Origin of the sequence: Streptosporangium sp. NPDC004379 (assembly GCF_042873875.1) — a bacterium.
Classification (GTDB): Bacteria; Actinomycetota; Actinomycetes; order Streptosporangiales; family Streptosporangiaceae; genus Streptosporangium.
The window spans coordinates 509,747-556,178 of the sequence record NZ_JBIAMC010000002.1 but is presented as its reverse complement, the minus strand read 5'-3'; the positions used below and the strand labels follow the sequence as shown (position 1 = coordinate 556,178).

Here is a 46,432-nt window from a genome sequence, read left to right as displayed (position 1 = left end):
GGCCCGATGGGTCCGATGGGTATGACGGGTCCGCAGGGTGAGCCCGGTCTGCCGGGTGCGCCGGGTGAGCCCGGTCCGGCGGGTCCGCAGGGTCCGGAGGGCCCGGTTGGTCCGGCTGGTCCGCAGGGTCTGCCCGGTGACGTCGGTCCGGCGGGTCCGCAGGGTCCGGCGGGTGACACGGGTCCGGCCGGTCCGGAGGGCCCGATGGGTCCGATGGGTATGACGGGTCCGCAGGGTGAGCCCGGTCTGCCGGGTGCGCCGGGTGAGCCCGGTCCGGCGGGTCCGCAGGGTCCGGCGGGTGACACCGGTCCGGCCGGCCCGCAGGGTGAGCCCGGTCTGCCCGGTGCTCCGGGTGAGCCCGGTCCCGCCGGTCCGCAGGGTCCGGAAGGCCCGATGGGTCCGATGGGCATGACGGGTCCGCAGGGTGAGCCCGGTCTGCCCGGCCCGCAGGGTGAGCCTGGCCCGGCCGGTCCGCAGGGTCCGGAAGGCCCGCAGGGGCTGCCGGGTCTGCCCGGTGAGCCCGGTCCCGCCGGTCCGCAGGGACCGATCGGCCCCCAGGGCGACATCGGCCCGGAAGGTCCCCAGGGTCCGCCCGGACCCGAGGGTCCGCAGGGTCCGCCCGGACCCGAGGGTCCGCAGGGCCCGCCCGGGCCCGCCGGAACGCCCGGTGTGTCCGGTCCGCAGGGACCTGGGGGGCGCGTGACCGTGGTCTACCCGCCCAAGCAGGTCGTCTATCCGAGGCCGCTGGTGTACACCCGGCCGGTGATCTACACCCGTCCCGTCGTAGGGGTCGTCCGTGCCTACCCGATCGGCGCGGTCTGCACCACCACGATCGTCCCGCTGTGCTGATCCCGCCGTCCTGAGCGGGATCATCCCGGTCCGCCGGTCGTGAGAGACGCCGGAGGGCCCCGCGAAGGGCCCTCCGGCCGACGGGTCGCACATGTGACCGGCGCTTCGGCGGAGCGGGCGGGTACCGGACGAACAGGAAGGCGCGGGCTTCACGGCCCGCGCCTTTCCCGTGCGGACCCGGGTCCCCGGCTTTCCCGTGCGGGGCCGTACCCCGTGGCCGGCGCCCTCCGGGCGGGACCGTGCTCCGCGGTCCCGCGCTTCCCTCATGAAAGGGCCAAGCGAGGGTAGTGCGGATGCATGCGAATGACCTACACAGCCGACCTCTGGTGGAAGAACGCCGTCGTCTACTGCCTTGACGTCGAGACCTACAAGGACGGCAACGGTGACGGCATCGGCGATTTCCGGGGGCTCGCCCAGGAGGTCGACCATCTCTCCCGGCTCGGGGTGACCTGCATCTGGCTGATGCCGTTCTACCCGACCGAGGACCGCGACGACGGCTACGACATCACCGACTTCTACTCGGTGGACCCCCGGCTCGGCACCCTGGGCGACTTCGTGGAGTTCATGCGCACGGCCAGGGACCGGGGGATCCGGGTGATCGCCGACCTGGTGGTCAACCACACATCCGACCAGCACCCCTGGTTCAAGGAGGCCCGCTCCAGCCGCGACTCGGCCAAGCGGGACTGGTACATCTGGCGTGACGAGCCCCAGGAGTTCGATCCCAAGGCGATCGTCTTCCCCGACAAGGAGGACAGCCTCTGGGAGCTCGACAAGAAGACCGGGCAGTACTACTACCACAGCTTCTACCGCTTCCAGCCCGACCTGAACACCGCCAACCCCGAGGTGCGCGACGAGATCGCCCGCATCCTCGGCTTCTGGATGGAGCTGGGGCTGTCCGGGTTCCGGGTGGACGCGGTGCCGTTCCTGATCGAGGACATCTCCGGCGACCCGCACGAGTTCCTCGCCGACCTGCGGGCGTTCATGAACCGCCGCGACGGCACCTCGATCCTGCTCGGCGAGGTGAACCTGCCCTACCCCGACCTGATGAGGTACTTCGGCGACGGCAACGGCGACGAGGTCACCATGTGCTTCGACTTCATCGCCATGCAGCGGTTCCACCTGTCGATGGCCCGCCAGGACCCCCGGGCGCTGGCGGCCGCCCTGCGCGAGCGGCCCAAGGAACCGGACGACTCCCAGTGGGCCATGTTCGTCCGCAACCACGACGAGCTGACCCTGGACAAGCTCACCGAGGCCGAGAAACAGGAGGTCTTCGACGCCTTCGGCCCCACGAAGGACATGCAGGTGTACGACCGGGGGCTCCGCCGCCGCCTGCCGCCGATGCTCGACGGGGACCCGCGCCGGCTCAAGCTGGCCTACAGCGTGCTGTTCTCCCTGCCGGGCACTCCGGTGCTCTTCTACGGCGAGGAGATCGGTCTCGGCGAGAACCTGAAGGGCGAGGGCCGGATGGCCGTCCGGATCCCGATGCAGTGGTCTCCCTCCGGCGGCTTCTCACCCGACCCGAAGGTCTCGGTCCCCTCGCCCACCGGGAAGTTCGGCCCGCGGAACGTCAATGTGAGCGACCAGCGCCGCGACCCCGACTCGCTGCTCAGGTGGATCATGTTGCTGATCGAGCGCTACCGGGAGTGCCCCGAGCTGGCCTGGGGCGACTACGAGGTGCTGGACACCGGGGACGACGCCGCCGTGCTGGCCCACCGGGCCGACGCCGAGGGCGGAGCCGTGATCGCGGTGCACAACTTCGCGGGCCGCGAGGCGAACGTGGAGCTCGTCCTGGAGGGTCTCGACCACTGCGACACGCTCGTCGACCTGCTGGTGGACGGCACGCACGACCTCCCCAAGAGCGGCAAGCTCGCGTTCACGCTGGAGCCGTACGGCACGCGCTGGCTCCGCGCCACTCCGCGCGACGCGGCGCCGGAGGACAGTTCGGCCAAGAACCGGTGACCCCGGCCCGGACGCCCGCCTGGGATCACCGGGCGTCCGGGTCACGGCCTTCCGGGGGCCAGGCGAGCATGGCGAGGTCGGCGACGCGTTCCAGCTCCTCGCGGCCGGCGCCGTCGCGGGCCTGGGTGGACATGCCCTGGAGGACGCCGGCGTAGAAGGTCGTCAGCGCGCCGACGTCGGTGTCCGCCGGGAGCCGGCCCGCCGCGACGTCCCCGGCGATTCGCTCGGCGATCGCCGCCTTGCCCGCCTCCCTGAGGCGGCGCATGTCCCCCTCCACCTCCGCCGACCCCGGCCCGCAGTTGACCGCCGCGCTGATCACCAGGCAGCCGGGCGGGTGGGACGGGTCGGTGTACTCCGCGGCGGCCGTGCGGAGGAACCGGGCGATCGCGGCCCGGCCGGTCGCCTCCTCGCGCAGCGCCCGCGACGTGAAGGCGCCGTGGGTGCGCTGGTAGCGCTCGACCACCTCGTCGAACAGCCGCCGCTTGTCGCCGAAGGCGGCGTACAGGCTGGGCGGGCGGATGCCCATGGCCGCGGTGAGCGAGGCGATCGAGGTCGCCTCGTAGCCGTGCCGCCAGAACTCCAGCAGCGCGCTCTCCAGCGCCGCGTCCCGGTCGAACTCGCGTTGCCTTCCCATGCCCCAAGTGTAGCGACCGTTAAAGAATCGTGTTACGGTTCTTTCTGTATCGAGCGCTACAAAAACGAGGAGGGCGACATGAGGACAGCTCTGGTGACGGGTGCGAGCCGGGGGATCGGCCGGGCGATCGCGCTGCGGCTGGGACGGGACGGCGTGCGGGTGGCCGTCCACTACGCCAGGGACGAGGCGGCGGCGAAGGAGACGGTCGCGGACATCACCGGGGCCGGGGGCCGGGCCTTCGCCGTACGGGCCGAGCTGGGCGTGCCCGGCGACGTGGACACGCTCTTCGCCGCGCTGGAACCGGAGATCGACGGGCTGGACATCCTGGTCAACAACGCCGGGATCAACGCCTCGGTCCCGATCGAGGAGCTCACGCCCGAGCTGTACGACAGGGTCTACGCGGTGAACGTCAAGGCGCCGCTCTTCATCGTCCAGCGGGCGCTCCCGCTCATGCGGGACGGCGGGCGCATCGTCAACATCACCTCGGGGGTGGTCAGGATCGCCTTCCCCGGGACCATCGCCTACTCCGGGACCAAGGCGGCGATCGAGGTGATGGGCCAGGCCCTCGCCAAGCAGCTCGGGCCGCGCGGGATCACGGTGAACTCGGTCGCCCCCGGGTTCGTCGACACCGACATCAACGCCGACTGGCTGCGCGGCGACCCCGAGGCCGAGGCGTTCGCGGCGAGCCACGCCGCCCTGGGCCGGGTCGGCACGCCCGAGGACGTCGCCGACGTGGTGGCCTTCGTCGCCTCCGACGACGCCCGCTGGGTCACCGGCTCCACCCTCGACGCCACCGGCGGCTCCGGTCTCTGACCGGAGCCGGCTCCATCGGCGGCGTCAGGGGCGGCGTCAGGGGCGGCGCTGCTGGTGACGGGGGTCGCGCTTGGTCTTGAGCTTGTCGAGCTGCTGGATGAGGTCGTCGCGGACCTCGTTCAGCGCCGAGGTCATGTCCTCCTCGCCCGAGGTGGCCACCAGCGGGTCGGTGCCCGCCAGCCGGCACTCGAGGGTGACCTTCTGCTCGGCCCGGTCGCGGTTCTTGACGTTCAGCAGCAGATCCACCGAGCCGAGGGGATGGGAGCGCAGCCGCTTCTCCAGCGGGGTGAACCGTTCCACGATGCCGGGACGCTCGTCGTCGGCGAAGCCCGTGCCGAGATAGAGCCGCTCATCGACGATGTTCACCTGCTCCTCGCCCGCGCTCTTCATCGTCATGGATCCTCCTACCAGCTCGGTGTCTTCTCGTCATGTGGTCCGGCGGCCGAGGGGCCGTTCCCGGCGCCGCGCCGTGCGTCGCCGCGGTCCCGGCCCTTCCCGTTTTCCGCATCGGACCCCGTCGTCCCGGCCGGGCCGCACCCTGCCGCCGACGGTTGTGCTGGCCGTACCCGGCCGTCGGCGGACTATGCGGGGCGTCCCCGGGGGCCGGGCCGGTCCGGGTCCGGTACGGCGTCGTCCTGACGGGCGAATATGCTTCGCATGACCGGAACCAGGCATTGAGCAGAACCTAAAAGGAGAAATCAGCCGTGTACAAGGAGTTCGCAGTCGAAGCCGTGGTGTGGCTGATCCCCGTCATCGTGCTGCTCGGCCTGGCATTCATGATCACTGCTTGATCCGGGCGCGGGCACGGGCCCGGTGGGGGCGACGGCCCCCGAACGCCCGCCGGACGCCGGTCACCTCCCGCCGGGGAACACCGGATCGGCGACCGTGGAGGGGGAGGGATCGCGAACCTCCAGGTCGCCCGTGCATCGCGGGACGTCTCCGCCGGGAACTCCATCGGGAACGGATCCGGGCGACACCGGGCGGTGACCTGCGCGTTGCCGAATTGATCTTTTTCAGGGAAAAATCCTGAAATAAGGGAAAGAGCATTGTCACCGCCCTCGGCTCTCCCCTTTAATCGGATCTTGCGAAAGATCTGATCAGGGACCGGGAAGATGATCGACGGGCATCGCACGGCGCAGACCGCGATCCAGACCATCCTCCGGCTCACCAATCTCCTGATGGCGGGCAGGCGCGTGGCCGTCCTCGGGCGGGAGCCGGAACTGGCCGCGTGCCTCCGCGCGATGGGCGCGCAGACCCTCCTCACCGACCCGGCGGCCGCCCTCGACGGCCATCGGGTCCTGCCGGAGGAGGAGGCCGTGGCCGTCGCCGACATGGTGATCGGAGCCGGTGAGCGGCACCTCTCCCTGTTACGCGACGGGACGATCCTGGTCCTCGCCGGCCCGCCTCCCGGCACCGGAGAGGCCGTCGGGAGCGTCTCCGCCGGGGGACGTTCGGACGGAACCGGAACCCGGCAGGCGGACGGGATCGAAACCCGGCAGGCGGACGAGGCCGGAACCCGGCAGGCGGACGGAACCGGAACCCCCGCCGCGGCGGCCGGCATCCCGCCCGGACTCCGGGGGACGCGCGTCCGCGACGGCGTCACCGCCTACCGCCTCGACCCCGCCCGCGAGGTGTTCGTGCTGGACATGGCGTGCTGACCGACATCAGGGACGCCTCCCTGGCGGCACGCGGGGCGGACCGGATCGCCTGGGCCCGGCGGTTCATGCCGGTGCTGGACGCGGTCACCGGGCGGCTCGATCTCACCGGCCGCCGGATCGGCCTGGTGCTCGTGCTGGAGCCCAAGACCGCGAACCTGGCGCTGGCCCTCGCCGGAGCCGGGGCCGAGGTAATCGTGACCTGCGCGGCGGGCGAGACCGACGACGAGGTGGCGGCGGCCCTGGCCGCCGAGGGGATCTCCGTACTCGCGCGTTCCGACGCCTCGCCCGCCCAGGACCTCGGCTTCGCCCGGCGCGTGCTCCGCGCCGGACCTGACGCCCTGGCCGACGACGGTTCCCGCGTCGTACGGCTGGCCCATGCCGAGGACCTGGTCGGGAACCTCGCCGGGGCGGCCGAGGAGACCACCAGCGGCCTGCGCCCCCTGCGGGTGATGGCGGCCCGGGGCGAACTGCGGATACCCGTGCTGGCCGTGAACGACGCCCGCTCGAAGTACCTGTTCGACAACGTCCACGGGACCGGCCAGTCGTGCGTGATGGCCGCGGCGGACCTGACCGGGCTCCGGCTCGCCGGGTCGGTCTGCGCGGTGGCGGGCTACGGCCACGTCGGCCAGGGCGTGGCCCGCTACGCCCGCGCGCTCGGAGCCCGCGTCCTGGTGTCCGAGGTGGACCCGTTCGCCGCGCTCCGCGCCCACCACGACGGCCACGAGGTCCTCCCGCTGACGGAGGCGTGCGCGCAGGCCGACCTGGTGTTCTCCGCGACCGGTGTCGCGCGCACGATCACCGGCGGGCACCTGCGGGCGATGCGGCCCGGCACGGTGGTCGCGGTCGCCGGGGGAGTGCCGGATGAGGTCGAGGTGGCGGAGACGCCGCCGGGCGTGACCGTGCTCGCGGACGGGGAGTGCGTGAACTGCGCCGCTGCGGAGGGGAACCCGATCGAGATCATGGATCTGTCGCTGTCGGTTCAGGCGCTCGCCCTGGAACACCTGCTGGCGTACGGTCCCGCGCTGGAGCCGGCCGTCCACCCCGTGCCGGAGGAGCTCGACGAGCGGATCGCCCGCGCCAAACTGTGCGCGCTGGGCGTCGCCCTCGACGAGCCGTCCGCGTCCCAGCGGGACTTCCTGGGGAAGGGCCTGTGATCGTCGAGGTCGCGGGCGCCTCGGTCCGCTACCGCTCCACCGGCCAGGAGGTGCTCTCCGAGGTGGACCTCGCCGTGGGCCCGGGGGACCTGACCCTGGTCAGCGGTCCCTCGGGCGGCGGGAAGAGCACGCTGCTGCGGCTGCTCAACGGGCTCATCCCGCACGCCTACCGGGCCGAGGTCACCGGCGACGTCGTGGTCGGCGGACGGCCGGTGGCCGCGCAGAGCGTCAGGGAGCTGTCCACCGTCGTCGGCACGCTGCTGCAGGACCCGCGCAAGCAGATCGTCGGCACCGTCGTCGACGCCGAGCTGGCCTTCGGCCCGGAGAACCTGGGCCTGCCCAGGCCCGAGATCCGCCGCCGCATCGCGGAGGTCACCGAGCGGGTGGGCATCCGGCACCTGCTCGGCAGGCCCACCGCCGAGCTGAGCGGCGGTGAGCTGCAGATGGTCGCCTTCGCCGGGGTCCTGGTGATGCGGCCCCGGGTGATCCTGGTGGACGAGCCGCTGGCCAACCTCGACACGGAGGCGAGCCTGCGGCTGATGCGGGAGCTGCGCCGGTTCGTCGACGACGGCGGCGCCGCGCTGGTCGTCGAGCACCGGGTCGAGGAGATCCTCCGCTTCGCGCCCAGCCGGGTCCTCTACCTCGCGGAAGGACGTGTCCGGTACTCGGGTGACGTGCCCGGTTTCCTGGCCACCGCGCCAGTGGAGCACGTGAAGCTGCCCTTCGGAACGCTGGTGGCCCGCGCCGCCGAACTGCCCGCCGCGCCGGCCCTCCCGGGCCGGGAGACCGCGGCTTCCGGTCACACGCCCGGTCACACGCCCGGTCATGGGCCCGGCCGCGGGACCACGGCGCCCGGCTCCGCGCCGGACGGGGAGGCCGCGCGGCTCGGCTACCGGGGCGCGGCCCTCGGATACGGCGCGCGGACCGTGCTCGACGGCGTGGACCTGGCGCTCGGACCGCGTGAGCGGGTCGCGATCCTCGGACGCAACGGGGCGGGCAAGTCCACCCTGCTGCGCGCCGCCGTACGGCTCCTGGAACCGCTGCGCGGCGACGTCACGGTGGACGGCGCGCCGGTCACCGAGCGGTCGACGCTGGAACTGGCGACAACCTTCGGCTACGTGTTCCAGAACCCCGGGCAGGCGCTGTTCTGCGCGACGGTCCGCGACGAGCTGGCGTTCGGCCCGCGCAACCTGGGCCGGTCCGCCGAGGAGATCGAGCGGGTCTCACGGGAGGTGCTGCGCGCCATGCTCCTCGACGACGAGGCCGACGTCATGGAACGCGCGCCGCGCACCCTCTCGTTCGGCCAGCAACGCCGTCTCACCGTCGCCCTGGCCCTGGCCATGCGGCCCCGCACGCTCATCCTCGACGAGCCGACCGCCGGGCAGGACCTGCTCAGCACCACGCGGTTCATGACGCGGGTCTTGGACGCCGCCGAGAGCGTCTACTTCATCACCCACGACGTCGACCTGGCACTGACCTCCGCCGACCGCGTCGTCGTGGTCGACGAGGGCCGGATCGTCGCCGACGCCGCCCCCGCGGCGCTCGCCGGGGACTCCGGACTGTGGTCGCGTGCCGGACTCCGGGAGACGAGCCTGGTCCGGGCCGTCCGCGACCGCGTCCGGGACGGGGAAGCGGTCCCTCACCCGTTCGATCTCGCGCGCCTCACCCCCCACCAGGAAGGAAGCACACACCCATGAGCACCGAGGCACTGCCACCGCGCTCGTCGCAGTGGGCGGTCAACTCCAGAACGGTCGTGTTCGGCGCCGTCGGCGCGGCGCTCTACGCCGTGCTCGGTCTGATCAGCATCGTCATCCCCGGCACCCAGAACGTCGCCGTACGGCCCGCGTTCGCCCTGGTGCCGTTCTTCGGCAAGCGGTTCGGCGTCATCGCGGGCTTCTTCACCGGCTTCGTCGGAAACCTCATCATCGACCTCATCCAGGGCGGCGGCCTCACGTACTGGAACTGGAGCGTGGCCAACGGCCTGGTCGGCGCGGTGGCCGGGCTGATCTTCGCCGCGATCCCGCCGATCGCGAACGAGTTCGTCCGGATCGTGGTCACCGCCCTGGGCGCGCTCGCCGCGACGGCGATCGGCCTGCTGTTCGTGATCACCGACATGTTCCTGATCGCGAACACGAGCTTCGACACGTTCCTCTTCTCCAACTACCTGCCCGCACTGCTGACCAACGGCCTCGCGGTCGTCATCCTGACCCCGGCGCTGGACGCCGCCTGGGAGCCGCTCGCCAAGCGGGCCGGGCGCTAGCCGATGGACGTCACGCCACGGTATCTGGGTGCGGGCTCCTTCCTCGCGCGGCGTGATCCGCGCGTGCTCCTGCTGGTGCCGGTGCTCTATCTCGTGGCGGTGGCGAACATCGCGGACCTGCGGGGCATGCTCCTGTGCGCCGCGGTGGCCCTGGTCTACTACCGCGCCGCGCGCATCCCGTGGCGCGAGGTCAGGGCCAACTGGTTCTTCGTGCTGTTCTTCACCACGATGCTGGTGCTGGTGAACAGCGTCTTCACCCCCGCGGACACCCGGTCAGGGGCGGGGGAGGCGCTGTTCGCCATGCCGATCACCGGGACCGAGGTCCGCGTGGTCACGCTGTCCTACGCGGCCGACCTGCTCGTCCGCTACGGCTCGCTGGCCGCGGTCGGCTTCCCCGTGGCCTTCGCCATCGCCCCCACCGACTTCGGCGTCGCCTTCGCCCGGCTCCGGCTGTCACAGCGCCTCGCCTACGGCGTGGACCTGACGTTCCGTTTCCTGCCGTCCACCGCCGTCGCGATCCGGGAGACCATCGACGCCCAGCGGGTGCGCGGCTACGACCACAGCCGCAGCCGCAACCCGATCAGGAAGCTCGCCTCGCTGCGGCCGATCGTCGTCCCGGTGACGGTGAACGCCCTCGTCGACGCCGAGGACACCGTCAACGCCATGGACCTGCGCGGTTTCGGCGCCAAGCACCGCACCTGGATGCGCGAGCTCGGATTCGACCGCGCGGACCGCCTGGTCCTGGCCGCCTTCGCCGCGCTCGCCGCGGTGATGACCGCCGCCAAGGTGTGGGGACCGTTCGGCGAGGTGTGGATTCCGTGATCCACTCCGCGCCGCTGGTCCTCCCGGTCAGCGCCCCCTTCGTCCGCGACGGCGCCCTGGTCGTACGGCACGGCCGCGTCGCCGCGCTCGGCCCGCGCCGGGAGATCCTGGCCGCGTGGCCCGGTGAGGCGGAGACCCGCTGGGAGGGGATGCTCGTCGCCGGGCTGGTCAACGCGCACACCCACCTGCAGTACACGCACATGGCCGAGGTGGGGCGGCGCGCCCACGCCTCCTTCGAGGAATGGTCCACGGCCTTCGACGAGGTCTACCACGCCCTCTCCTCGACCTCCTCGGCCTCCTCGACCTCCTTGACCTCTGCGGATCCTCCCGCCGCCTCTCCCGTCCCGGAGCCCGGGGCCTCCGGCGCGGCCTGCGCCGGACCGGCCGGCTGGGCCGCCGCCGCGCGGGACGGCGCCCGATGGCTGCTGCGGTCCGGCACCACCTCGGCGGCCGACGTCGTCACCGACCTCGCGGCGGCGCACGCGTTGCGCGACGCGGGGCTGGGCGGCCTGCCGTACCTGGAGACCCTCGGCGACACCGACGCCGACTGGGCCGCGTCGGGGCGCGAGCGGTTCACCGCCCTGCTCGACGCGGCCGGTCCGCCGCTGGGGGTGTCCCCGCACGCGCCCTACACCCTCGACACCGGGACGCTGCGGGACGTGACCCGGCTCGCCCGCTCCCGGGGCATGCGCCTGCACGTCCACCTCGCCGAGGGAAGGCACGAACGGGAGTACACGGTCTCCGGGACCGGGCCGTTGGCGCGGATGGTGCGGGAGCTGGGGTTCGACTTCGCGATCCTGCGTGAGGGCGGCACCGGGCTCGGGCCGGCCGCCTTCCTGGACGCGCTCGGCATGCTCGGACCGGACTGCCACGTCGCGCACGGCGTCCATCTCGACGCCGCCGACCGGGCGCTGCTCCGCGGGCGCGGCACCGCCGTCGCGCTCTGCCCGCGCTCCAACCGGACGCTCGGCGAGGAGGGGCCCGACGTGGCCGCCCTGCTCACCGAGGGCAACCCGATCGCGGTCGGCACGGACTCGCTGGCGTCCTCCCCCTCACTGGACCTGCTCCACGACGTGGCGGCGCTGCGCGACCTCGCGGTACGGCAGGGCTACCGGGCCGGTGACCTGGACCGGCGGCTCGTCGAGGCCGCGACGCTGGGCGGCGCCCGCGCCCTGGGGATCACCGGGGGGCTCTCCGCGGGCGGCCCGGCAGACTTCGCGGTCTTCGACGTCGCCGCCGGGCGGGAGCCGTACCGGGCGCTGGTGGAGGAGGGGGCGGGCCGCTGCGTCGCCACGGTCGTCGGCGGCGCGACGCTCTGGGACGCGGCGCGTTCCGGATCGGCCGATCACGGACCGGCGGTTCACGGATCGGCGGTTCACGGGCCGGCTGGTCACGGGCCGGCTGGTCACGGGCCGGCGGTTCACGGATCCGCGGGTTCCGGGGCGGTGGGTTCCGGGGCGGCGGACGCCGGGGTCACGGATTTCCAGACGGCGGGCGCCGGCTGATGTCAATTTCCGATTTTTCCCTGTATCTGCTCATATTCCGGGCGTGGTGACATGGCATCCCAGACCATCCGCTTCAAGCTCTACTCGCTGCTGAGCCTGCCCATCGTGGCGCTCATCGCGCTCTGGACGTTCGTCACCGGCCACGTCGTCGGCGACTTCTTCACCCTGCGCGAAGCCACCACCCTGTACGAACAGATCTCCGAACCCGCCACCGAGCTGGTCATACGCGTGCAGAACGAGCGCAGGTTCTCCGCCATCGTGCTCAGCACCGCCACCCCCCGCCCCGGGACGCTGACCGACGTCCGCCGGCGGACCGACAAGGCCGTCACCGACTTCCGCCTGCGGGCCACCTCCCAGGAGGCCGACGCGGTCACCACGCCCGAACTGGCCGCGGCGATCGACCGGGTCGTCACCGAGACCGAGAAACTGCGTTCCGTCCGCCGCGACGTCGACGCCGGGGCCTCCGACCGGCTGGAAGCCGTTCAGGCGTTCAGCCGGATCGTCGACGCGGTCTACCGGCTCCAGGACAAGCTCGTCACCATCTCCGAGGTCGAGCTCTACCGGCAGGCCGTCGGGCTCCAGCGGATCGCGCACGCGCGCGACCTCATCTCCCGGGAGGACGCGCTGGTCTCCGGCGCGATCCGTACGGGAACACTGGCCCATGACGAGTACGAGGCGATCGAGGCGTTCGCCCCCAACCGGCGGCTGCTGCTCGTCGAGGGCACGTCGACCCTGGACGACGAGCTGCGCGCCCCGTTCCAGACGCTGCTCGACTCCGCCGTCCACCGCCGGCTGACCGGCCTGGAGGACGAGATCGTCGACACGTCCAAGCTCCCCAGGGACTCCGGCGCCTGGCCCTCCTCGGTCACCGCGGTCGGCGACGAGCTCGACCGGCTCGTGATCACCCAGTCGGGGGCGCTGAACGAGCGCGCGGACGACGCCGCCGGCGGGATCATCCTGCGGATCGTCCTGGCCGGAGGGCTGGGCCTCGCCGCGATCATCGGCGCCGTGGTGCTGTCCGCGCGCCTGGGCCGCGGCCTCGCCGCGGAGCTGGGCGGCCTGCGCCGGGCCGCCGTCGAGCTGGCCGAGGTACGGCTGCCGCGGGTCGTCGAACGGCTGCGCGCCGGTGAGTCGGTGGACGTGGAGGCCGACGCCCCGGCCATCTCCACCGGCGGAACCACGGTGGAGATCGTCGACGTCGGCCGGGCGTTCGCCAGCGTCCAGCGGACGGCCGTCGAGTCGGCCGTGGCGGAGGCGAAGCTCCGCCACGGCTTCAACCGGGTCTTCCGCAACCTGGCCAGACGCACCCAGTCGCTGGTCCACCGCCAGCTCTCCCAGCTCGACGCCATGCAGCGCAAGGCCACCCGGCCCGAAACGCTGGACGACCTCTACCGGCTGGACCACCTCACCACCCGCATGCGCAGGCAGGCCGAGGGACTGGTCATCCTGTCGGGGGCGACGGTCGGACGCTCCTGGCGTCACCCCGTCTCCTTCGTGGACGTGGTCCGCGGGGCCGTGGCCGAGGTCGAGGAGTACCGGCGGATCGAGGTGCAGCCCATGCCGGACGTCAGGCTGGCCGGGTCCGCCACGGCCGACGTCACCCACCTGCTGGCCGAGCTGCTGGAGAACGCGACCGTGTTCTCCCCGCCGACCACCCGGGTGGACGTCCGGGGCGAGGCGGTCGGCTGGGGTTTCGCGATCGAGATCGAGGACCGCGGGCTCGGCCTTCCCTCGAACGAGATCACCGAGATCAACGAGCGCCTGTCCCACCCGCCCCGGTTCGACACCGTCGACGGCGAGCAGCTCGGTCTGTTCGTGGTCGGCCATCTCGCCGCCCGCCACGGCATCAGGGTCACGCTCAGCCGTTCACCCTTCGGCGGCACCGTCGCGATCGTCCTCATCCCGCAGTCCATGCTCGCCGGCCCCGAAGCCGATTCCGGAGCCGCAGACTCCGAAGCGGGCCCCGAGGAGGCGGGGTCCCCGACGGCCGTGCCGGCGGAGAACACGCCCGGAACGGCCACGCGGGGAGAGGTCACCGCCGCACCCGTCGCCGAATGACCTCCGCCGCCTCCCGTACGGCGAGCGCGGCGGCCAGGCAGGGACCGAGAGCGGAGACCGGTCCGCTCACCCGCCGGGAACGCGTCCGGGAGAGGGGAGGGACCGGTCCGCCGGAGGCCCCGCCTTCAGGAAGCCCTTCAGGAGGCCGGAGTGCTTCGGGCGGCCGGCTCAGGAGCCCTCGGGGCAGCGGGCGTCCATCGGGCGGGGAGCGCCGTTCGGTGTGGGGACGGCCAGTACGCGCGCCCTGCCCTCGGCGCTCATGACGCCGTCGTGGACGTACCAGTCGCCCGGCGTCGAGGTCTTCTCGCCCCGTTCGGCGCCGTAGTGGGTGAACTCCGGCTCCACGCCGCGTGCCCGCAGCATCGCCCGCACCTCGTCGACGCTCCTGTTGACGTAGTCCACGCAGTGAAGCGGCTCGCCGGGCATGTCGATGCCGGGCGGCATCTTGTAGGTCTCGCCGGGACGGGCGTTCCGGCCGAGGAAGATCTCGCCTTTCTCCCTGAACCCCACCGGCACCCTCAGACCGATCGAACAGCCCGCGAACCGGACGCAGTCCCCCGGAGCGTCGATGGTCTTGATGGCGTCCTGCTCGGGGATGACCCGCCCCTGCCGTATCCCCTCGTGTCCCCCGTTGAGCACGACCATCTGGCCGACCAGGCTCGGAGACGTCGGTACGAGCATGAGCGTGATGTCCAGTCCGCGGGCCTTGAGCTCGCGCTCGTACATCCCCGGGTCGGCGTAGAGGTCCTTGACCGTGATGACGTAGTGGTCGCCCTCCTGCTTGATGTCGAGGGTGGCGGAGGCCGGGGCGGTGCCGAACAGGCCGGGAAGCGCCCAGCTCAGCATCGTCACGGCCGCGGCGATCCCGGCAACGAGCGGCATGGCGGACCGCCGGGGGAGCCGTGAGGGGCCGCGGGGGGCGGTGACGCGCGGGCGGTGTACGCCCGTGGAGAGGCGACGGCGGAGCCCTCCGGCGGCGGGGACCGGCATGGCGGTGATCTCGTCCAGCAGCTCCCTGGCGCCGGGGGTCATGCCGGGTCCGGGGTCGGGGGCGATCCCGGCGACGAGACGGTCGATGTCGGGCATCAGATCCTCCCTCTCACCAGCGCGACCGCGCGCGAGCCGTACCTGGTCACGTCGAACCCGGCCGCGTGCAGCTCCCTGGCGAGCCGTCTGCGGGCCCGGTGCAGCCGCAGCCGCACCGCGCCGTGCGAGCATCCCAGCACCTTCGCGATCTCCTCACCGCTCAGGCCCTCCCAGCTGGCAAGGGCGAGCAGCTCCCGGTCCTCGGGGCGCAGGCGCATGAACGCCTGGCGTACGCCGACGGCGTCGTCCTCCACGAGGTCCTCGGCCCAGACGGTCAGCTCGGCGCGGAGCCGTACGGCCAGCGCGGACCGCCGGGTCTCCTCGCGCCGCCGGTTGGCCAGGACCCGCCGGGCCACCCCGTACAGCCAGAGCTTCGCGTCGTGGCCGTCGGGGATGTCGCGCATCCGCCGCCAGGCCGTGGTGAACGTCTCGGCGAGCGCGTCGGCGGCGTCGTCGGGGGAGCCGGTACGGCGCCGCACGTAGGCGAGCAGGTCGGGATAGTGCGCCTCGTAGATCTCCTCGAAGCGTCCCTTCGGGTCAGGGGAACCCACGCTGTCGCCTTTCGCCGGGTACTCGTCACCCTGCACCTGTCCGGGTGCGGCGCGGTGTTACGCCTCCACCGATATTTCCGGGAAAAGCGGTACTCCGGGGGTCGGGCGGAGCGGCCGGACAGGGGCGACTGAACAGGAGTTGACCGGACGGGAGACGGCTGAACAGGAGACGGCCGGACGGGAGACGGCCGGACGGGGGTGGCCGGACGGGAGGCGGAGCGGCGGAACGGTGGCTGGCGAAGATTTGGGACCGAGCCGGGCTTGGCGGAGACCGCTTTTCGGTACGAACCCTCTACTCAGCGTGATGCTTCGAGGGTGCGAGGAGGACTTCCGATGGAGATGCCCATCGTGAACCGATGTCAGGCCGAGAACTGCGCGTACAACAGGGACCAGGGATGCCACGCGCTGGCGATCACCGTGGGTGACCGGCGGCACGCGCGGTGCGACACCTTCTTCACCGACTCGGTCAAGGGCGGCGATCCGGCCGGCACCGGCCGCGTCGGCGCGTGCAAGATGGCCGACTGCCGGCACAACGAGCAGTTCGAGTGCCAGGCGCCCGGCATCGCCGTCGGGGCGGGACAGGGCGGGGCCGACTGCCTCACCTACGACCCCGTCTACCAGACCGCCTGACCGCCCCGCCTGCCGGACCGTCTGGCCGCCCGGCTGCGCGGCCCGTCGTCCGGTCCCCGGGGCCCGTCATGCGGTCCCGAAGGTGATCGAGGGGCCGGTCACGAGACCGGGGCCGGAGGCGGGTCCGGTGCCGGAGGCGGGCCGATGACGTCCACCAGTGCCCGCAGCCCTTCGACCACCTCCGGCCCGGTCGGCGACTTCTCCGGGTCGATCAGCCACTGCACCATGACGCCGGAGAGCAGCGCCATCTGCACCGAGCCGAGCGTGCGCGCCGCCGCGTCGGCGATCTTCTCCTCCGGGACCCCCGACAGCAGCGCGGTCAGCCCGCGACGCCCCTCCTGCTGGCTTCCCGACAGGTGACGCCGCAGCTCGGGGGAGTGCTCCGCCTGCAGGGCCGCCTCGATGCTGGCCAGCCACAGCCTCCGGCTGGCGGTGAACGACTCGATGATCCGCGTCCACATGGCCTCGTAGTTCTCCGTCGAGGAGGAGCCCGTGTCGCCGTAGGCGGCGAGCGTGCGCCCGGTCTCGGTGCCCCACTCGTCGATCGCCTCGATGAGCGCCGCGATGAGCAGCGCGTCCCGGGAGCCGAAGTGGTAACCGATGGCCGCCATGCTGACCCCTCCGGCGGCGGCCGAGATGTCGCGGACGGTGGTCCGCGCCCACCCCTTCTCCTCCAGGCAGCGCCGGGCGCCGGCGATCAGATCCTCGCGATTTCCCATGCCGGGATGTTACTGGCCTCCCCTCCATCTGGCGGTCCGTTGTTGCGCAAATGCATTAGGCATATGCATTGCGCAAATGCGCAAAACGGCGTAGCGTTCCGGTCACACGCCACCGGGGCGTGACCGCGACACCGTGAGACCGCGAGAGGGCCAGCCATGAACCAGACCACCGCCCAGCCGGCCGCCCAGACCACAGCCCAGCCGACAGCTCAGCCGACCGCCCCTGTCCGGGCCGGGTTCCGCATCGACGGGCGGCGCCTGTCCTACGTCGACTTCGGCGGCCCCGGCCGTCCCCTCATCGCCCTGCACGGCCACATGTCCGAGGGGGCGAGCTTCGCCGAGGTGGCCGCCGCGCTGGCCCCGGAGTGGCGGGTCATCGCCCCCGACCAGCGCGGGCACGGCGAGTCGGACCGGGCGTCCGACTACTCGCGCGAGGGGTACGTCGCCGACGTCGTCGCTCTGCTCGACCACCTCGGCCTCGACCGCGCCGTGCTCCTGGGCCATTCACTGGGCGGCATCAACGCCTACCAGCTCGCCGCCCGCCACCCCGAGCGGGTCTCCGCGCTCGTCAACATCGACGCGCCGGTACGGCTCGGCCTGGACGGTGGCCCCGACCCGATGGCCTTCGTACTCTCCCTGCCGTACGAGGCGCCCACCCGCGAGGCGATGATCGAGGGGATGGGCCACTTCGCGCCGTTCTTCGCCGACGCCCTGCGGGAGAACCCCGACGGAAGCTGGCGCCTGCCGTTCCACCCCGAGGACATCCACGCATCCGAGCAGGCCAACCGCGGTGACCACTGGGCCGACTGGACGGCGGGCGCCTGCCCGGCCCTGGTGATCCGCGCCACCCGGGGCGGCGTCATCTCCGCCGGGGACGCGCGGGCCATGGTCGAGCGGCGGCCCGGCACCCGCCTCGTGGAGCTGGAGACCGACCACTTCGTCTACGCGGCCGACCCCGGGGGCGTCGCCTCCGCCGTCGCGGAGTTCCTGCGCTCAGCCGCCCTGATCGGCTGAGGGGGCGGGCGTGCCGCAGGTGAAGCCCTCGTCGTGGTCAGGCTCCAGCTCGATCCGCCGGAGTACGGTCTCGTCCATCGGGCGGCGGAAGGTCTCCCGCTGGGCGCAGTCGTAGAACGCGTAGGTGCCCTCGTGCTCACCGAGCAGCAGCAGGGGCGTCCCGCCGTACAGGGGAGTCCCCTTGCCGGGGGCGGCGGCGACCACCCACTGGTCCTGGAAGCCGGCCAGGCTCAGCACGATGCTCCCCCGCCCCGTGGCGGCGAGCGCCTCCGCGTCCGACTCCAGCTGTCCGATCAGCGCGAAGCCGAGCCCGATGCCGGTGAACGCGGCCATCACCACCCGCATCCCGGCCCGGCCCGCCGGGCGGCGTCGCAGCAGCCGGAACGGCACCAGGAAGGAGACGGCCCCGATGACGGCGGCGACCAGCACGACCGAGGCGAGCCCGGCGCCCTCGTCGAGGTCCAGGTAGCCGAGGAAACCCCAGTACGTCGCGCCGCACCACACCGCGCCCAGGGCCGCCGCCGCCCACGGCCGCGCCCGTACGGCGCGGGCCAGCCTGGCCGCGTGCCCCAGGGTGGCCCTGTTCATCAGCCAGCAGAGGGCCACCAGCGCGCCCAGGACCAGCGAGCCTCCAAGGATCAGCAGGATCAGTGATCCCACCAGGCGCCCGAACATGGTCGCCTGGTCGATGCCCGCCTGCTCGGGGCTGATGTTGAAGATCCCGTACATCTGCTGGACGCCGAGGTAGAGCAGGGCGTAGAGCGCGATGCCCACCAGGAGCACCACCGAGCCGATCCGTTCCAGCAGGTCCATGGCGCTGCCCTGGACGGTGGCGTCCCTATCGGTCATTTCGCGATTTATCCCGTGTTGGCGTGCGCTGTCCGGGACAGCGTGCCACACCGGGACCCGCGCGGGCATCGGGAGTCCCACGCGGTGCCCGCGCTCATGGGCGCCGCGCCCGGCGGCCGGCCGCCCCGGGCCCGTCACGCGTCACGGGCCGGGCGGGGCGGACGGGGCCCTCACTCGCCGCGGGCCTCCGCGAGCGCCGTCTCGAAGGCGTCCATCTCGCGCCGGACGCGGTCCAGCCCGGCCGACGGCAGCCACGCCATCGCCCGGCCGACCCCGGCCTCCTCCATCGCCTGGAGCACGTCGGGGTCGGCGGGCGCCGACATCATGACGACCTCGACGCTCTTCCCGGCGTCGCCGGCCCGCCGGAACAGCTCCTTCACTCGGTCCAGGATCCCCGGGGAGTAGTTCGGCAGCCAGGCGTCGCCGTACGAGAGCACCCGGTCGAGGACCTTGGGGCCGGTGCCGCCCACCAGGATCGGCGGGCAGGGGCGCTGCGCGGGCTTGGGCCACGACCAGATCGGGCCGAAGGAGACGAACTCTCCGTCGTAGGAGGCCGCGTCATGCGTCCAGATCTCCCGCATCGCCCGCACGTAGTCCTTCATCACCGCGAAGCGCCGCGCCGGGTCCACCCCGTGGTTGCGGATCTCCGGGTCGTTCCACCCCGCCCCGATCCCGAACTCGAAGCGCCCGCCGGTGAGGTCGTCCACGCTCGCCACCGTCTTGGCCAGGCCGATCGGGTCGTGCTGTGGCACCAGGCAGATCCCGGTGCCCACGCGCAGCCGCGTGGTGGCGAGCCCGGCCGCCGTGCACGCCACGAACGGGTCGTAGGTGTGCCAGTACTTGCGGGGCAGCTCGCCGCCCTCGGGCCGCTCCGGCAGTTTCTCCCCCGCGGGGATGTGGGTGTGCTCGCTGAAGAACAGCGCCTGGTGGCCGCGCTCCTCGACCAGCCTGGCGATCACGTCGGGGCCGACCGCGTCGTGCGTGGCGAAGTACCCGAAACCAGAGTCCATCGCCCCAACGTAACCCGCCGCGTTCCCAGCCCCGGAAGGCGCCCGGCCATCTTTTCCCCAGGTCTGCGATCCGTTCCCCGGCGGGGCGCGGACCCGGGAGCCGGCCCGGTGACCGGAGGGCGCCGGGCTTTCATTCCCCACGGAGCATGATTAACCCTGAAATAAGGTGAAATGTCCAATTCACTTCTTATTTATATACCTCTTCCTGGCTTTGCCGAAGTATAAGTGCTTTGCGGTTTCTTTTGGTATTCGACGGTGGGCATTCTTAGGACGTCGGTAACTCATGAGGACGAATCTGTCCTCCTGAAATCGGAGGATCGCATGGAAATCAAGACCGCCGCGTCGCTCGCCGCGGCCGCTCTCGGCGCAGTCGTTTTCGCCGGTGCCTACGCCGTCCCGGCCCAGGCCACGTCCATGGCCCCGGTCGCCGGGAACACGGGCCTCACCGTGGCCGCCGGCCACGGCCACGGCGACGACGACGAGTTCTTCCTGGCGTTGGCCCTGCAGGACTTCTTCGACGACGGCCACCACGCTCGCCAGGACGACGGCGACGAGGACGACGACTGAGACCGTCTCCGCGCGTGACCAAGCGCGGAGAGGGACGAACCCGTTTCCCACTCCCGGGCGGACGGCAGGACCCGGTGCCGGGTGAGGCGGAGTATCCACGGCACCACACCTGAACGAGACATAGGCGAACCGGGAACGTCCCGGCTGCGCGCCCGATTCCACCACGGAACGGGCGCGCAGCCCTTTTCTCTGAGAATACCGATGAACCACCGGACTCCGGTTGAGCTGAGAAGCCGATGGTGCCGGATCGGCCGTTCCGGCCGGAGTCTCTCCTGAGCGGGCCGTACGGGATCGGGCCGGTGCCGCCGGAGCGGTGGGCCGGGGATGGTGGCGGGGCGGGTCAGTCGGAGCGGACCTGCAGGCCCAGGGCCAGGGCGAGCGTGACGGCCTGCCGTACGTCGATGACCGCGTCCTTCAGCGTGACGACGAGGGGGTCGACGGCCGACAGGTCGCTTCCCCGCAGGTCGGCGCGGGTGAGGTCGGCGCTGTGCAGCGAGGCGCCCGACAGGTCGGCGTCCCGGAGCGTCGCGCCCTCACAGCGCGCCTTGGTGAGATCGGCCTCGCGCAGCCGTACGTCCCGGAAGGTCACCCCGCGCAGGTCGGCCCCGGGGAGGCCGGCGAACGACCAGTCGCCGCCCTCGACCTTCAGGAGGTTGAAGGAGCAGTCGCCGAACACGCTGCCCACCAGCTTGCAGCCGGTGAAGGTCGCGTCGAAGAACACGCATTTCCTGAAGACGCAGTTGGTGAACGCGCTGTCGGAGTGGACGGAGGCGTTGAACCGCACGTCGCGGAAGACGCACTCGTGGAACGTCGCGCCCCGGCTCGTCGCCTCGGTCATGTCCACGTCGACGAAGGCGACCCGTTCGTATCGCCGGCCCGAGAGGTCCTCGCTGTCCCAGTCCTCCGACCGGATGGTCGAGTGGGTCTCGGGCGCGGGCACGCCGTACTTGCGGTCGGCCATCACGTGCGGGTCCTTCGCTCGCGGGGACGGGCGCCGGACCGCGCCCGCGCCGGTCCGGGACGGCACCGGCCCTCGCGACGGTATCGACCCGGTCCGACAATCCGGCTCGGAGCGGAGTCCGTACCCGGATGCGGAGTCCGCGTCCCGGTGCGGCACGGAGCGCCTGTCCCCGCGCGGAGTCCGGCGCGGCCGTGAAATTCTCCGGGGCACCCCGTAACAACGGGCGGGCCCGGACCACTTCCCGGTGTCAGAAGAACATCCGGGACGGAAGGGGCCGGGCGTTGACGGATGATTCACGCAGGTTCACCGGCATGTACGACGAGTGCCGGCAGCGCGTGTGGGCCTACGTGGTCAGCCGCGCCGGGCGGCAGGTGGCGGACGAGGTGGTGAGCGAGACCTTCGCGATCGCCTGGCGGCGGCTGGAGGACGTGCCGGAACCGGCTCTGCCGTGGCTCCTCGGAGTGGCCCGCAACGTGCTGCGCGACACCGTGCGGGCCGAGGCGCGGCGGGAGGCGTTCGGCGCCGAGCTGCGGTCCTGGACCGCGGCGACGGGGGACGGCGTACGGCGGGCCGACGTCGCCGACGAGGTGGCCGAGCGCCTCGGCGTGCTGGCCGCGCTGGCGGAGCTGCCCGAGGACGACCGGGAGATCCTGGTCCTGGTCGCCTGGCAGGGGCTCTCCCCGCGCGACGCGGCCCGCGTCGTCGGCTGCTCCCAGGCGACCTTCCGCGTACGGCTGCACCGCGCGCGCAAACGGCTCGGACGGGCCCTGGAGAACCCGGCGAGCCCGCGGCCCCGGGTGAGGAACCTCAGCGAGGAGTTGTCATGAACGATCCCATCGACAGACTGCGAGCCGCCCGACCCGCGCACCTGGGGGACACCCCGGTCGACGAGCGCACCCGGACGGCGGAGCTCACCCGCGCCATGACGCAGCCCAGGGGCGCGGGACAGGCGCGGCGGGGGAGGCGGGCGATCGCGAGGCCGGTGTGGGGGCTCGGCCTCGCCGGAGCCGTCGCCGCGGTGACCGCGGTGGCCGTCACGGTCACCGGAACCGGCGGTGCGGCGCCGCCGCCGTCCGCCGCGCGGACCGGGCAGGCCGCGTCGTCCCCGGACTCTTCCCAGTCCTCACGGTCCTCAGCAGGGGACGGGCAGGTCCGGCTCTCCGCGCGGACCGTGCTGCTGGCCGCCGCCCACCGGGCCGCCCGCCGGCCGGACGGGACCGGCGCCTGGTGGCACACGGTGTCGGTGCGCCGGACCCTGTTCCGGGCCGAGGGCGCGGACTACACCGTCGCGGACCGGGAGCGGACCGAGAGCTGGACCCCGTCCGCCACCGGCCCGGAGCAGCGGCAGCACAGCAGCTCGCAGTCGCTCGGCGCGCGTCCCGCCACCCCCGAGGACGAGGCGGCGTGGCGCGAGGCCGGATCCCCGGCCGAGATCCCGGTCGTGGTGCCGGGCAAGAAGGGGGCGAAGCTGTCGCTGCCCACCGAGCCCGGGACCGTCCAGAAGGGTCCGGGCAGCGCCCTGCCCGACGGGGACAAGGTGTTCTGGCTGGGCCGCAACGTCAGCGTGCGGGACCTGCGCGCCCTGCCGTCCGAGCCGGACGCCCTCAGGGCGTGGCTGCTGCGCTCCTACAGGGGGCACGGCACGGAGTCGTCGAGCACCCCGATGTCGCGGGACGCCTGGCTGTTCACCGTGACGACGGGACTGATCGCCGACATGCCCGTCACCCCCGAGGTGCGCGGCGCGGCGTTCAGGATGCTCGCCGGCCTCACGTCCATCGAGGTCGCCCGGGACGTCGTCGACACCGAGGGCCGCGCGGGCACCGCGGTCACGATCGACGAGCCGGAGGCGTCGGCCATGGGCAAGGCCGCGGCCGGGGACGACGGAATCCTGCGCACCCGCCTGGTCTTCGACGAGCGGACCGGGCAGGCGCTGGCCACCGAGAGGGTCGTGGTACGGCCGGGCGGCCTCCAGGCCGGGACGGATCCGGGCACGGTGTGGAACTCCGACGTCGTGCTGGAGTCCGGCTGGACCGACGACGGTCCCGCCTCCTGACGGCCCGGTGGCCCGGGGGGCGAGTCGGTTCGCCTCCCGGGCCACCGGTACGGGACACGGCCGCGGGGCTCAGTGCGAGGACCCGTCCTCGTCCCGCCAGAACTGGTCGGTGTAGGCGGTGTCGCAGTCGGCCTGGACCGGGTGGGCGCCGTCCTCGTCCCCCCGCACGACCAGGCACTGCTGGCTGGCGAGGTTCCTCAGCTGGAAGTAGCCGTTCCTGGCGAAGACGACCTCCCATATCTGGTCGTCGTAGTCGCCGCAGGCGGACTGCAGGGCGGGGGTGTTCTCCGGGCCGCGCACGAGCAGACATTTGCCGCTGTTGGCATTCACCAGTCGATATCTCTTGTATCTGGAATCGGCGTCCTCAAGAATGAAGCGCCACTTCTGGTCGGGATAATCGGCGCAGGCCGACTGCGCGGCCTTCGCGCCGTCGGCGTCCCCGCGCACGAGCAGGCACTTACCGCTGTTGGCGTTCCTGACGTTGCGTCCGGACGCCTGGCCGTAACCCTGTCCCCCCTGCTCCTGCCCCCGTCCCCGCCACTCCCGGCCCTGCTCCCGGCCCTGGTTCCCGCTCCGGATCCCGTCCTGCTCCGCCCAGGCGGCCTGGGACCAGACCGCGGCCGTCACCCCCGCCGCGAGCAGGGCGAGACCCGTTCTCCCCGCCTTCGCGGCCATTGTTCGCGGTATTCGCATCGAATGTCCCCCGATGAAATCGCGTTTCACCATTCCCCGCTTTCCCGCGCACCATAGCAACGCCCCGGCCGGGCCTCAAGGAATGGGCCGGGCGTGAAAAGGGAAACGAATCACCGGGACGGCGGGAGCCGCGGTGGGGGAACACCGCCCGCGCGGGCGGTCCCCGGAAGCGGAGAAGCGGAAACCGACGGTCCGATGAGGCAGGGTCGGCCGCCTCTGAGCCTCCGCCGGCGGAGCCCCCGCCCAAGGGTCTTCGCCGATGGAACCCCCGTCCGGAACCTTCGCCGGAGAGCCCCTACCGGAGAACCTTCGCCGAACCAGGAAGAACCAGGAAGAACCTCCGTCAATGCGGAAAGAAACTGACCGGTATGGGATCTAGGCTCGCGAAGCCACGCCGCGCCGGACCAGGCGCGGCGGGCCTCCACGAGGCCGATCCCGAAGGAGCCCCCGTCCCATGACCGCCGTGCCCGTCGTCTCCCGGCGTACCCTCAACCGAACGCTGCTGAGCCGGCAGTTCCTGGCCGTCCGCACCACCCGGCCCGCGCTGGAGGTGGTGCGGCACCTGGTGGCGCTGCAGGGCCAGGAGCCCAACTGGCCCTATGTCGGGCTCTGGACGCGGATGGACCCCTTCACCCACGATGACCTGGAGTCGCTGCTGCACGAGCGCGCCGTCGTGCGCTCCGCCGGGCTGCGCCGTACGCAGCACCTGGTCGCCGCGGACGACTTCCGCTGGCTGCGCCCGCTGATCCAGCCCTTCGTCGAGCGCGCCGCGAAGGGGCCCTACTACGCCCCCGCGGTCGCCGGGCTGGACACGGCGGAACTCGTCGAGACGGGCCGGGAACTGCTGGGAGACCGGGTCGTCCCGCGCCGGAGGCTGGCCGGGCTGCTCGCCGAACGCTACCCGGGCCGCGACGGCATGATGCTGACCCGGAACCTGGAGCTTCGGGTGCCGCTGGTGACCTCCCCGCGGGCCGGAGCCTGGGGAGGATGGGGCACCCGTCCCTCGATCGAGGTCGCCCTCGCCGAGGCGTGGATCGGCGAGCCGGTCGAGACGGCGCCGTCCGCCGAGGCGATGGTCCTCCGCTACCTGGCCGCCTTCGGGCCCGCCGGTGTCATGGACGCCCAGGCGTGGTCCGGGATCACCCGGCTGCGCGAGGTGGTCGACCGCCTCCGCCCGGAGCTCCGCGTCCTCCGCGACGAGCAGGGCAGGGAGCTGTTCGACCTCCCCGGCGCGCCGCTCGCCGCCGACGACGCGCCCGCTCCGGTACGGTTCCTGCCCGCCTACGACAACGTCCTGCTCGGGCACGCCGACCGCACCCGGATCATCAGCGACGAGGACCGCGCCCGGGTCATGCCCGGACGGGCGCTGGTGCTCCCGGCCTTCCTCGTCGACGGCTTCGTGCGCGGGATCTGGGAACTGCGCGGCACGACACTCGTCGTCTCCCCGTTCCGGCCCCTGACGGCGGACGAGACCGAGTCCGTGGCCGGGGAGGCCGAACGGCTCCACGCGTTCGTCGTCCCCGGCGCCCCCTCCCCGGACGTCGTCTTCGCGTGAACCGGGTCGTGTCATCCCCGGACGCGGCCCGCCCGGGTTCCCTCGAAGGGGCTGTCGATGACGTACCGCCACCGCCCGTCCGCTCCGCGCCGGGCGACGTCGACGGCGGTGCTCTCGACGAGCACCGGCAGGCCGTCGGGACCGGTGCCCTCGATGACCCAGTCGACGACCAGCAGGGCGACGTCACCGGCGGAGTGGACGTGCCGGGGCCGTACGGTGATCGGCGCCCCGGGGGACTGGAACCGCTCGTTGGCGGCGTGGAGGTCAGGGCCGGTCAGCGCCGCGCCCGACTCGGGGACGAACACCGCCCCGCTCTCGTACAGTGCCGCGACCGCCTCGGGGTCGCCGCTGTTGAACCGTTCGGCGAACACCGCGGGCAGGTCCTCGGGGCGTTCGGCGAGCCGTCGTGTCATCGGCGCGGGTCCTTTCGGCAAGGTCGGCGGCCGGTCCTCTTCGTGGGCCGCCGGACGGCCGGGCCGCCGGTCCTTCCACCGGACCGCCGGCCGACGGGTCGTGGGGTAGAACTCATCCGGACGCGGCAACGCCAGGAGGCGCTCTGGGACCGGGGTGCGCGGCACCGGCAGCCCCCGCCGGGTGGGTCCGGCGGGGGCTGAGAGCGGTCCGGATCAACCCGCGGCGACGCAGAACGGGTGGCCCTCGGGGTCGGCGAGGACCGTCCAGTCGCCGCCGCCCGGCTGGAACTCCGGCCTGGTCGCGCCGAGCGCCATCAGTTCCTTGACCGCCACCTCGACGTCGGCGACCTTGAAGTCGAGGTGGGCGTGCTTGGCCGCGTCGGGCCAGCCCGGCCCCCGGTAGTCCTCGACCCGCTGGAAGGCGAGCCGGATCGGGCCGTCACCGAGGTAGGCGGTGTCGTCGTCGACGTGGGTGATCTCCCAGCCGGTCACCTTCCGGTAGAACCCGGCGAGCGCCCGGGGGTCGGCGCAGTCGAGGATGATGGCGGTCGGCTCCGCGATGGCGGTCATGGGTGACTCCTCGGTTCGTGATCGGTCATGTGTTCGGCCGTCGCCCGCCGTACGACAGGCGCGTACGGCGGACCCGTACGACAGGCCCGTACGGCGGAGCCGTACGGACGGCCGCCGGCCGTCGTTCGCCGTCACGTCCGGCCGTCACCGGCCGTCGTGGCGTGCATAACCAGCGTCGGCCATATGGCGGTTACCGTCTTGAAGATTCTTGCGCTCGTTTCGTCAGTCCCCCCGGCTAACGTCGCGGTGTGCTCTCCGCTGTGACCCTCGTCGCCCGGCCCCAGTTCAGCGTGGCGTCGGTGACCTGCCGGGCCCACCACACCCGGTGGTCGGAGCCGGACGTCCACGACGACCGGAGGCTGGTCCTGGTACGGCGCGGCAGGTTCCGGCGGTCGGCCGACGGGGTCGCCGCCGACCTGGACCCGACGGTGGGCTACCTCGGAGCGCCGGGGCAGGAGGAGCGCTTCGCCCATCCCGCGGGGGGCGATCTCTGCACGTCCGTGACCCTCGCGCCCTCGCTCTGGGCGGAGCTCGGCGACATTCTTCCCGGCGGGCTCCGGGACGGTCCCGGCGGTGGCCTCGGCGGCCGGTCCGGAGGCGGCCGGTCCGGAGGCGGCCGGTCCGGTGGTGGTCCCGGTGGCGGGACGACGGTGTACGTCGACGCGCGGGTGGACCTCGCCCACCGGCGCCTGCTCGCCGCGGCCCGGGGCGGCGACGTGGACTACGCGCTCGCCGAGGGGCTGCTCCGGCTCGTCGCCGCGGCCGGCCGCGCCGCCGCGCCCCCGGAGACGAGACCGGCCGCCGCGGGCCAGGTCGTCGCGGCGGCCCGCGAGGCGATCCTCGCCGACCATCCGGAGGCCGGCGCGCTCCTGTCCCTGGCCGCTCTCCTGGAGGTCTCCCCGTACCGGCTGAGCCGCGCGTTCTCCAGGGAGATGGGCGTGTCACTGACCCGCTACCGCAACCGGGTGCGCGTCGGCCGGGTGATGGAACGACTGGAGGGCGGCGAGTGCGACGGACCCGCCGGGTACGGCGCGCACGACGGGTGCGACGGGCCCGGCCCGCACGGCGGGTGCGGGGAGCGCCGTGGTCACGGCTCGCCCGGCCTCGCCGCCCTGGCCGCCGACCTCGGCTTCGCCGACCAGGCCCACCTGACCCGGACCGTCCGCGAGCATCTGGGCCACACCCCGGCCGTGCTCCGCCGCCTCCTCACCCAGGCTCCCGCCGTACGTCGCGGCTCCGCTCCGGCTCCCGCCGTACGCCGTGGATGGTCCCGCGCCGTGACCGGATGACCGGGTGACCGGACGGCTCCACATGTCCGCGGTCACGGTCCTCGCCTGACCGGCCCGCGCCCGGCCCGCGACCGGTCGGTCACCGGTCGGTCACCGGTCGCGGGCCGGGCGTCGGCCGCGGGTCAGCAGGTCTTGGCGCCGTCGAACGTACGGGGGTACCTCGGGACGCGGCTGGAGATCGTCCCTCCGGGGCGGACCGTCTGGCAGGCGCCGTCCGGGCCGTGCGCCCAGACGATCTTCATGTGCAGGGTGCCCCTGCAGCCGTTCCGCGCGTAGCCGGTCTTGTACACCTTCCCGCTCTTGGACCAGACGTCCACGCAGGTGGGGACCCTCCCTCGCAGTGAAGCGGCCGACTCGGCGGACGCCTGGTGGGTGGTGGACGCCTGCGCCGCGGGCACGGCGGACAGGCCGAACCCGGCGGCGGCCAGTACGGCCAGCGTGTACGTTCCCAGTTTCCTCATCGGATTCTCCTTCGGATTCCATGGACGCCCCACCTGGAGTCAGCGCTGGAACCTCCGGTGAAGCCCGTTCTCCACCGGTTGGATGGGCGTGGTGCGACGGAAGTTCGGCCCGGCGGCAAAAATCACGATGATGACCCGGCGACCGGTCAGCCCGGTTCGGACCGTACGAGTGCTCACATGGATCCGCTTGACCTGACCGGTTGACGGTGGGAAGGCTGTGACAGAGGTGTCGAAAGGTGAAAGGACCGCTCTCCATGGTCACAGTCCGCCCTTTCCGGTCCGGCGATGAGACATCGCTGGTCAACGCCTGGAACCGCAGCATGTCCGCCGACCCGACGACGTCCGCCTGGTTCGGGGACTGCGTGCTGCTCGACCCCAACTTCGACCCCGAGGGCCTGCGCGTGGCCGTGGACGGGGACGACGTGGTGGGCTGCGCGTACGCCGTCCGCCGCCTGATCCCCCTGGCGCCCGGCACCGACCTGGAGCCGGACGCCGGATGGATCCCGTTCTTCTTCGTCGTCCCCGAGCGCCGCGGCGGCGGCCTGGGCCGGCGGCTGGTGGGCGAGGCGGTGGCGTTCCTGGAGGGCCTCGGCCGCACGAAGGTGGACTTCTCGTCGTACACCCCCCACTACGTGCTGCCGGGTGCGGACGCCGAGCTCTATCCCGGCGGATACCGGCTGCTGGGCGAGCTCGGCTTCCGGACGCTCTACTCGCCGGTCGCCATGGACCGCACTCTCGTCGGCTACCAGGCCCCGCCCGAGGTGCACGAGCTGATCGGCGAGCGCGAGCGCGAGGGGTACGTCTTCCGCAGCCCCGCCGTCGGCGAGCTGCCCGAGCTGATCCGTTTCGCGGCCGACGCCTTCAACCCCGACTGGGGCGAGGCCATCCGGCGGCACCGCGATCCCGAACGCATCGTCATCGCGAAAAAAGATCACATAGTTGGCTTCGCCCTGTACGCGGCCTACCGCGGCATCCCCGAGCGCTTCGGCCCCTTCGGCGTCGACCCCGGCCTGCGCGGCACCGGCCTCGGCAAGATCCTCCTCCACCTCACCATGACCAGGATGCGCGCCGAAGGGCTGCATTCGTCCTGGTTCCTGTGGACAGGCGAGACCAGCCCGGCCGTCCACCTCTACACGAAGGCGGGCTACGAGATCACCAGGAGGTTCCACGTGATGAGGCGGTCCGCATGACACGCCTTCTTGTTATGGGCCTCATCGGCCTCATCGGCGGTCGCCCACGCCGCCAGCCCTCCGGCCTCGATCGCCCGCGTCGGAGATCACAGAGTGATGCCGGAGCATCAGGCTCCACGCCCGGTTGATATGGCCGTTAACCTGGCTTTTGTGCCTTTTACCCTGATTCATCCGGTTGTCGCGGTGCCGTTGCGCCGCGTTCTGCCGCCGGTGGCGCTGGCGGCCGGGGCGATGACCCCCGACCTTCCCTACTTCGTCCCCGGCGGGATCATCGAGGTGATCCCTCCCGGGCCCTGGTGGCCGCTGCTGGATGCCGGATACACCCACAGGGTGCAGGCGGGCGGGCTGGCCGCCGACGTGGTGCTGGCGCTGGTGCTGGCGGGAGTGATCACGATGTGCGCCGCTCCGGCCCGCGCTCTGCTGCCCCAGACCCTGGCCCGGCGGCTGGGGCGTCGCGGCCGGCCGCGGGCGGCGCACTGGGCGTGGTGGCCGGTGGCCGCCGCCGTCGGGGTCGCCACCCATCTGGTGTGGGATCGCCTGGATGAGTGGCTGGGGGCCGCCGGGGACCCGATCCTGCTGGAGGACGAGGGGGTGCATCTGGTGGGTTCGCTGATCACGCTTGCGGCGCTGGGCTGGGCCGGCTGGTGGCTGTGGCGCAGGCCGCTGAGCGAGCCGGTACCTCAGCCGGGCCCAGGGGTGCGACTGGGGCTGCTGGCGGCGATGGGGCTGCTGGCGGCCGGCCTGGCCGCGACACTGGGCGCCGGGCTGGGGCTGAGGTCGCTGGTGACGCTGACGATCGACGCGGTCGTGCTGGTACTGCTGGCCTGTGCCGCCTTCCGCCTGGCCCCGTCCCGGGCGGCACGCTGACCCGCCGGGCCCCGTGTCCCCGGTTGATCCCGGTCATGCCTCCGTTCGACCTCCTCGGCGCGGAAGACGGCGGGCCGTGATCGGAACCGCCCGGCCGGTTCGGCGGACGGCCCGGGGAGACGCCGGTCTTCGCGCGATCCCCGTCCCCCGTACGGCCCGGCGCCCCGGGCCCGCGCGTCCCGATCGAACCCGTGGCGCCCGGGGTGCGTCCAACTCCTCCGAGGAGGCGCGATGGAAGCGTTGGGCGCGGCGGACCCCGACCGGATCGGCGGGTACTGGCTGGCCGGACGGATCGGCTCCGGCGGGCAGGGGGTGGTGTACGAGGCGTACGACGCGGACGGCGCCCGGGTGGCCCTCAAGGTGCTGCACGCCGCCGACCCCGCGCTGCGGGACAGGTTCCGGAAGGAGATCGCCGCGGCCCGGCGCGTCGCCTCGTTCTGCACCGCCAAGGTGATCGACGCCGACCCCGACGCGGCCCGGCCGTACGTCGTCAGCGAGTACGTCGAGGGCGTGAGCCTGCGGCACGCCGGGCGGCGGTTCACCGGGGACGACCTGCACCGCCTGGCGACGGCCGTCGCGACCGCGCTGACCGCGGTGCACGAGGCCGGCGTCGTGCACCGCGACCTCAAACCGGACAACGTCCTGCTCGGCCCGGACGGGCCCCGGGTGATCGACTTCGGGATCGCCCGGACCGCGGAGATGTCCCTGACCGCGAGCGGCACCGTCGCCGGCACCCCCGCCTACATGGCCCCCGAGGTCCTCATCGGGCAGCGCGCCGGGCCGCCGGCCGACGTGTTCGCCTGGGGATGCGTCATGGTGTTCGCCGCGACGGGCGAGGACCCGTTCCGGGCCGACGACCTCGGCGCGGTGATGCACCGCGTACTGACCCACCACCCCGACCTCGGCGCGCTGCCGCCTTCCGTCCGTCCGCTGGTGGCCACCGCGCTGGACAAGGACCCCGACCGCCGGCCCGCCGTCCGCGACCTCCTGCTCGCTCTCGTCGGCGGCTCCGGGGAGGCCGGTCCGGCGTACGGCTTCGGGGAGGCCGGTCCGGCGTACGGCTTCGGGGAGGCGCACGGTTCCGGCGGGACCGGCTCGGGGGAGGCCGGTCCGGCGCACGGCTCCGGCGGGATCGGCCCGGCCGGCGGCGACCTGCTCGGCGCGGGCCGCCGCCGCGCCGGCGCCCTGCACGCCCGGGGCCCCGCCGACCCGGCCCTCGGCGCGCTGGCCGAGGACGCCTACGCCACCCTCGGGCCGGACGAGCGGGAGTTCGTCCCCGAGCTGCTGCTGAGGCTGGTCGCGATCGACGCCGACGGCCTGGAGACCGTACGGCGGGCGCCGGTGGACGAGCTGCTGCCCGAGCGTCCCGAGACCCGCCGCCGCATCCTGGACGCCTTCGGCTACCTCATCACCGAGAGCGACGGCGAGGTGGCCATCGCCCGCCCCGCCGTACTGCGTGCCTGGCCGCGGCTGCGGTCGTGGGTGGAGGCCGACCGCGAGGGGCTGCCGGTCCTCGCCGAGATCGGCCGGGCCGCCCGCGTCTGGGACGCGCACGGCCGCCGTGACGCCGACCTGCCGCGGGGCAGCCGCCTGGAGGAGGCGCTCGGCTGGGCCGCCACCGGACGGCGGCACCTGACCCTCATCCCGCTGGAACGCGACTTCCTCACCGCCGCGGGCGGGCTCACCCGGCGTCGCGTCCGCCGGCGGCGGCTGCTCACCACGGCGCTGGCCGTGCTGCTGGTGCTCTCCCTGGCCGGTGGGGCCGCCGCGCTCTACCAGGGCGTCCAGGCCGCCGAGCAGCGCGACAGGGTGACCGCCGAACGCGACCGGGTCCTCGGCCGCGAGGCCGCCCGGGCCGCCGACGGCCTGCGCACCACCGACCCGGTGAAGGCCATGCTGCTCAGCGTCGCCGCCTGGCGGCTCGCCCCCGGCCCGGAGAGCCGTTCCAGCCTGGCGTCCTCGCTCCAGCGCCCGGAGAGCGGCGTCTTCCGGCCCCCGCCGACGCCGGGTACGGCCCGGCAGACGGTGAGCGGCGACGGCCTCGTCATGGCCACCGTCGGCGAGCGGGAGGTGCGTGTCCACGACGTGGCGACCGGCAGGCCGGCCGCGGCCTGGAGCGCTCCGGAGCTGTCCACGGGGATGCGGGACGCCGTTCTGAGCGGCAGCGGCCGTCTGCTGGCCGTCATCTCCTCCGACCGCGTCACGGTGCGGGAGACGCGGACCGGCCGCCAGGTGTGGAGCAGGCGGGTGGGCGTCATGGACGGAGACACCTGGGCGGATCCGTTCTTCGGCGAGCAGGACTCGCTCATCGTCACCCGGCTGGGGGAGATCTGGGACGTGGACCGGGGGAAGGTCGTCCGTACGGGGTGGGGGAACGAGCAGGACGACTTCGCCGTCGCGCCGTCCGGGAAGCTGGTCGCGGCCACCCGGCGCGGGAAGGTCCGGCTGTGGCGGATGCCCGGTCTGGTGGAGGACCGCCGTTTCCCGGACGGCTGCGGCGGCACCCTCAACGTGGTCGCCTTCAGCGCGGACGGCCGCCACCTCGTCTGCGGCGGCGAGCGGATCGAGCTGTGGGACACCGTGACGGGCAGGCGGGCCGAACAGGCGGCCGACGTGAACGCGGACGCGGACGATGACGACTGGCTATGGCCGGAGATGAAACCGCTCCTCGGCACGGGCTCGGAGATACGGCTCAGCGCCGACGGCCGGTTCGCGGCCGGCTTCACGGGGCCGGACATCCGGGTGTGGAACGTCCAGGCGCATCGGCTGGTCCTGCGCTACCAGGCGCCCGGTGACGTCTCCGGGATCTGGTTCGCCCCGGACGGGCGGACCCTGCGCTACCGGCTCGGCGACCGCGTGGTCGCCCTCACCCTGCGGCCCGCGCTCCGGAGACAGCCGATCCCCGGCGACCTGGGCTACACGCGGATCAGCCCGGACGCGCGGTGGGTCGCGGCCGAGACGGCCGAGGCCGGCGGGATCCGGTTGTGGGACGTCCCCGGACGCCGTTTCGCCGGGGAGATCCCTGTCGAGGGCGGGGGAGGCACGGTGATCTTCGACCGTCCGGGGAGGAGCGTGGCCGTCTTCGCGGAGAACGGCCGCCGGACGGACGTCTACGACGTCGCCACGAGGCGCAGGCTGTGGACCCACACGATCGCCGCCGGCCGGACCCTGATGGGGAGGGCCTTCAGCGAGGACGGCAGGTTCCTCGCCACGGTGCACGGCCCGAACCTCGACAACGCGTCCGGCATCCGGCTCAGCGTGCGGGACGCGCGCGACGGGCGGGTGATCAGCGACGTCGGGGTGGACGACGGGGTCTTCGGCATCGTCTACCTGCCCGACGGCAGGCTCATGGACTCGCGGCTGGGCCGCGTCATCGACGTGACGACGGGCGAGTTCACCGGGGTGGGGCACACCGGATCGAACGGGACGGACGTCATCGCCGTGTCCCCGGCCGGAGGGCTGCTGGCGGCCGGGGAGAGGGACCGGCGGGTGACCCTGTGGGACGTCCGTACCGCGACCGCGCTGACACCCGATCTGCGCGTCGGGGCCGGGCCGGTCGGGGACATGGAGTTCTCCCTGCGGGGGGACGTGCTCGCCACGCTCGACATGGGTGAGGGGCTGGAACTCTGGGACACCGCCGCCCGGCAGCGGATCGGGGAGAGGATCGAGGTCAACGACGGTTCCGAGTATCTCGACCTGGAGATGGCCTTCACCGCCGACGGGTCCCTGCTGCGCCTGATCCGACGCGGCGGCATCCTCTACGAACTCCCCGTCGGCCCCGGCCTGATGGCCGCCGAGGTCTGCGCGCGGGCCGGCCGTACGCTCACCCGGCGGGAGTGGGGCGAGCATCTCGGCGGCGTGCCGTACCGCGACGTCTGCGCCGCCCCCTGACCACGACGTCCGCGCCGCCACGCGAGCCACCGCCCGCCCCCCTGTGGGTACGGCCCGCCCCGCGGGTACGGCCCGCCGCGGTGGCGGGGGCCGCCTCACCGGTCCGCCCGGGGGCGCCCGCGGTCTCCCGCCGGGGAACGGTCAGCGTACGAGCAGGGCCTCGGCGCCGACGGGGCGGAAACCCGCCGCCAGGAAGGCCCGCACGCTGGCCGCGTTGCCCGGGGCGACCTGCGCCCACAGGGTGTTCCCCTCACCGGTGAGGTGCCTCCCCGCCCGCGCGAGCAGCCGGCCGAGACCTCCGCCCTGGCGGGCGGGATCGATCTCGACCGCCACCTCCCAGCGGCCCGCCACGCCCCGGCCGAGCAGCACGACCCCGCCGTCCGCCTCCCACACCCGCACGTCGTCGCGGTGCCGCAGGGCCCGCCGTACCCGGGGGTGGTCGCGGTCGGTGAGTTCCGCGAGCGGCATCGGCGGCGGGCCGGACAGCGGTCCGGCGGCCAGCAGCATGTCCACGTTGTCGACCCGGCGTCCGGTGCGTTCCTCCAGGGCGCGCAGGAAGGGCGGGTTCAGCGGTGCGGACAGGTCGCCGGCGGGGAGCAGGCCGCGCATCCACGCGCGGTCGACGTCGGCGAACACGACGGTGTGCGCGGTGAACGCGATGACGCCGCAGTCACGGGGGTTCGGCTGGCCGGTGAACTCCACGGCGCCGTCGGCGGCCGGGAAGTCCCCGCGCCCGGCCGCCTCCAGCAGCCTGCTCAGCTCGTGCACGCGTCGGTCCTTTCGCAGCGCTAGGAGATGCGCTGCCAGTAGGTGGAGATGAAGTCCCAGAGGATCTTCCGGTCCGAGGCCAGGCTCGCGTGCTTGTCGTGCCAGAGGCCCGTGAAGCCCCGCTGGACGTCGTACGCCGTCGTCTTCGGTTTGAGGCCGAGTTCGACGGTCTTGTTGGGGAACGGGCCGAACAGCCCCGGCTTCCCGGCCAGATCCGCCTCGTCCCAGCGCGGTCCCAGAACGGGGCCGAGGGCCTCCACCGTTTTCCGCCTGTCGTACTCCAGTAGCGGCCGGTCGTTGATGACCGACATGTCCTTCTTGTAGAGGACGTTGTAGCCCAGCTGGACGAACTCGTCGAGGCTGGTCCTCGCCCAGAGGGCGCCGACCCTCGTGCGCCGCGGGTCCGACGCGCCGAGGCTGCCGTCCTTGCCGTCGGTCGTCGACATGGAACGGCCCTTGGCGATGTCGAACTCGCGGCCGAACTGTCCGACCCGTTTCTGCAGGAAGAAGGGGTTCCTCCGGTCCTCGGCGAACTTCGCGAGCGCGAAGACGGAGACCGCGGGAGCGGTGATCGTGAGGATCCCCAGGGCCCACTTGACGTCGTGCCACCGCTTGGCCGGACTCTGTTTCCAGTCCCTGCCCCTCAGGCTCGCGTAGCTCGGGGCGGGCCATGCCCGGGCGGCGAGACCCGCGCCGGTGCTGAGCACGGACATGCCGAATCCCATCCCGGCGGCGTGCTTCCAGTCCCAGCCGGCGCCGCCGGCCCATCCCGCGGTCGCCAGCACGGTCGTGCTCACCGCTCCGCCGACCAGGGTCCGGGAGAACGTCCGCTCCCACGTGGCGGACTCCATGGCCTCGGCCAGGCCGGTGAGCGTGGGTCCGCCCCGGCGCAGGAGCGCGGGCAGCGCGCCGTGCGCGCCGGCCATCAACCCGCCGGCGAGCGCTCCGTGTGACATGTCCCGGACCAGTTCCGCCGCGTCGACGGTGCCGGTGGCGAACAGCTGGTCGATCGCGCCCAGTCCGCCGGAGAACATCGCGCCCAGCGCGGCCTGACGGATCATCAGCAGGACGATCCGCAGCGCCAGGCCCTCCATCCGGAGCAGCTTTCGCACCACGATGTCGAGCACCGGGCCGAGCCGGGGGGCCAGCAGCCTCGCGAGGAGCATCAGTGTCAGCACGAACACCGCGGACGCCACGAACCGCCATCTGGCCTTGACGATCGCGTCGTGGGCGATCCGGGCGCAGTCGGCGAGGTGCTCGCACCGCCGCCGCAGGTCCGCCAGCCACCCGTCCTCGCCGTGCGCCACCCGCGCGGCCCGTCCGAACACGGCCGTCGCCGATCCGGACCCGGCCCGGACCACCCGCCCGGACTGCCCGGCGATCTCCTCCCGGACGTCTTCGACCACGCGGCTCATCGCCGTCGCGGCGTCCCGCAGCCGCGACACCCCGTCGAGGTCACCGTCCGGCCACGCCGCCCCGAATCCCACGGACTCCAGGAACCAGATCGCCTGGCTCACGAAGCCGGGCGGCGGCGTGGTCGTGGGCAGGCCGCCCGAGCCCGGTTCGAGCCGGTACACCTCCGGGTCCCTCAGCCATCCCGGGCACGACGGCGCGTACGGAATCCCGGTGTTCGCCTCCTCCGCCGCGGCGTACTCGCATCCGGTGACGACCATTCCGGCCGCCATCCCGCGCAGCAGGTTCACCGCCAGGGCCAGGTCTCCCAGCAGGTCGTCACGTATCCGGGCGAACCCCGGCACGCCCGCCCCGGGATCGCCGTCGAACAGCGCCCGGCCCAGATCGTCCCGGCCGAAGGGCCGCTCGTCCATCGCCCGGCGGAACCCGTCCACGCCCCGGGCCAGCTCGTCGGCGGCCTCCCGGACGCCTCTCCCCGCGCCGACCCAGATCTCCGGGTCGAATCGCAGCACTCCCGCGAGGGTCATGTCGTCGATGGCGATCTCCCTCAACCGCCCCTCAAAGCATGATCAACGGCAGACGCTCGCAAACCCTAACAGGGCGTCCGCGCCGACGGGGTGCGGGCCGTCTCGGGCGGCCCGCACCCCGGACTGCACGGCGCGTCCCCGGGGGAGAACGGCGCGTCCTCGGGGAGGAGAGCGGCGCGTCTCCAGGAGGAGACAGGCGGAAGGGGGAGAAACACGATTCGGCGCTGACGGAGTCACCGTCGTTCTGGGGATATCCACCGCAGAGCCGGTGAGCCGGGAAGCGGTCCTGCGCCGGGAGGCGTCATGCAGTTCATCGAGACCAGCATCATGGGTGTCCGCTCCGCCGTCCTCACGTTCCGGCGGTCGCGCTCGCGGCCGACGTTCCTCCTCGTCCCGATGGCCCACATCGCCGAGCGGTCCTTCTACGACCAGGTGGCGGAGCGGCTGCGAGGCTGCGACCTCATCGTCGCGGAGGGCCGGCCCAACGCGGAGACCGTCCTGCACCGGAAGATGGCCAGGATCCGTTTCGACGGCCTCGTGCACCAGACGGTCGCGCTCGATCTGGAGACACTCGGCGTTTCCCTCCTCTGGCCCGACCGGGGCTGGAACGGCGGGTCCACCCGGTGGTCCACCGTCGTCGGCGACGTCCTCACCGCCGTGCCGGACTGGGTCGCGACGCTCAAGTTCCCGTCGGACGGCATGGACATCACCGACCTCACCGGACATGACGGGTGGCGGGAGGGGCGAGTACGGAGGGCGTGGCGGAAGTCCGTCCTCCACGACCGGGACAGGCTGCTCCTGGACCGCCTCGGCGAGGTCCACCGAGAGCGGCGCGGAGCGCGGATCACCGTGGGCGTGCCGTGGGGCGCGCTCCACATGACGGCCGTGGCCGGGTACCTCTACTCCGAGCTCGGCTACCGGGTGACCGCCGCGGAGTGGCTGACCATCCGCGACGCCCGCTGAGCGGTGCCGGCCCCCGGCGCTCCATCCACGACGCCCCCGGGGCGGCGTCCACGGCCAGGCAGAACGACCCGGCGCCGGGGGTGGCCTTGTCGGCGGCCACCGTCCGCCACATGCCGCTTGCTGCGTTCGTCTGTTCGGACGCGGAAGCCGTCGGACACGGAAGCGGGCGGATGGCCGTGGTGTTATGCTGATGATCGTTTGGTGTCGGATTCTCGGATGAGAGGGAGGTGAGGTTCAATGACCGCGGTGAAGACCGCTGCCGTGCGCAGCGCCCGGACAATCCTCACGTCCCGGGCCCCGGTCTGACCCATTTCCTTCCCTCCGCCGTGAGCCTGTCCGGCCGCTGAGGCGGAGTGGCGCCTGTGTCTCGTCGGGGCCCCTTCCCGCAAGGTGTCTCACATTGTCAGACCTCTCCGACTCCGGCCTGTCCCGCTACGGATGGACCGGAGCACTCGACCACGCCTTCGCAGAACACCGCGAGGCCGGCCTGGTGCCGGCCCGGATCGTACGGGTGGACCGCGGCCTGTGCGACGCGGTCACCGAGTCCGGGCCGGTACGGGCCCGGATCGCGGCGTACCCGCCCGATCCGCTCCAGGCGCCGTGCACCGGCGACTGGGCCGCGCTGCGCCCCGGCCCCGCCCCGGAACCGGTGGCCCTGCTGCCGCGGAGCAGCGCGATCGTGCGCTCGTCCGCCTCCCGCTCCTCCCACGGGCAGGTGCTCGCCGCCAACGTCGACACCGTCGCCGTCGTCGTCTCCCTGGCCGCTCCGCTGGACGCGGCCAGGCTGGAGCGGCTGCTGGCCCTGGCCTGGGACAGCGGCGCCAGGCCGCTGATCGTGCTCACCAAGGCGGACCTGGCCCCCGACCCCGCCGCCGCGTACGCCGAGGCGGGCGCGCTGGCGCCCGGCGTGGACGTCCTGTTCACCAGCGTGGCCACCGGCCAGAACATCGACGTGCTGACCGCACTGCTGAGCGGCACCACGGTCCTGCTCGGCTCCTCGGGCGCGGGCAAGTCCAGCCTCGGCAACGCGCTGCTCGGTGACGAGCTTCTCGCCACCGGCGCGGTACGCGCGCACGACGGCAAGGGGCGTCACACCACCGTCCGCCGCGAGCTGGTGCCCCTTCCCGGCGGCGGTGTGCTCATCGACACGCCCGGCCTGCGCGGCGTGGGTCTCCACGACGCCGCCGCCAGCCTGGAACAGGTCTTCGCCGAGATCGAAGACCTCGCCCGGGGCTGCCGCTTCGGGGACTGCGCCCACCACACCGAGCCCGGTTGCGCGGTACGGGCCGCCATCGAGGCGGGAGAGCTGACCGAACGCCGCCTCGACAGCTACCGCAAGCTGCAACGCGAGAACGCCTGGGCGGCCTCGCGGACCGACGCGCGGCTGCGCGCCGAGCGCAGCAACCGGCAGAAGGCCATCACCAGCCACCTGCGCGCGACCTACGCGTTCAGGGACCGGCAGTCATGACCGGCCGCATCCCGCCGGTCACCCCCTCGACACCGCAGACCCACGCCCTGCGCCCGCAGGTGAGCACGGAAAAGGACTCCGACCCCGCCATGACCATCTCCTGGACCACCCGCCCCGAGACCGCCGCCGACCTCGTCGCGATCCGCGAGGTCAACCTCGCCGCCTTCCCCACCCCGCTCGAGGCCGACCTGGTCGAGGCGCTGCGGGCCGACCCGCAGGCGTGGATCCCCGGCCTGTCCTGGGTCGCAGAGGCGCCCGGCGGCGGCGTCGCCGGATTCGCCCTGCTCACCCGCTGCCATGTCGACGGCGCCCCGGCGCTCACGCTGGGCCCGTGCGCCGTCAGGCCCGGGTACCAGCGGCAGGGCGCCGGCTCCGCCGCGATCCGCGCCGCCCTGAGCGCCGCCCGTGAGCAGGGGGAGAACCTCGTGCTCGTGCTGGGCCACGCCGAGTACTATCCGCGTTTCGGCTTCACCCCGGCCTCCGGTCACGCCATCCGGCCGCCCTTCGAGGTCGAGGACGAGTACATGATGGCGCTCGCCTTCGATCCCACGCGGCCCGTGCCGTCCGGCACGATCCGCTATCCGGAGGCGTTCGGGGTCTGATCCCGGCACGTCGGTGGGGTGCCCGAGAGCGACGGACGACCGGTCGCTCTCGGGCGCCCTTGGCCGGGCGGTGTGGGAGCGGACGCGCGTGCCCGAACTGAGGCGGATACCGCAAAAAATGTAATTTCTCCCTTCGCGCCCTCCAAGAAAGGAGGAGAACACGGCCGGCGAAAGGGCGGAACAGGTGGCAGGCACCGCACCCGATGCGGAGGACCTCCGGCGGATGATGCGTGATCCGGAGGCGTTCGAGGAGTTCTACCGAAGACACACCGAGTCGGTGAGCCGCTTCGTGGCGCGCCGGGTGACGGACCCGCACACGGTGGCGGACCTGACGATGGAGGTGTTCCTGGCCGCCGTCGACACCGCGGCCACCTACCGGCCCGAACGCGGCAGCCAGGCGGCCTGGCTGTACGGCATAGCCCGCAACGTCGTGGCGACCGAGCACCGCAGGGCCGCTCAGGAGGTCCGAAAGGCGGACCGGGCCGCGGGCCGGCGCCCGCTGGACGCCGACGACATCGCCCGGCTGGAGGAACGGATCGACGCCGAACGGGACGTCCGCCACCTCCTTCCGGCCATCGCCGCCCTGCCGAAGGGGCTGCGGGCCGTGGCCGAGCTGGTCCACCTCGACGGCCTGCCCGTCGAGGAGGCCGCCGCCGCCCTGCGCATCCGCGTCGGAACCGCCCGGGTGCGGCTGCACCGCGTCCGCCGCCTGCTCAGGACCGAACTCGACGCCCGCCGCCCGGAGCCCGCCATCGCGAAAGGAACGTCATGACGACCAGTGAGAGACGACTCGCCGGGTTCGAGGAGCGGCAGCTCGCCGAGCTCAGGGAGCACGTCGCCGCACGGGCGGCGGTCACGCCGGCGAGGAGACCGCGGGGGCGTCTCCTCCTGGCCGCCTCGGCCGTCGCGGCCGGGGTCTGCGCCGCCGTCGCGATCCCGGCGGTGTCGGGGGACGGCGGAGAGCCCGCCTACGCCGTCACCAAGGGCGCCGACGGGGTGGTGTACGCCGAGCTCCGCGACTCCCGCGACGCCGCCGGACTGTCGGACCAGTTGCGGAGGCTCGGCGTCCCCGCCATCGTCGACCACGTCCCCGAGGGCAGGATGTGCCGGGAACCGCGCGGGAAGCACGTGGAGGACATCCCGCCGGACCTGTACCACGTGCCCGAGTCGATCCCCGGGGAGAAGCAGGGCTGGCGGATGCGGATCGACACCCGGCTCTTCAAGCCCGGCCAGACCTTCGTCTGGACCGTCGGAGAGAACAGCACCGGCGGCACCAGCACCAGCACCATCCTCATGGAGGGCCCGGTGGCGCCCTGCGTGCTCGTGGACGCCCCCGAGCGGAAGGAGTACCACCCGGACTCCCGGCGGGCCACGGTCAAGGGCCGCTCGCTCGCCGGGTACCGGGTGGACGAGAAGACCGTCGGCGAGGTCGTCCCGGAGATCGAGAAGCGCGGCCTGAAGGTCGTCTACCTGGTCATCAGCGTCCCCCCGGGGAACCCCGGCGGTTTCGGGGAGGACCACATCCAGGAGACCCCGGTCGGAAAGGACTGGACCGTCTGGGAGGCGGAGGAGGTCGTCAAGGGGCCGAAGGACACGCCCACCGGGGTGATCCGCCTCCTCGTCACCAAGGAGCACTACGACCGGAACCCGGTCTACGGCGGCCCCCGCGACGCCGTCGTCCCCGACGGGTCCTGACCTGTCACCCGGCCCCGAAAAGGTTCGCCGGTCCGCCGGCCGCCGCGACGGTTCACGACCGTCGCGGCGGCCGGCTCACGGAGAGCGGACGCGGAGGGAGCCGGGAAGGGCCGCAACGGGCCGGGAGCGGGATCCGGTGAACCAGCCGGATGTACGGTTCCGGACGCCGTGAACCGTACTTTGGGCCGATATCGCCGGGGATCCGAATCCGCAGGATGTGCTCATGCCATACGAAGATCCCCGTCCGGCGCCGGAAGCCGGGAGTCCGGGCGAGCACGTGACCTGGACCGTCCACCGTCCGATCGGCACGAAGCCGGAGCGGAGCGGCGTCGGCTCGATGCCGAGGGGCGGCCTGGCCGCCGTCGCCGCGCTGCTCGCCCTCGTGGCCGTCGCCCCCTGCGCGTCCGCGTCGGCCTCCGTCTCCACCGCGTCCGCCTCCCCCGTGTCCGTTTCCACCGTGCGCGTCTCCGCAGCGACCGCCGCCGTGTCCGTGCCCGTGCCCGCCGGTTCCCCGGTCGCGGCGAACGCCGTACCGGGCAGCACGCTGAGCGGCACCGCGATCGGCACGCCGTACCTGCCCAGGCCGACCGGTCGCCATCCGGTCGGCACCACGTCCCTGCACCTGACGGACCCCTCCCGGCCGGACCCCTGGGTGCCCGGGGTGAAGGCGAGGGAGCTCATGGTCTCCCTCTGGTATCCGGCGAAGTCGCCGGGCGGGCGGCGGGCGCCGTACATGACGCCGAAGGAGTCCGAGCTCCTCCTGAAGGGGACGGGGATGACCGGCGTGCCGCCGGACGCGCTGAGCAGGACGCGCACCAACGCGTTCGTCGCCGCGGAACCGGCCGGACGCCGGCGCGGCCTGCCCCTGGTGGTGCTCTCTCCCGGCTTCACCTGGCCCAGGAGCTCACTGACGGCCCTGGCCGAGGACCTCGCGAGCCGCGGCTACGTGGTGGCCGGCATCGACCACACCTACGAGAACTTCGCGACGACCTTTCCCGACGGGCGGGTCGCCACCTGCGCCGCGTGCGAACTCGAAACCGACGACTTCGGCGGGAAGGCGGTGCGGAGCCGGGCCGCCGACACCTCCTTCGTGCTGGACGAGCTGGTCGGCCCGGACTCGAAGTGGCGGGGCGGCGCCCTGATCGACCCGTCCCGGATCGCGATGGCGGGCCAGTCCCTCGGCGGCGCGAGCGCCGCCGAGACCATGCTGAAGGACCCCCGGGTGCGCGCCGGGATCAACATGGACGGCCAGATGTTCGCCCCGATCCCCGCGAGCGGGCTGGCCCGGCCGTTCATGTTCCTGGGCGTACGGGGACCGCACAGCCCGGGAAGCGGCGAGGATCCCACGTGGGACCGTGACTGGAGACACCTGACCGGCTGGAAGCGCTGGCTCGTGGTGGCCGGGGCGGTGCACGCGTCCTTCACCGACTACGACCTGCTCGCCCGGCAGATCGGCGTCGACCTCGGCGGCACCCTTCCCGGACCCCGCACGGTGGAGATCACCCGCGGGTACGTCCGGGCCTTCCTCGACCGGCACCTGCGTGCGAAGCCGCAGCCCCTGCTGGAGAAGCCGTCGCCCCGCTACCCCGAGGTCGCCTTCTGCTCCCCGGAGACGAAGACCTGCCGATAGGGGAGACCGGCCGTGGGTTCCATCGAACTCCCCGCCCGCTCCGGGCGTCGAACCCCTTCGGGGGCTCACCGAACGCGCCACGCGCGGAGGACCGGAAGGCGGCGCAGGACGAAGATGGAACCCACGACGGTGAAAGAGAGAGTCGGCAGGCGGGTCTTCGGCGCCATGCTGGTCGGGGCGATCCTCCCGACGGCGCTTCTGGTCTGGGCGTACGCGATGACCAAGGTGTTGCCCGACCGGATGCTGTGCGGAGGACACTTCGGATGCCTGGACATCCTCGTCTACGTCTGGGAGGTGGGCCGCTGGGTGGCGATCGTCCTCGCCTGGCCGCTGCTGTACGTCCTGCGGGTACGGCCCGCCTGGCCCGTCGCCGTCGCGGGCGGGCTGTTCCTGGTGGCGATCTGGGAGTTCGCCCTGTCCTCGGTGGCTCCGCCGGGCATCGTCATCAACCTCATCGTGCTCAGCGCGTTGATCGCCTACTCGTGCGCCGTCCTGGTCGCCAGCCCTGAGCTCGCCCGGCCGTGGCGCGCCGCGATCGCCGCGGCGTTCCTCGCGCTCTACCTCCTCGGCCTGCTGCTCTAGAAGGAGCATCCTCCACGGCCGTCCCGCGGCGTCACCCGTCACGAACCATCGCGCCCAGACCCACCACCCGTCCCGGACGAGGCCGGCGGCGGCACGCGCCGCCGCCGGCCTCGGGGATCACGCCGGAGCCGGAGCCGGAGCCGGAGCCGGATACGGTGCCGTGACGTTGAACCGGGCCAGGCCCTCCCCGGAGCCCAGCCACCGGAAACCGGCCTTCTCCAGCACGCGCACCGAGGACGGGTTCGGCAGCTCCACCCTGGCGGACACCGTGTGGACGTCGGCCGCGGTGAGGGCGAACTCCGTCAGGGCCCGGACGGACTCGGGAGCGTAGCCGCGGCCCCGCCGGGAGGCCGCGACGCCGTAACCGAGCTCGACCGTGCCGTCGCCCGGCGGCCAGAACAGGCCGAGCGCACCGACCACCAGGCCGCTGTCGCGCTCGATGATCTGACGGTGGCCGTACTCGCCCAGCCACTCGGGATGCTCACCGAACAGGCTGACGACGACGCGGTCGCCGTCGGTGGGGAAGTCGTCCGCCCAGTGCGCGCACCGGGCGTCCCGCAGAACGGCGTCGACCTCATCGCGGGGCCAGATCCTCAGGACGAGGCGGTCGGTGACCAGATCGGCACCGGCGGGGGAGAAGAAAGAAGACATGTGACACTCCTGGTCGTCGAGGCGACCGGCCGCGCTCCGAACTCACGGAACTCACATGGGCCGGTCGAGGGCATGCTGAACGGGGCCGTCGGCAGCCATATTCATCAGCCCCCCTTCTCCAGAAGCGATCACGGGCCCTTCCCGCGCCGACCCTAGCGGCCCCGTGAGGCGCGGGTAAAGCCGTATTCCGGCGGTCCTTCGGGGGGATCAGGAGATCTTGCGGCGGTAGGTGTTCATGGCGAGGACGTAGGCGACGACCAGGATGCCGGCGCACCAGGCCAGGGCGATCCAGATGTCGGCGCCGACCGGCTGCCGGGTGAACAGGGCGCGGACGGCGTTGACGATGGACGTCACCGGCTGGTGCTCGGCGAAGGCGCGCACCGGGCCGGGCATGGTGCCGGTGGGAACGAACGCCGAGCTGAGGAACGGCAGGAAGATGAGCGGGTAGGAGAACGCGCTCGCGCCCTCCACGGTCTTGGCCGTCAGGCCGGGGATGACGGCGATCCACGTCAGCGCCAGGGTGAACAGGATCAGGATGCCGGCGACCGCGAGCCACGCCGACACACCCGCCGTCGACCGGAAGCCCATGAGCAGGGCGACGAGCACGACGACCGCGAGTGAGATCAGGTTGGCGACCAGCGAGGTCAGCACGTGCGCCCACAGCACCGACGAGCGTGCGGTCGGCATGGACTGGAACCGTTCGAAGATGCCGCCCTTCATGTCCATGAACAGCCGGTACGCGGTGTAGGCGATGCCCGAGGCGATCGTGATGAGCAGGATGCCGGGCAGCAGGTAGCTCACATACGGCTCTGACCGCGACCCGGTGTCGATCGCGCCGCCGAACACGTAGACGAACATCAGCATCATGCCGATCGGCATGACCGCGGTCGTGATGATGGTGTCCGGGCTGCGTGCGATGTGACGCAGGGACCGTCCCAGCAGGACGGCGGTGTCACCGAGGAAATGCTTGCTCATCGTCGCTCCTTCACGCGTTCGTGCCGGCGTCGCGGTCATGGCCGCCGGCGCCTCTGGCGCCGACGAGTGCGAGGAAGATCTCCTCCAGGGTCGGCTGCTTCTCGACGTACTCGGTCTTGGCGGGCGGCAGGAGCCGCTTGAGCTCGGCGAGGGTGCCGTCGACGATGATCCGGCCCTCGTGGAGGATCGCGATCCGGTCGGCGAGCTGTTCCGCCTCGTCGAGGTACTGCGTGGTGAGCAGCACCGTCGTGCCGCGCGCGGCGAGTTCCCTGACGGTCTGCCACACCTCGATGCGCGCCTGGGGGTCGAGCCCGGTCGTCGGCTCGTCCAGGAAGATGACCGGAGGGTTCCCGACCAGGCTCATCGCGATGTCGAGGCGGCGGCGCATGCCACCGGAGTACGTCGACGCCTTCCGGCCGCCCGCGTCGGTCAGCGAGAACCGCTCCAGCAGGTCGTCGGCGACCTCGCCCGGATTCCTGACGTGCCGCAGCCGGGCGACCAGCACGAGGTTCTCCCGTCCGGTGAGGATCTCGTCCACGGCGGCGAACTGCCCGGTCAGGCTGATCGACTCGCGCACGTCCGCGGCCCGCGTGGCGACGTCGAAGCCGTTGACGAGGGCCGTGCCGGCGTCGGCCCGAAGCAGCGTGGACAGGATCTTCACGGCCGTGGTCTTGCCGGCGCCGTTGGAGCCGAGCAGGGCGAAGATGCTGCCCCGCGCCACGGTGAAGTCCACGCCGCGCAGCACCCGCAGCTCCCCGTAGGACTTCTCCAGCCCCCGCACCCGGATCGCCGGGGCCTGCTGTGTCGTCTGTGTCGTCATCGCCCGGTCCTGTCCTCTCCCGCGGGCTCCTCGCCGGCGGCACGCTTGACGGCGTCGGTGAGACGGTTGCGCTCCCGGATCCGCCACTGTCCGGCCGGGTAGTTGGCCGTGAACGCCTCCACGAACTCCACGGGGTCCTCCCCGAAGAGGCCGCGGATCGGGATCCCGTCCGCCGCGCTCTGCTCGAACAGGTCGGCGATGTCCTCGTACATCGTCACGTCGGCGCCGTCGGTCAGCCCGAGGTACAGCAGGTAGCG

45 protein-coding genes (1 of these 45 only partly in view) are annotated in these 46,432 nt (G+C 72.9%); 27 read left to right on the top strand and 18 right to left on the bottom strand.

Translation table 11 applies throughout. From position 1 onward, the window contains the following. Positions 1-699 precede the first annotated feature (699 nt). Positions 700-849, top strand: coding sequence for a hypothetical protein (locus ACFYSC_RS06630; protein WP_389957639.1), 150 nt, complete (start codon positions 700-702; stop codon positions 847-849). A gap of 303 nt (positions 850-1,152) precedes the next feature. Continuing rightward, entirely contained in the window at positions 1,153-2,808 is a 1,656-nt protein-coding gene (locus tag ACFYSC_RS06625; protein WP_389957637.1) for an alpha-amylase family protein, read from the top strand. 25 nt (positions 2,809-2,833) lie between these two features. Here ACFYSC_RS06625 and ACFYSC_RS06620 read toward each other — a convergent pair whose 3' ends face one another. Beyond that, positions 2,834-3,442: a TetR/AcrR family transcriptional regulator gene (locus tag ACFYSC_RS06620; RefSeq protein WP_389957634.1), complete on the bottom strand. Its 609-nt coding sequence runs from the start codon at positions 3,440-3,442 to the stop codon at positions 2,834-2,836. 78 nt (positions 3,443-3,520) lie between these two features. Here ACFYSC_RS06620 and ACFYSC_RS06615 point away from each other — a divergent pair, with 78 nt between their 5' ends. Then, entirely contained in the window at positions 3,521-4,255 is a 735-nt protein-coding gene (locus ACFYSC_RS06615) for an SDR family oxidoreductase (protein ID WP_389957631.1), read from the top strand. A 36-nt stretch (positions 4,256-4,291) separates the two neighbouring features. Here ACFYSC_RS06615 and ACFYSC_RS06610 read toward each other — a convergent pair whose 3' ends face one another. Beyond that, entirely contained in the window at positions 4,292-4,651 is a 360-nt protein-coding gene (locus ACFYSC_RS06610) for an HPF/RaiA family ribosome-associated protein (protein ID WP_389957629.1), read from the bottom strand. 716 nt (positions 4,652-5,367) lie between these two features. Here ACFYSC_RS06610 and ACFYSC_RS06605 point away from each other — a divergent pair. Genes ACFYSC_RS06605 through ACFYSC_RS06575 form a run of 7 tightly spaced genes read left to right on the top strand, consistent with a single transcriptional unit; the run spans position 5,368 to position 13,712 of the window. Continuing rightward, complete coding sequence (locus tag ACFYSC_RS06605) at positions 5,368-5,913, top strand: hypothetical protein (protein ID WP_389957627.1); 546 nt, start codon at positions 5,368-5,370, stop codon at positions 5,911-5,913. Beyond that, positions 5,907-7,067, top strand: a complete 1,161-nt coding sequence (locus tag ACFYSC_RS06600; protein WP_389957624.1) for an adenosylhomocysteinase — start codon at positions 5,907-5,909, stop codon at positions 7,065-7,067. Before ACFYSC_RS06605 ends, ACFYSC_RS06600 begins: the two co-directional genes overlap by 7 nt. Then, positions 7,064-8,764 carry an ABC transporter ATP-binding protein gene (locus tag ACFYSC_RS06595; protein WP_389957622.1) on the top strand — a complete coding sequence of 567 codons (1,701 nt, stop codon included), beginning with the start codon at positions 7,064-7,066 and terminating at the stop codon, positions 8,762-8,764. Before ACFYSC_RS06600 ends, ACFYSC_RS06595 begins: the two co-directional genes overlap by 4 nt. Beyond that, complete coding sequence (locus ACFYSC_RS06590) at positions 8,761-9,327, top strand: ECF transporter S component (RefSeq protein ID WP_362931491.1); 567 nt, start codon at positions 8,761-8,763, stop codon at positions 9,325-9,327. Before ACFYSC_RS06595 ends, ACFYSC_RS06590 begins: the two co-directional genes overlap by 4 nt. A 3-nt stretch (positions 9,328-9,330) precedes the next feature. Then, complete coding sequence (locus ACFYSC_RS06585) at positions 9,331-10,149, top strand: energy-coupling factor transporter transmembrane component T (RefSeq protein ID WP_362931493.1); 819 nt, start codon at positions 9,331-9,333, stop codon at positions 10,147-10,149. Beyond that, complete coding sequence (locus tag ACFYSC_RS06580; protein ID WP_389957618.1) at positions 10,146-11,654, top strand: amidohydrolase family protein; 1,509 nt, start codon at positions 10,146-10,148, stop codon at positions 11,652-11,654. Before ACFYSC_RS06585 ends, ACFYSC_RS06580 begins: the two co-directional genes overlap by 4 nt. 51 nt (positions 11,655-11,705) lie before the next feature. Next, positions 11,706-13,712 carry a nitrate- and nitrite sensing domain-containing protein gene (locus ACFYSC_RS06575; RefSeq protein WP_389957615.1) on the top strand — a complete coding sequence of 669 codons (2,007 nt, stop codon included), beginning with the start codon at positions 11,706-11,708 and terminating at the stop codon, positions 13,710-13,712. Between the two features lie 168 nt (positions 13,713-13,880). Here the strand turns inward: ACFYSC_RS06575 and ACFYSC_RS06570 are convergent, their stop codons facing one another. Together ACFYSC_RS06570 and ACFYSC_RS06565 are read right to left on the bottom strand one after the other, a co-directional pair. Beyond that, positions 13,881-14,798, bottom strand: coding sequence for a hypothetical protein (locus tag ACFYSC_RS06570; protein WP_389957613.1), 918 nt, complete (start codon positions 14,796-14,798; stop codon positions 13,881-13,883). After that, on the bottom strand, positions 14,798-15,349 hold the full coding sequence (locus ACFYSC_RS06565; RefSeq protein WP_389957610.1) for an RNA polymerase sigma factor: 552 nt from the start codon (positions 15,347-15,349) through the stop codon (positions 14,798-14,800). The genes ACFYSC_RS06570 and ACFYSC_RS06565 overlap by 1 nt, the downstream gene beginning before the upstream one ends. Before the next feature lie 333 nt (positions 15,350-15,682). On the opposite strand from ACFYSC_RS06565, the gene ACFYSC_RS06560 reads away from it, so the two are divergent. Continuing rightward, positions 15,683-15,979, top strand: a complete 297-nt coding sequence (locus ACFYSC_RS06560) for a DUF1540 domain-containing protein (protein WP_362931503.1) — start codon at positions 15,683-15,685, stop codon at positions 15,977-15,979. Positions 15,980-16,077: 98 nt separating this feature from the next. Here the strand turns inward: ACFYSC_RS06560 and ACFYSC_RS06555 are convergent, their stop codons facing one another. Next, complete coding sequence (locus tag ACFYSC_RS06555; protein WP_389957606.1) at positions 16,078-16,698, bottom strand: TetR/AcrR family transcriptional regulator; 621 nt, start codon at positions 16,696-16,698, stop codon at positions 16,078-16,080. 156 nt (positions 16,699-16,854) lie between these two features. Between ACFYSC_RS06555 and ACFYSC_RS06550 the strand changes: the two genes are divergently transcribed. After that, a complete protein-coding gene (locus ACFYSC_RS06550) occupies positions 16,855-17,712 on the top strand; it encodes an alpha/beta fold hydrolase (RefSeq protein ID WP_389957603.1) in 858 nt (285 codons plus the stop codon). On the opposite strand, the gene ACFYSC_RS06545 is transcribed toward ACFYSC_RS06550, so the two are convergent. Together ACFYSC_RS06545 and ACFYSC_RS06540 are read right to left on the bottom strand one after the other, a co-directional pair. Next, the gene (locus ACFYSC_RS06545) at positions 17,692-18,561 is read right to left on the bottom strand and encodes a hypothetical protein (protein WP_389957600.1); all 870 of its coding nucleotides are present in this window, start codon (positions 18,559-18,561) and stop codon (positions 17,692-17,694) included. The genes ACFYSC_RS06550 and ACFYSC_RS06545 overlap by 21 nt on opposite strands. Positions 18,562-18,731: 170 nt before the next feature. Then, positions 18,732-19,571 carry an LLM class F420-dependent oxidoreductase gene (locus ACFYSC_RS06540; protein ID WP_362931510.1) on the bottom strand — a complete coding sequence of 280 codons (840 nt, stop codon included), beginning with the start codon at positions 19,569-19,571 and terminating at the stop codon, positions 18,732-18,734. A 321-nt stretch (positions 19,572-19,892) separates the two neighbouring features. Here ACFYSC_RS06540 and ACFYSC_RS06535 point away from each other — a divergent pair, with 321 nt between their 5' ends. After that, positions 19,893-20,138 carry a hypothetical protein gene (locus ACFYSC_RS06535; protein WP_362931512.1) on the top strand — a complete coding sequence of 82 codons (246 nt, stop codon included), beginning with the start codon at positions 19,893-19,895 and terminating at the stop codon, positions 20,136-20,138. Positions 20,139-20,478: 340 nt separating this feature from the next. Here ACFYSC_RS06535 and ACFYSC_RS06530 read toward each other — a convergent pair whose 3' ends face one another. After that, a complete protein-coding gene (locus tag ACFYSC_RS06530) occupies positions 20,479-21,099 on the bottom strand; it encodes a pentapeptide repeat-containing protein (protein ID WP_389957596.1) in 621 nt (206 codons plus the stop codon). Positions 21,100-21,380: 281 nt separating this feature from the next. Between ACFYSC_RS06530 and ACFYSC_RS06525 the strand changes: the two genes are divergently transcribed. After that, complete coding sequence (locus ACFYSC_RS06525) at positions 21,381-21,926, top strand: RNA polymerase sigma factor (RefSeq protein ID WP_389957593.1); 546 nt, start codon at positions 21,381-21,383, stop codon at positions 21,924-21,926. Then, positions 21,923-23,152, top strand: a complete 1,230-nt coding sequence (locus tag ACFYSC_RS06520; RefSeq protein ID WP_389957590.1) for a CU044_5270 family protein — start codon at positions 21,923-21,925, stop codon at positions 23,150-23,152. The genes ACFYSC_RS06525 and ACFYSC_RS06520 overlap by 4 nt, the downstream gene beginning before the upstream one ends. Positions 23,153-23,221: 69 nt before the next feature. Here the strand turns inward: ACFYSC_RS06520 and ACFYSC_RS06515 are convergent, their stop codons facing one another. After that, positions 23,222-23,827, bottom strand: a complete 606-nt coding sequence (locus tag ACFYSC_RS06515; protein WP_389957587.1) for an RICIN domain-containing protein — start codon at positions 23,825-23,827, stop codon at positions 23,222-23,224. A 472-nt stretch (positions 23,828-24,299) separates the two neighbouring features. Between ACFYSC_RS06515 and ACFYSC_RS06510 the strand changes: the two genes are divergently transcribed. Then, positions 24,300-25,400, top strand: coding sequence for a winged helix DNA-binding domain-containing protein (locus tag ACFYSC_RS06510; RefSeq protein WP_389957584.1), 1,101 nt, complete (start codon positions 24,300-24,302; stop codon positions 25,398-25,400). An 11-nt stretch (positions 25,401-25,411) separates the two neighbouring features. On the opposite strand, the gene ACFYSC_RS06505 is transcribed toward ACFYSC_RS06510, so the two are convergent. Together ACFYSC_RS06505 and ACFYSC_RS06500 are read right to left on the bottom strand one after the other, a co-directional pair. After that, complete coding sequence (locus ACFYSC_RS06505; protein ID WP_389957581.1) at positions 25,412-25,813, bottom strand: YybH family protein; 402 nt, start codon at positions 25,811-25,813, stop codon at positions 25,412-25,414. A gap of 213 nt (positions 25,814-26,026) precedes the next feature. After that, the gene (locus ACFYSC_RS06500) at positions 26,027-26,383 is read right to left on the bottom strand and encodes a VOC family protein (RefSeq protein WP_389957578.1); all 357 of its coding nucleotides are present in this window, start codon (positions 26,381-26,383) and stop codon (positions 26,027-26,029) included. 248 nt (positions 26,384-26,631) lie between these two features. On the opposite strand from ACFYSC_RS06500, the gene ACFYSC_RS06495 reads away from it, so the two are divergent. Beyond that, positions 26,632-27,672: a helix-turn-helix domain-containing protein gene (locus ACFYSC_RS06495; protein WP_389957575.1), complete on the top strand. Its 1,041-nt coding sequence runs from the start codon at positions 26,632-26,634 to the stop codon at positions 27,670-27,672. 122 nt (positions 27,673-27,794) lie between these two features. On the opposite strand, the gene ACFYSC_RS06490 is transcribed toward ACFYSC_RS06495, so the two are convergent. Then, complete coding sequence (locus ACFYSC_RS06490; protein WP_389957572.1) at positions 27,795-28,133, bottom strand: hypothetical protein; 339 nt, start codon at positions 28,131-28,133, stop codon at positions 27,795-27,797. 254 nt (positions 28,134-28,387) lie between these two features. On the opposite strand from ACFYSC_RS06490, the gene ACFYSC_RS06485 reads away from it, so the two are divergent. The 3 genes from ACFYSC_RS06485 (at position 28,388) to ACFYSC_RS06475 (ending at position 34,081) form a co-directional block, all read left to right on the top strand. Continuing rightward, complete coding sequence (locus ACFYSC_RS06485) at positions 28,388-29,323, top strand: GNAT family N-acetyltransferase (RefSeq protein ID WP_389957569.1); 936 nt, start codon at positions 28,388-28,390, stop codon at positions 29,321-29,323. Between the two features lie 96 nt (positions 29,324-29,419). Next, the gene (locus ACFYSC_RS06480) at positions 29,420-30,190 is read left to right on the top strand and encodes a DUF4184 family protein (RefSeq protein WP_389957566.1); all 771 of its coding nucleotides are present in this window, start codon (positions 29,420-29,422) and stop codon (positions 30,188-30,190) included. Between the two features lie 231 nt (positions 30,191-30,421). Then, complete coding sequence (locus ACFYSC_RS06475; protein WP_389957563.1) at positions 30,422-34,081, top strand: protein kinase; 3,660 nt, start codon at positions 30,422-30,424, stop codon at positions 34,079-34,081. 141 nt (positions 34,082-34,222) lie between these two features. Here ACFYSC_RS06475 and ACFYSC_RS06470 read toward each other — a convergent pair whose 3' ends face one another. Together ACFYSC_RS06470 and ACFYSC_RS06465 are read right to left on the bottom strand one after the other, a co-directional pair. Beyond that, positions 34,223-34,849 carry a GNAT family N-acetyltransferase gene (locus ACFYSC_RS06470; protein WP_389957560.1) on the bottom strand — a complete coding sequence of 209 codons (627 nt, stop codon included), beginning with the start codon at positions 34,847-34,849 and terminating at the stop codon, positions 34,223-34,225. A 20-nt stretch (positions 34,850-34,869) separates the two neighbouring features. Continuing rightward, the gene (locus ACFYSC_RS06465) at positions 34,870-36,813 is read right to left on the bottom strand and encodes a sugar transferase (RefSeq protein WP_389957557.1); all 1,944 of its coding nucleotides are present in this window, start codon (positions 36,811-36,813) and stop codon (positions 34,870-34,872) included. A gap of 279 nt (positions 36,814-37,092) precedes the next feature. Here ACFYSC_RS06465 and ACFYSC_RS06460 point away from each other — a divergent pair, with 279 nt between their 5' ends. The 7 genes from ACFYSC_RS06460 to ACFYSC_RS06430 all read left to right on the top strand — a co-directional run bounded on the left by ACFYSC_RS06460 (position 37,093) and on the right by ACFYSC_RS06430 (position 43,729). Continuing rightward, entirely contained in the window at positions 37,093-37,752 is a 660-nt protein-coding gene (locus ACFYSC_RS06460; RefSeq protein ID WP_389957554.1) for a hypothetical protein, read from the top strand. 400 nt (positions 37,753-38,152) lie between these two features. Then, positions 38,153-39,220, top strand: a complete 1,068-nt coding sequence (gene rsgA, locus ACFYSC_RS06455) for a ribosome small subunit-dependent GTPase A (RefSeq protein ID WP_389957550.1) — start codon at positions 38,153-38,155, stop codon at positions 39,218-39,220. A gap of 89 nt (positions 39,221-39,309) precedes the next feature. Continuing rightward, positions 39,310-39,822, top strand: a complete 513-nt coding sequence (locus tag ACFYSC_RS06450; protein WP_389957952.1) for a GNAT family N-acetyltransferase — start codon at positions 39,310-39,312, stop codon at positions 39,820-39,822. A gap of 223 nt (positions 39,823-40,045) precedes the next feature. Beyond that, positions 40,046-40,594: an RNA polymerase sigma factor gene (locus ACFYSC_RS06445; RefSeq protein WP_389957547.1), complete on the top strand. Its 549-nt coding sequence runs from the start codon at positions 40,046-40,048 to the stop codon at positions 40,592-40,594. Beyond that, a complete protein-coding gene (locus ACFYSC_RS06440; RefSeq protein ID WP_389957545.1) occupies positions 40,591-41,517 on the top strand; it encodes a hypothetical protein in 927 nt (308 codons plus the stop codon). The genes ACFYSC_RS06445 and ACFYSC_RS06440 overlap by 4 nt, the downstream gene beginning before the upstream one ends. Positions 41,518-41,740: 223 nt before the next feature. After that, the gene (locus tag ACFYSC_RS06435) at positions 41,741-43,147 is read left to right on the top strand and encodes an alpha/beta hydrolase family protein (protein ID WP_389957542.1); all 1,407 of its coding nucleotides are present in this window, start codon (positions 41,741-41,743) and stop codon (positions 43,145-43,147) included. Between the two features lie 129 nt (positions 43,148-43,276). Further along, the gene (locus ACFYSC_RS06430) at positions 43,277-43,729 is read left to right on the top strand and encodes a hypothetical protein (RefSeq protein WP_389957539.1); all 453 of its coding nucleotides are present in this window, start codon (positions 43,277-43,279) and stop codon (positions 43,727-43,729) included. 117 nt (positions 43,730-43,846) lie between these two features. Here the strand turns inward: ACFYSC_RS06430 and ACFYSC_RS06425 are convergent, their stop codons facing one another. The 4 genes from ACFYSC_RS06425 to ACFYSC_RS06410 form a co-directional block, all read right to left on the bottom strand. Next, entirely contained in the window at positions 43,847-44,380 is a 534-nt protein-coding gene (locus tag ACFYSC_RS06425) for a GNAT family N-acetyltransferase (protein WP_389957536.1), read from the bottom strand. Between the two features lie 207 nt (positions 44,381-44,587). After that, positions 44,588-45,355 (bottom strand): ABC transporter permease, encoded by a 768-nt coding sequence (locus ACFYSC_RS06420; protein WP_389957533.1) that lies wholly within the window; start codon positions 45,353-45,355, stop codon positions 44,588-44,590. 10 nt (positions 45,356-45,365) lie between these two features. Further along, the gene (locus tag ACFYSC_RS06415; protein WP_362931558.1) at positions 45,366-46,175 is read right to left on the bottom strand and encodes an ABC transporter ATP-binding protein; all 810 of its coding nucleotides are present in this window, start codon (positions 46,173-46,175) and stop codon (positions 45,366-45,368) included. After that, positions 46,172-46,432, bottom strand: partial view of a DUF1048 domain-containing protein gene (locus ACFYSC_RS06410; RefSeq protein ID WP_389957529.1) — the 3' portion only. It continues 153 nt past the right edge of the window; the window shows 261 of its 414 coding nt (coding positions 154-414); its start codon lies off the right edge, out of view; its stop codon occupies positions 46,172-46,174. Before ACFYSC_RS06410 ends, ACFYSC_RS06415 begins: the two co-directional genes overlap by 4 nt.

Coding starts and splice junctions, on each gene's coding strand:
- ACFYSC_RS06625 (WP_389957637.1), top strand. CDS start 1,153: ATGACCTACACAGCCGACCTCTGGTGGAAGAACGCCGTCGTCTACTGC.
- ACFYSC_RS06620 (WP_389957634.1), bottom strand. CDS start 3,442: ATGGGAAGGCAACGCGAGTTCGACCGGGACGCGGCGCTGGAGAGCGCG.
- ACFYSC_RS06615 (WP_389957631.1), top strand. CDS start 3,521: ATGAGGACAGCTCTGGTGACGGGTGCGAGCCGGGGGATCGGCCGGGCG.
- ACFYSC_RS06610 (WP_389957629.1), bottom strand. CDS start 4,651: ATGACGATGAAGAGCGCGGGCGAGGAGCAGGTGAACATCGTCGATGAG.
- ACFYSC_RS06605 (WP_389957627.1), top strand. CDS start 5,368: ATGATCGACGGGCATCGCACGGCGCAGACCGCGATCCAGACCATCCTC.
- ACFYSC_RS06590 (WP_362931491.1), top strand. CDS start 8,761: ATGAGCACCGAGGCACTGCCACCGCGCTCGTCGCAGTGGGCGGTCAAC.
- ACFYSC_RS06585 (WP_362931493.1), top strand. CDS start 9,331: ATGGACGTCACGCCACGGTATCTGGGTGCGGGCTCCTTCCTCGCGCGG.
- ACFYSC_RS06575 (WP_389957615.1), top strand. CDS start 11,706: ATGGCATCCCAGACCATCCGCTTCAAGCTCTACTCGCTGCTGAGCCTG.
- ACFYSC_RS06570 (WP_389957613.1), bottom strand. CDS start 14,798: ATGCCCGACATCGACCGTCTCGTCGCCGGGATCGCCCCCGACCCCGGA.
- ACFYSC_RS06560 (WP_362931503.1), top strand. CDS start 15,683: ATGGAGATGCCCATCGTGAACCGATGTCAGGCCGAGAACTGCGCGTAC.
- ACFYSC_RS06555 (WP_389957606.1), bottom strand. CDS start 16,698: ATGGGAAATCGCGAGGATCTGATCGCCGGCGCCCGGCGCTGCCTGGAG.
- ACFYSC_RS06550 (WP_389957603.1), top strand. CDS start 16,855: ATGAACCAGACCACCGCCCAGCCGGCCGCCCAGACCACAGCCCAGCCG.
- ACFYSC_RS06545 (WP_389957600.1), bottom strand. CDS start 18,561: ATGACCGATAGGGACGCCACCGTCCAGGGCAGCGCCATGGACCTGCTG.
- ACFYSC_RS06540 (WP_362931510.1), bottom strand. CDS start 19,571: ATGGACTCTGGTTTCGGGTACTTCGCCACGCACGACGCGGTCGGCCCC.
- ACFYSC_RS06535 (WP_362931512.1), top strand. CDS start 19,893: ATGGAAATCAAGACCGCCGCGTCGCTCGCCGCGGCCGCTCTCGGCGCA.
- ACFYSC_RS06530 (WP_389957596.1), bottom strand. CDS start 21,099: ATGGCCGACCGCAAGTACGGCGTGCCCGCGCCCGAGACCCACTCGACC.
- ACFYSC_RS06520 (WP_389957590.1), top strand. CDS start 21,923: ATGAACGATCCCATCGACAGACTGCGAGCCGCCCGACCCGCGCACCTG.
- ACFYSC_RS06515 (WP_389957587.1), bottom strand. CDS start 23,827: ATGGCCGCGAAGGCGGGGAGAACGGGTCTCGCCCTGCTCGCGGCGGGG.
- ACFYSC_RS06510 (WP_389957584.1), top strand. CDS start 24,300: ATGACCGCCGTGCCCGTCGTCTCCCGGCGTACCCTCAACCGAACGCTG.
- ACFYSC_RS06505 (WP_389957581.1), bottom strand. CDS start 25,813: ATGACACGACGGCTCGCCGAACGCCCCGAGGACCTGCCCGCGGTGTTC.
- ACFYSC_RS06500 (WP_389957578.1), bottom strand. CDS start 26,383: ATGACCGCCATCGCGGAGCCGACCGCCATCATCCTCGACTGCGCCGAC.
- ACFYSC_RS06490 (WP_389957572.1), bottom strand. CDS start 28,133: ATGAGGAAACTGGGAACGTACACGCTGGCCGTACTGGCCGCCGCCGGG.
- ACFYSC_RS06485 (WP_389957569.1), top strand. CDS start 28,388: ATGGTCACAGTCCGCCCTTTCCGGTCCGGCGATGAGACATCGCTGGTC.
- ACFYSC_RS06480 (WP_389957566.1), top strand. CDS start 29,420: ATGCCGGAGCATCAGGCTCCACGCCCGGTTGATATGGCCGTTAACCTG.
- ACFYSC_RS06475 (WP_389957563.1), top strand. CDS start 30,422: ATGGAAGCGTTGGGCGCGGCGGACCCCGACCGGATCGGCGGGTACTGG.
- ACFYSC_RS06460 (WP_389957554.1), top strand. CDS start 37,093: ATGCAGTTCATCGAGACCAGCATCATGGGTGTCCGCTCCGCCGTCCTC.
- ACFYSC_RS06450 (WP_389957952.1), top strand. CDS start 39,310: ATGACCATCTCCTGGACCACCCGCCCCGAGACCGCCGCCGACCTCGTC.
- ACFYSC_RS06445 (WP_389957547.1), top strand. CDS start 40,046: ATGATGCGTGATCCGGAGGCGTTCGAGGAGTTCTACCGAAGACACACC.
- ACFYSC_RS06440 (WP_389957545.1), top strand. CDS start 40,591: ATGACGACCAGTGAGAGACGACTCGCCGGGTTCGAGGAGCGGCAGCTC.
- ACFYSC_RS06435 (WP_389957542.1), top strand. CDS start 41,741: ATGCCATACGAAGATCCCCGTCCGGCGCCGGAAGCCGGGAGTCCGGGC.
- ACFYSC_RS06425 (WP_389957536.1), bottom strand. CDS start 44,380: ATGTCTTCTTTCTTCTCCCCCGCCGGTGCCGATCTGGTCACCGACCGC.
- ACFYSC_RS06420 (WP_389957533.1), bottom strand. CDS start 45,355: ATGAGCAAGCATTTCCTCGGTGACACCGCCGTCCTGCTGGGACGGTCC.
- ACFYSC_RS06415 (WP_362931558.1), bottom strand. CDS start 46,175: ATGACGACACAGACGACACAGCAGGCCCCGGCGATCCGGGTGCGGGGG.